53 protein-coding genes (1 of these 53 cut by a window edge) are annotated in these 52,058 nt (G+C 37.9%); 25 read left to right on the forward strand and 28 right to left on the reverse strand.

What is annotated here, in order from left to right; genetic code table 11:
• The 16 genes from pgi to tviB form a co-directional block, all read right to left on the reverse strand.
• Window positions 1–146 carry the 5' portion of a glucose-6-phosphate isomerase gene (gene pgi, locus POD11_RS12975; protein ID WP_262457443.1) on the reverse strand. The gene continues 1,525 nt to the left of window position 1, outside the view, so the window shows 146 of its 1,671 coding nt (coding positions 1–146); the start codon lies at window positions 144–146; its stop codon lies beyond the left edge, outside the window.
• Complete coding sequence (locus POD11_RS12980; RefSeq protein ID WP_262457445.1) at window positions 143–1,405, reverse strand: nucleotide sugar dehydrogenase; 1,263 nt, start codon at window positions 1,403–1,405, stop codon at window positions 143–145. The genes pgi and POD11_RS12980 overlap by 4 nt, the downstream gene beginning before the upstream one ends.
• 117 nt (window positions 1,406–1,522) lie before the next feature.
• Window positions 1,523–2,398: a UTP--glucose-1-phosphate uridylyltransferase GalU gene (gene galU, locus POD11_RS12985; RefSeq protein ID WP_262457447.1), complete on the reverse strand. Its 876-nt coding sequence runs from the start codon at window positions 2,396–2,398 to the stop codon at window positions 1,523–1,525.
• A 24-nt stretch (window positions 2,399–2,422) separates the two neighbouring features.
• Window positions 2,423–3,043 (reverse strand): sugar transferase, encoded by a 621-nt coding sequence (locus POD11_RS12990; RefSeq protein ID WP_262457448.1) that lies wholly within the window; start codon window positions 3,041–3,043, stop codon window positions 2,423–2,425.
• Window positions 3,044–3,055: 12 nt separating this feature from the next.
• Window positions 3,056–3,883, reverse strand: coding sequence for a glycosyltransferase (locus POD11_RS12995; protein WP_002062444.1), 828 nt, complete (start codon window positions 3,881–3,883; stop codon window positions 3,056–3,058).
• Between the two features lie 4 nt (window positions 3,884–3,887).
• Complete coding sequence (locus POD11_RS13000) at window positions 3,888–4,928, reverse strand: glycosyltransferase family 4 protein (RefSeq protein WP_262457451.1); 1,041 nt, start codon at window positions 4,926–4,928, stop codon at window positions 3,888–3,890.
• A 4-nt stretch (window positions 4,929–4,932) separates the two neighbouring features.
• Window positions 4,933–6,066, reverse strand: a complete 1,134-nt coding sequence (locus POD11_RS13005; RefSeq protein WP_262457453.1) for a hypothetical protein — start codon at window positions 6,064–6,066, stop codon at window positions 4,933–4,935.
• 13 nt (window positions 6,067–6,079) lie between these two features.
• The gene (locus tag POD11_RS13010) at window positions 6,080–7,249 is read right to left on the reverse strand and encodes a glycosyltransferase (protein ID WP_262457454.1); all 1,170 of its coding nucleotides are present in this window, start codon (window positions 7,247–7,249) and stop codon (window positions 6,080–6,082) included.
• Complete coding sequence (gene wecB, locus POD11_RS13015; RefSeq protein WP_262457455.1) at window positions 7,246–8,307, reverse strand: non-hydrolyzing UDP-N-acetylglucosamine 2-epimerase; 1,062 nt, start codon at window positions 8,305–8,307, stop codon at window positions 7,246–7,248. The genes POD11_RS13010 and wecB overlap by 4 nt, the downstream gene beginning before the upstream one ends.
• A gap of 23 nt (window positions 8,308–8,330) precedes the next feature.
• Window positions 8,331–9,737 (reverse strand): oligosaccharide flippase family protein, encoded by a 1,407-nt coding sequence (locus tag POD11_RS13020; RefSeq protein WP_262457456.1) that lies wholly within the window; start codon window positions 9,735–9,737, stop codon window positions 8,331–8,333.
• A complete protein-coding gene (locus POD11_RS13025; protein WP_262457458.1) occupies window positions 9,724–10,899 on the reverse strand; it encodes a glycosyltransferase in 1,176 nt (391 codons plus the stop codon). The genes POD11_RS13020 and POD11_RS13025 overlap by 14 nt, the downstream gene beginning before the upstream one ends.
• Window positions 10,900–10,918: 19 nt before the next feature.
• Complete coding sequence (locus POD11_RS13030; RefSeq protein WP_262457459.1) at window positions 10,919–11,407, reverse strand: acyltransferase; 489 nt, start codon at window positions 11,405–11,407, stop codon at window positions 10,919–10,921.
• Complete coding sequence (locus POD11_RS13035; protein WP_262457460.1) at window positions 11,404–12,492, reverse strand: DegT/DnrJ/EryC1/StrS family aminotransferase; 1,089 nt, start codon at window positions 12,490–12,492, stop codon at window positions 11,404–11,406. The genes POD11_RS13030 and POD11_RS13035 overlap by 4 nt, the downstream gene beginning before the upstream one ends.
• Before the next feature lies 1 nt (window position 12,493).
• Window positions 12,494–13,072 (reverse strand): acyltransferase, encoded by a 579-nt coding sequence (wbpD, locus tag POD11_RS13040; RefSeq protein ID WP_239969399.1) that lies wholly within the window; start codon window positions 13,070–13,072, stop codon window positions 12,494–12,496.
• Complete coding sequence (locus tag POD11_RS13045) at window positions 13,069–14,019, reverse strand: Gfo/Idh/MocA family protein (RefSeq protein WP_014208044.1); 951 nt, start codon at window positions 14,017–14,019, stop codon at window positions 13,069–13,071. Before POD11_RS13045 ends, wbpD begins: the two co-directional genes overlap by 4 nt.
• 32 nt (window positions 14,020–14,051) lie before the next feature.
• A complete protein-coding gene (tviB, locus tag POD11_RS13050; RefSeq protein WP_262457461.1) occupies window positions 14,052–15,347 on the reverse strand; it encodes a Vi polysaccharide biosynthesis UDP-N-acetylglucosamine C-6 dehydrogenase TviB in 1,296 nt (431 codons plus the stop codon).
• 369 nt (window positions 15,348–15,716) lie between these two features.
• Here tviB and POD11_RS13055 point away from each other — a divergent pair, with 369 nt between their 5' ends.
• The 5 genes from POD11_RS13055 (at window position 15,717) to POD11_RS13075 (ending at window position 21,114) form a co-directional block, all read left to right on the forward strand.
• Window positions 15,717–16,817 (forward strand): polysaccharide biosynthesis/export family protein, encoded by a 1,101-nt coding sequence (locus POD11_RS13055; RefSeq protein ID WP_262457463.1) that lies wholly within the window; start codon window positions 15,717–15,719, stop codon window positions 16,815–16,817.
• A 4-nt stretch (window positions 16,818–16,821) separates the two neighbouring features.
• Entirely contained in the window at window positions 16,822–17,250 is a 429-nt protein-coding gene (locus POD11_RS13060; protein ID WP_262457464.1) for a low molecular weight protein-tyrosine-phosphatase, read from the forward strand.
• Between the two features lie 18 nt (window positions 17,251–17,268).
• Window positions 17,269–19,452 (forward strand): polysaccharide biosynthesis tyrosine autokinase, encoded by a 2,184-nt coding sequence (locus POD11_RS13065; RefSeq protein WP_262457465.1) that lies wholly within the window; start codon window positions 17,269–17,271, stop codon window positions 19,450–19,452.
• A 191-nt stretch (window positions 19,453–19,643) separates the two neighbouring features.
• Window positions 19,644–20,369 carry an FKBP-type peptidyl-prolyl cis-trans isomerase gene (locus POD11_RS13070; protein ID WP_064785717.1) on the forward strand — a complete coding sequence of 242 codons (726 nt, stop codon included), beginning with the start codon at window positions 19,644–19,646 and terminating at the stop codon, window positions 20,367–20,369.
• Window positions 20,370–20,418: 49 nt separating this feature from the next.
• Complete coding sequence (locus tag POD11_RS13075) at window positions 20,419–21,114, forward strand: FKBP-type peptidyl-prolyl cis-trans isomerase (RefSeq protein WP_213071843.1); 696 nt, start codon at window positions 20,419–20,421, stop codon at window positions 21,112–21,114.
• Window positions 21,115–21,160: 46 nt separating this feature from the next.
• On the opposite strand, the gene murJ is transcribed toward POD11_RS13075, so the two are convergent.
• Together murJ and ampD are read right to left on the reverse strand one after the other, a co-directional pair.
• A complete protein-coding gene (murJ, locus tag POD11_RS13080; protein WP_262457466.1) occupies window positions 21,161–22,711 on the reverse strand; it encodes a murein biosynthesis integral membrane protein MurJ in 1,551 nt (516 codons plus the stop codon).
• A 72-nt stretch (window positions 22,712–22,783) separates the two neighbouring features.
• Window positions 22,784–23,353: a 1,6-anhydro-N-acetylmuramyl-L-alanine amidase AmpD gene (gene ampD / locus POD11_RS13085; RefSeq protein ID WP_262457467.1), complete on the reverse strand. Its 570-nt coding sequence runs from the start codon at window positions 23,351–23,353 to the stop codon at window positions 22,784–22,786.
• Window positions 23,354–23,524: 171 nt separating this feature from the next.
• On the opposite strand from ampD, the gene nadC reads away from it, so the two are divergent.
• On the forward strand, window positions 23,525–24,370 hold the full coding sequence (gene nadC / locus POD11_RS13090; protein ID WP_262457468.1) for a carboxylating nicotinate-nucleotide diphosphorylase: 846 nt from the start codon (window positions 23,525–23,527) through the stop codon (window positions 24,368–24,370).
• Here nadC and POD11_RS13095 read toward each other — a convergent pair.
• The 6 genes from POD11_RS13095 to POD11_RS13120 form a co-directional block, all read right to left on the reverse strand.
• The gene (locus tag POD11_RS13095) at window positions 24,367–24,534 is read right to left on the reverse strand and encodes an ABZJ_00068 family colistin stress protein (protein WP_016142587.1); all 168 of its coding nucleotides are present in this window, start codon (window positions 24,532–24,534) and stop codon (window positions 24,367–24,369) included. The genes nadC and POD11_RS13095 overlap by 4 nt on opposite strands.
• Before the next feature lie 403 nt (window positions 24,535–24,937).
• On the reverse strand, window positions 24,938–27,106 hold the full coding sequence (locus tag POD11_RS13100) for a phosphocholine-specific phospholipase C (protein ID WP_262457469.1): 2,169 nt from the start codon (window positions 27,104–27,106) through the stop codon (window positions 24,938–24,940).
• Window positions 27,107–27,127: 21 nt separating this feature from the next.
• Complete coding sequence (locus tag POD11_RS13105; protein ID WP_255787789.1) at window positions 27,128–27,262, reverse strand: hypothetical protein; 135 nt, start codon at window positions 27,260–27,262, stop codon at window positions 27,128–27,130.
• Window positions 27,263–27,394: 132 nt separating this feature from the next.
• Window positions 27,395–28,111, reverse strand: coding sequence for a ribonuclease PH (gene rph / locus POD11_RS13110; protein ID WP_002120794.1), 717 nt, complete (start codon window positions 28,109–28,111; stop codon window positions 27,395–27,397).
• A 160-nt stretch (window positions 28,112–28,271) separates the two neighbouring features.
• Window positions 28,272–29,414 carry a fatty acid desaturase family protein gene (locus POD11_RS13115; RefSeq protein ID WP_262457484.1) on the reverse strand — a complete coding sequence of 381 codons (1,143 nt, stop codon included), beginning with the start codon at window positions 29,412–29,414 and terminating at the stop codon, window positions 28,272–28,274.
• A gap of 30 nt (window positions 29,415–29,444) precedes the next feature.
• Complete coding sequence (locus tag POD11_RS13120; RefSeq protein WP_262457470.1) at window positions 29,445–30,470, reverse strand: ferredoxin reductase; 1,026 nt, start codon at window positions 30,468–30,470, stop codon at window positions 29,445–29,447.
• A gap of 173 nt (window positions 30,471–30,643) precedes the next feature.
• Between POD11_RS13120 and POD11_RS13125 the strand changes: the two genes are divergently transcribed.
• Together POD11_RS13125 and POD11_RS13130 are read left to right on the forward strand one after the other, a co-directional pair.
• A complete protein-coding gene (locus POD11_RS13125) occupies window positions 30,644–31,282 on the forward strand; it encodes a TetR family transcriptional regulator (protein ID WP_009387652.1) in 639 nt (212 codons plus the stop codon).
• 137 nt (window positions 31,283–31,419) lie between these two features.
• Window positions 31,420–32,067: a TetR/AcrR family transcriptional regulator gene (locus tag POD11_RS13130; protein ID WP_016142592.1), complete on the forward strand. Its 648-nt coding sequence runs from the start codon at window positions 31,420–31,422 to the stop codon at window positions 32,065–32,067.
• Window positions 32,068–32,154: 87 nt separating this feature from the next.
• Here POD11_RS13130 and POD11_RS13135 read toward each other — a convergent pair whose 3' ends face one another.
• On the reverse strand, window positions 32,155–32,772 hold the full coding sequence (locus POD11_RS13135) for a thiol:disulfide interchange protein DsbA/DsbL (protein WP_016142593.1): 618 nt from the start codon (window positions 32,770–32,772) through the stop codon (window positions 32,155–32,157).
• A 180-nt stretch (window positions 32,773–32,952) separates the two neighbouring features.
• Here POD11_RS13135 and ubiG point away from each other — a divergent pair, with 180 nt between their 5' ends.
• The 12 genes from ubiG (at window position 32,953) to POD11_RS13195 (ending at window position 43,902) form a co-directional block, all read left to right on the forward strand.
• Window positions 32,953–33,666, forward strand: a complete 714-nt coding sequence (ubiG, locus tag POD11_RS13140) for a bifunctional 2-polyprenyl-6-hydroxyphenol methylase/3-demethylubiquinol 3-O-methyltransferase UbiG (protein WP_044102431.1) — start codon at window positions 32,953–32,955, stop codon at window positions 33,664–33,666.
• A complete protein-coding gene (locus POD11_RS13145) occupies window positions 33,663–34,364 on the forward strand; it encodes an HAD family hydrolase (protein ID WP_262457472.1) in 702 nt (233 codons plus the stop codon). The genes ubiG and POD11_RS13145 overlap by 4 nt, the downstream gene beginning before the upstream one ends.
• Before the next feature lie 68 nt (window positions 34,365–34,432).
• Window positions 34,433–35,179, forward strand: coding sequence for a YciK family oxidoreductase (locus POD11_RS13150; protein WP_009387635.1), 747 nt, complete (start codon window positions 34,433–34,435; stop codon window positions 35,177–35,179).
• 217 nt (window positions 35,180–35,396) lie between these two features.
• Complete coding sequence (locus POD11_RS13155) at window positions 35,397–35,810, forward strand: RcnB family protein (protein WP_262457473.1); 414 nt, start codon at window positions 35,397–35,399, stop codon at window positions 35,808–35,810.
• Window positions 35,811–36,049: 239 nt separating this feature from the next.
• Window positions 36,050–36,379 (forward strand): RcnB family protein, encoded by a 330-nt coding sequence (locus POD11_RS13160; RefSeq protein WP_224993764.1) that lies wholly within the window; start codon window positions 36,050–36,052, stop codon window positions 36,377–36,379.
• 120 nt (window positions 36,380–36,499) lie between these two features.
• Complete coding sequence (gene argA, locus POD11_RS13165; protein WP_239969432.1) at window positions 36,500–37,855, forward strand: amino-acid N-acetyltransferase; 1,356 nt, start codon at window positions 36,500–36,502, stop codon at window positions 37,853–37,855.
• Window positions 37,856–38,189: 334 nt separating this feature from the next.
• Window positions 38,190–39,158 (forward strand): sulfonate ABC transporter substrate-binding protein, encoded by a 969-nt coding sequence (locus POD11_RS13170; protein ID WP_262457474.1) that lies wholly within the window; start codon window positions 38,190–38,192, stop codon window positions 39,156–39,158.
• 70 nt (window positions 39,159–39,228) lie between these two features.
• Window positions 39,229–40,212 carry a sulfonate ABC transporter substrate-binding protein gene (locus tag POD11_RS13175; RefSeq protein ID WP_262457475.1) on the forward strand — a complete coding sequence of 328 codons (984 nt, stop codon included), beginning with the start codon at window positions 39,229–39,231 and terminating at the stop codon, window positions 40,210–40,212.
• A gap of 26 nt (window positions 40,213–40,238) precedes the next feature.
• Complete coding sequence (gene ssuD / locus POD11_RS13180; RefSeq protein WP_019457892.1) at window positions 40,239–41,414, forward strand: FMNH2-dependent alkanesulfonate monooxygenase; 1,176 nt, start codon at window positions 40,239–40,241, stop codon at window positions 41,412–41,414.
• Window positions 41,411–42,208: an aliphatic sulfonate ABC transporter permease SsuC gene (gene ssuC / locus POD11_RS13185; RefSeq protein WP_262457476.1), complete on the forward strand. Its 798-nt coding sequence runs from the start codon at window positions 41,411–41,413 to the stop codon at window positions 42,206–42,208. Before ssuD ends, ssuC begins: the two co-directional genes overlap by 4 nt.
• Window positions 42,209–42,221: 13 nt before the next feature.
• Complete coding sequence (locus POD11_RS13190; protein ID WP_262457477.1) at window positions 42,222–43,022, forward strand: ABC transporter ATP-binding protein; 801 nt, start codon at window positions 42,222–42,224, stop codon at window positions 43,020–43,022.
• A 259-nt stretch (window positions 43,023–43,281) separates the two neighbouring features.
• On the forward strand, window positions 43,282–43,902 hold the full coding sequence (locus POD11_RS13195) for a TetR/AcrR family transcriptional regulator (RefSeq protein ID WP_009387703.1): 621 nt from the start codon (window positions 43,282–43,284) through the stop codon (window positions 43,900–43,902).
• Window positions 43,903–43,937: 35 nt separating this feature from the next.
• Here the strand turns inward: POD11_RS13195 and POD11_RS13200 are convergent, their stop codons facing one another.
• Window positions 43,938–44,504: a 5'-methylthioadenosine/S-adenosylhomocysteine nucleosidase family protein gene (locus POD11_RS13200; RefSeq protein WP_174725020.1), complete on the reverse strand. Its 567-nt coding sequence runs from the start codon at window positions 44,502–44,504 to the stop codon at window positions 43,938–43,940.
• Between the two features lie 80 nt (window positions 44,505–44,584).
• Window positions 44,585–45,718 (reverse strand): TDT family transporter, encoded by a 1,134-nt coding sequence (locus tag POD11_RS13205; protein WP_262457478.1) that lies wholly within the window; start codon window positions 45,716–45,718, stop codon window positions 44,585–44,587.
• 207 nt (window positions 45,719–45,925) lie between these two features.
• On the opposite strand from POD11_RS13205, the gene ribF reads away from it, so the two are divergent.
• The 5 genes from ribF to POD11_RS13230 all read left to right on the forward strand — a co-directional run bounded on the left by ribF (window position 45,926) and on the right by POD11_RS13230 (window position 51,514).
• Window positions 45,926–46,927, forward strand: coding sequence for a bifunctional riboflavin kinase/FAD synthetase (gene ribF, locus POD11_RS13210; protein WP_078225528.1), 1,002 nt, complete (start codon window positions 45,926–45,928; stop codon window positions 46,925–46,927).
• 62 nt (window positions 46,928–46,989) lie between these two features.
• Complete coding sequence (gene ileS / locus POD11_RS13215) at window positions 46,990–49,827, forward strand: isoleucine--tRNA ligase (RefSeq protein WP_262457479.1); 2,838 nt, start codon at window positions 46,990–46,992, stop codon at window positions 49,825–49,827.
• Window positions 49,820–50,350 carry a signal peptidase II gene (gene lspA, locus POD11_RS13220; protein ID WP_005804840.1) on the forward strand — a complete coding sequence of 177 codons (531 nt, stop codon included), beginning with the start codon at window positions 49,820–49,822 and terminating at the stop codon, window positions 50,348–50,350. The genes ileS and lspA overlap by 8 nt, the downstream gene beginning before the upstream one ends.
• A gap of 1 nt (window position 50,351) precedes the next feature.
• Window positions 50,352–50,834 carry an FKBP-type peptidyl-prolyl cis-trans isomerase gene (locus POD11_RS13225; protein WP_239969453.1) on the forward strand — a complete coding sequence of 161 codons (483 nt, stop codon included), beginning with the start codon at window positions 50,352–50,354 and terminating at the stop codon, window positions 50,832–50,834.
• Window positions 50,835–50,971: 137 nt separating this feature from the next.
• Complete coding sequence (locus tag POD11_RS13230; protein ID WP_262457480.1) at window positions 50,972–51,514, forward strand: NADPH-dependent FMN reductase; 543 nt, start codon at window positions 50,972–50,974, stop codon at window positions 51,512–51,514.
• A gap of 45 nt (window positions 51,515–51,559) precedes the next feature.
• On the opposite strand, the gene POD11_RS13235 is transcribed toward POD11_RS13230, so the two are convergent.
• Window positions 51,560–51,871, reverse strand: coding sequence for an ankyrin repeat domain-containing protein (locus tag POD11_RS13235; protein ID WP_262457481.1), 312 nt, complete (start codon window positions 51,869–51,871; stop codon window positions 51,560–51,562).
• Between the last annotated feature and the right edge of the window lie 187 nt (window positions 51,872–52,058).

Raw genomic sequence — 52,058 nt, forward strand, 5'->3', positions numbered from 1 at the left:
AATTTTATAGAGTATTTTTGAAAGCGATCCGGTTCTGAAGCGAACAATTCTTTTATGTGTAACTTTGAATTTTTCTCACCCATTAACTGTAATTTTAGTAAAGGTGAAACCAACTCTTTAGGAAATTTCTCGATAGATTTACTCATAAACGACCTACTCCTTCATAAGCAAAGCCCTTAGCCTTTACATATGCTGGGTCATAAATATTACGCCCATCCAAAATTAAAGGATGTTCCATCAATTGTTGTAACTGCTTAAAGTCAGGACTCCAGTACTGTTTCCATGCCGTAACCAAACATAAGGCATGTGCGCCTCGAGCAGCTTCATATTGATCAGTACACAGCACTAAATCCTTACGGTCACCATATGTAGCGGCAATTTCATCTAATGCTTGAGGATCATGCAAACGTACTGTTACACCTTGGGCCCACAACGCAGCTAATAAAATATGAATTGGCGAGTTATGTATGCTTGAGGTATTTTCTTTGAAGGATGCCCCCCAAATAGCCACGGTTTTACCATTCAAATTACAATGATAATAATTCCACAGTTTACGGAATAAAATTTCTTTTTGTTGTTCGTTAATCGCCCATACCTGCTCTAACAGTCGACTTTTCGCCCCAGTTTCAGAAACAGTACTTGAAAGTGTTAAAATATCATGCGAAAAGTTTTCACCACCAAAACCGACTCCAGCAGACAAGTAAGCCGCACCAATACGTGTATCAGCCGCAATACCATGCTTCACATTAGCAATATCAATACCGAGTTTCTCTGCCACCATAGCTAAGTCATTCATATAACTAATGCGGGTCGCCAACATGCCAGAAATACTAAGTTTGGTAAACTCAGCGTCCAAGATCGGCATAAATAAGTATTGATAACTAAAGCGGAAAAATGGGCGTAACAGCTCTTGCATTGTATCCCGTGCATGATTGGATTCAACACCAACAATGACATGCTTTACATTCAATACGCTGTTAATAGCATTTCCTTCTTGAATTACATCAGGAAAATAGACCCACTCGTCTTTTGGTAAATATTGTTTTAACTGATCAGTTCCATGTAAGCCAAATGTAGAACCATTTACCATTAATCTAGGATGAACAATAGGACGTTGACTTAACTTCTCAACCGTATTTAAAGCAAGCTGAATTTGTGTAGGACTAAAACAGAATAAATAAACTTCAACATCAAGAGGAATAGCAGAAAAAGGACTCTCAATTAGAAAACCCGATTTTCTTTGTTTATTTAAATAGTTATTAACTTCTTGATCTTGATAGGAAAGTACAGAAATATTTTCTTCGCAGGTGACACTTGTGCACCAATAAATCTGATTGCCATATTCAGCTAGTAATGCTGCCATTACACCAGCGTGTAAGGTGGTTCCAAACACTGCGATTTTCATTGCACACCTGATTTTTTAATATTCTATAGATTTCTCTTCCCGTTAAGGGAAGAGAATATATTGATTGTTTATTATATTCAGCAGTTTTTACAAATACTTAAGTAGAACTACACAATACTATAACTTAAGCTCTTGAATTAGCTGTTTAAATTCTGACCCTAATTTAGGATGTTGAATTCCATAATGTAATACAGCTTTTAAATATCCAAGTTTACTACCACAGTCAAAAGTTTGGCCTTGCATACGATAAGCTTCAACAATATCTTTTTCTTGTAACATCGCAATCGCATCGGTTAACTGAATTTCATTACCTGCACCTTTTGGCGTGTTTTCCAAAAGTTGCATAATTTTTGCAGGTAATATATAGCGACCAACTACAGAAAGATTTGAAGGTGCAGAACCAACAGCAGGTTTTTCAACAATACCTTGCATGGCAACACTTTCACCTTCATTAGGACTATGGTCTACATCTACAATCCCATATTGATCAACAAGGTTATCAGGTACGGCTTCTACCATAATTTGTGCAGCTTGCACTGCATCATAACGTGCAATCATACGGGTTAAATCATTTCGGCCCGAGTCGTCTTTCACCAACACATCCGGTAATAACACGGCAAAATCATCTTGACCAACAATACTCTTAGCACATAAAACCGCATGCCCTAACCCTAAAGGCTGAGGTTGTCTGACACTTACAACACTCACATGGGGTGGAACAATTTGGGTAATTTCTGCAAGTAAATCAAATTTCTTTTTTTGCTCTAATGTAGTTTCTAATTCAAAGTTTCGATCAAAATAATTTTCAATCGATGCTTTTGAAGAATGAGTCACCAAAATAATCTGCTCAATTCCAGCCTCAACTGCTTCACGTACCACGTATTCAATGGCTGGGCGGTCAACAACGGTTACCATTTCTTTTGGAATTGACTTACTTGCTGGTAGAAAACGTGTACCTAAACCAGCTACTGGTAAAACTGCTTTTTTGATCATAACAAAGATTTCAAGATATAAAATTTACTTTACAGATGAGTCGACATTTTCTTGAGTATCATTACCCTTAAACAACGATGGTCCAACATGTCCCGGAGCATTAATTCCTTCACGTTTTGTCATTACTTTCACTGTTTTAAACATAATTTTAAAGTCAACCCAAACATTGTGATTATCGACATACCAAACATCACACTTAAATCGCTCTTCATAATCGAGTTCATTACGGCCACTTACCTGAGCCAAACCAGTCATTCCCGGACGCACTTCTAAACGACGTGCTTGCTCTGGTGAATATAGTGCAACAAAGTCTTTAAGCATTGGACGCGGCCCAACTACACTCATATCACCTTTAAGCACATTAATAAGTTGCGGCATTTCATCTAAGCTTGTAGAACGTAATTTCTGACCAAATGGGGTAATACGCGCTTCATCTGGTAATGGATTTCCTTCTGCATCAAAAGCATCCTTCATCGAACGGAACTTAATCATTTTAAATAACTTTCCGTCCTTTCCAGGTCTTTCCTGGTAAAAGAATATTGGTGAACCTAAATTTTTACGAACCTTATAAGCAACGATCAGAAATATTGGCGACAGAACAGTTAAAGCTATTAAAGAAATGACTATGTCTACTAAACGCTTCATATTTTCATTCACTCATTTTTTAATATCTTTACGGAGAAAGGTATTATAAATTTTACCCAATAAATTTGCTGGAAGCAGTCTAAACGCAGACCGTACCAGAAACAGCATGTTAGCATATAGAGGATTTTGTAACTTTAGTTGTTTTTTTAAATCTAGTAACTGTTTTTCACTTTTAATATATTGGAAACCTTTTCGACGCGCATGCATGCCATTACCTACTCGTGCATATAAAAGTACGTCTGGAAGATTAGCGACTTTGTAACCGTTACCAATTACACGTAACCATAAATTATAATCCTCCATAAATAAATGATGCTGGTAACCACCTAACCCTAAGATTACATCTCGCTTATAAGCTACTGTCATATGATTAAAAGGACAACGTTTTTGAGCAAACTTTTTGATTTCATCGTAGGTTATAGGTACAGTTTTCAAAACTGTAGCATCAGAAATATCTTGATCGAATTCCATCACTTGACTACTAAATAGAGCAACATCAGGATTCTGCTTTATAAAAGCTACTTGTTTTTCAAAACGATCAGGAGTACAGATATCATCAGTATCCATACGGAATACCCAATCATATTGACAGTGCTTTAAACCTTCATTTAAAGCTTTACCCAAGCCTACATTCCGAGGCAAAGCCACGACATTGAGCGAATCACCAATTTTCCCCTGCCACTTCTGTATACACGCGGTAAGTTCTTCACCGATTGGTCCATCCAAAACTAAAACTATTTCATTTGGTTTTAAATTTTGATTATCCCATATACTTTTTAAACAAGCATTTAAAAATTCTGGTTGTTCTTTGGAATAGATAGAACTTAAGACAGAAAACATATTTTTATCCTTTTATAACTTTACTGTTCCAAATTTCAATAATTTTCTCAGGCTGATATTTTTTTGCACTTAATAAGGCCTTCTCAGAAAATATCCTTAATAAATTTTCAGAAGATGTTAATTGCAAAATTGCCTCACCTAAAGCATCAATATTCTGATTCTCAACCAAAAAACCATTTATACGATCTTGAATAACATCGCTAGGACCGTAGGGACAATTATAGGAAATAATTGGGAGTCCAAAGCACTGAGCTTCAACTAAAACCATAGGTAAACCTTCGAATTTAGAGGACATTATAAAAAAACTAGCCTCTTCATAAACACGATTCGGTTCTTGAGTTACACCTTTAAAGAAAACATTTGTTAAATTATTTTCTTTTACAAAATTAACTAAATAATCTTTTTGGTCACCTTCGCCATAAATATGCAATTCCCAGTTCTTTAATGAATCAATTTGCTTATGCCAAGCTTTTAAAATGTGTATATTGTTTTTATTCTCATCTAAACGACCAACTGAAATAGCAATATTTTTTTTTGGCATATTAACAATTCTAGCTGAATCAAAATAAGAAGAGAAATTTGGTATTTGCAATACGTTTTTATGAATTTTTGAAAAATTTAAACATTCGTGAGAAGTTAAAGTTACAACTTTATCAACTTTATTATAAAAAATTTTACTAAAAAAACGTACAATTTGAGTTCGACTAATAAAAGAAGAGTGTTCTAAAGAAACTATTTTTATTATATTAGAAAGCCAGAGGCAGAGAAGAGTTAACCTTCCCATATTATGAACTATTAAAATATCGTAATTATTTAACTCTATATTTTTTTTTAATTTCAGAAAGAAAGCTAAATAATTTCCCTCAAATGAAATAATATCGACATCCTCATCAACGGGGTAAGCTGTATTGCTCTTATCAGTATCTCTATTAGCAATAACTATTTTATTATCAGGGGATTTAGCTAAATAGTTAGCTAAATCAATTGCTACTCTTTCAGTACCAGATCTTGATTTTAGAGAATTAATAACAAATAGAATTTTCATAACCTTATCCAGTAAAATATTGATTAGATCGTTGATCTTTTAATTCAATATATATACAACTAATTAATACAAAGAAAAAAGGCATATATGCAGAAAACAAAGAGAAACCAGCAACAAGTAAGGGAACTAAAATATAAGTAAAATCCTTACCAATTTTTTTATAGGCATAAAATAGAAAAAAAATAAAACTTAAGGAGCCTAATATTCCAAACTCATAAACCAGTGTAACAAGCATATTATGAGCAAAACGGCCATCTGCATAATAGGTAAAATTACTTAGACCAATACCAAAGAGCTTATTGTAATATGGCATTAATGAATAATTATCAATAGCAACAGAGATTATATAAAACTTACTATTAAAACTTCCATCAATATCAACATAACTATTCCCAGCAATATATTTATTAACTAACAAATAGGAAGAGTAAAAATAAGCAGCAAGAAATATAATAAAAATTGGTGTCCTAAATTTACTACTAGATCTAGAAAATATATAGCTAATAAAAAATGAAATAATACTAGCTCTTGAAAAAGTCATAACTAGCAAGAATAATAGCATTAAAAACTTTACTTTACCTAAATCCCATATTCCTTTGTCTTTTAAAAACATAGAGAACATAAGAAAAAATAAAATAACAAAAGAAGTAAAATTAGAATCAGAAAAAAAGAAACTGGATTTATAATCATAAAATGAGCCAGTATGACCTGTATATAAAAAACGCAATATTAGCTCTAATAACATAAAAACAATTAAAATATTAAATATTAAATTATAAATTTCTTTTCTTTTATTTATATTTATAGATAGTCCCACCCCTACAACTTGGGCACCCAATAAAATACAATACAAGTAAAGTATTGTAGAAAAAGTAGCTACTTCTCTATTCACAAACGAAAAATAATAACTACCAATTACAAACAAGATACTAGAAATTAAAAAATAAGTATAACAACCTAATTGAAATTTATCCATCTTAGTTTTTAAAAAGAAAAAAGAGATAAATACTAAAGGAATACCTAAACAATAGACGGGGTTAACAGGCAAAGAATTTATACTAAAGAAAGAACAAAATAGAAGCAGAAAATAGCATGTACTGGCTTTAAAACCGGATGAAGATGAAGATTTATATAACATAAGCAACCTGATATTATTCAAATTCAGTCATAAGAGTAAGTAAATTCTCAAATTGATAATTTGAGGTCAACTCATGAGGTACATCAGTATATTGCTTCTTATTATTTAATATAAATCTTGCTATTTTTTTAGAATCTCTAGTTGCTACTCCTAAATCATATTTATTTATTAAATATGCGAGCTCACCATCTTCATCACATAAGGCAATAATCGGCCTTCTAGCACGAATATATTCATAGAACTTACCCGTTAACACCCCTTTTTCAAAAGCACTTTTACCTAAAGCTATAATCAGGTATTCAGCATTATTTTGGATCTCTAAAATTTTATCTCTAGGTAATTTACCATTATTATTTATTTTAAGCTGAGGATATTGCTGTATATAATCTTCTACTATATTTTTATCACTACCATAAAATTCTAAAATTTGAGTAGATTGAATTTCACTTAAAGCTTCTAACAAGGGAGTAAGATCTCTTAATCCTCCATATAAACCGCCGGTATATACAAAATTTTTACCAACAGTAGTAGACGAATTTACCGAATCTTCTAGAAAACCATTACGGACTACACTTATTTTATTTTTAAGATATTGTTCCATTGCAATTTTCATATGATTAGTCACAACTAAGACTAAATCAGCTTTTTGAAAAGTTTTTATTTCATACTTTTTATCAAATGATCTTAAAAACATGGGCATACGTCTATAAGTAGTTGTAGCCCATAGGTCTCTATTATCCGCTATCCATTTAACTTCAGGAAACTTACTCTTTATACTACTTGCTACACAATGCAAGGAAAATGGGAGACCCATTGAAAATATTATCTCAGGCGTCCCATTCTTTTCAATATAATGATTTATTGCCTTTAAATAAGTATTTTTTTTAACTATAAAGTGATCTGGATATAATATATTCCTAGAAATTTGTTTTAATATTTTTAGCTCATTAGCTTGAGGATTTTCATAATCAAGAATAGATACTATCTTACTTGGTTCAATACTTACAACATCTATTCCTTGAAAATCAACAAAATAGTCTTTCGATGAATGATTATCTTCATAAGAAGTAAATACAGTTACCTCATAACCTTTGCCTACTAAAAATTTAGCTAATTGGTAAGGCCTAACGGCTCCTATCATATTCATAGGAGGGAAAAATTCTGCTATTAGAAATACTCTCACTTAGTTTCTCCAATAACTTCTAATATATTTTTGGATGTATTTCCGTTGCCATAAATATCTTTATTTAATATTTCTTTATTCACTTCATTAGATAATGAAGAGCTTATTAGAATAGGATTAGAGCCAGCTAAAATATTATAACCATTGCTAACCAATTCCACCCATTCCGTTTCTTCTCTCAAAGTTACACAATACTTGTTATGGAAATATGCTTCTTTCTGAACACCACCTGAATCGGTAACAATTAGTTGACTATTTACCTCTAACCAAACCATCTCTAAATAACCCAGAGGTTCAACAATATAAATATTATTTGAGATAAGTAAATCATACTCTTTAATTTTCTTTACCGTTCTTGGGTGCAATGGTAAAATAATATTCTTATTTGACAATTCTAAACCTTTAAGTATATCTTTTAGTTTATTAATATCATCTGTATTTTCTGCACGGTGAATAGTACATAAAATAAATTTTTCTAAATTTAATTCATCAAACCAATGTGGTTTAACCATTTTTTCTTTATAATACAAAGCCACATCGTACATAATATCACCAACAATGAAAATTTTATTTTCATCTACTCCCTCATTAATTAAATTTTGTTTTGCTCCTAAACTTGGTACAAACAAATAATCACTAATCTGATCTGTTAAAATTCGATTAATTTCTTCAGGCATTTGACGGTTAAATGATCTTAATCCTGCTTCAACATGAGCAATTGGAATATGTAACTTAACTGCAGCCAAGGCACCAGCTAAAGTAGAGTTAGTATCTCCATAAACTAAAACTAGATCAGGCTCTTCAACGAGTAATATTTCTTCAATCTTTTCCAGCTGCTGCCCAGTCATTGCACCGTGTGATTTTCCACCAGTCTGGAGCATATATTTTGGCTTTGGAATACCCATTTCTTCAAAGAAAACATCTGACATATTTTGGTCATAATGTTGTCCAGTATGAACAATTACTTCTTGAATATTGGAATATTGCTGAACTGCTCGAGAAAAGGCTGCGGCTTTAATGAACTGTGGTCTAGCACCTAATACTGTCAAAATTTTCATAACTTAGCTCTAACAATTAAATTTTAAACTTTTTTCAACTGGAACAATGCTTTTAACTTTATGTTTTTGAAAAAATAAAGTCCTAACACCAATGCACATCCCCATATCCCAATACGTATATAATTTTCAAGGGGAGCAAAAACATTAATTATAGCCAAAACCATCAACAAAGCTGTAACAGCATAAGCTTTCTTGGTAACGAAATCCCTCCAGACCTTTTTAGAAAGTTCTGTTCTAAATATATAAAAACTCCAAAATGCTAAGGCTGTTGATACAGCAGCTCCACTTGCTCCATATAAAGGTACAAGAATGTAATTAGCGGCCAAATTAATTAACATTGCTAAAATAGAAGCTAACATAGAAAATTTAGTTTTACGGGCAATAGTAATCCCAATTGCCGTTGTTTCCGATAAGGTAAAGAATAAGGGTCCTATCAAGCAGGCACACATTAAAAATTGAATTTCTACATAGGTCTTAGGCAATAAAAATGGTAATACCCAGGAAAACATACCTGCAAGAACCACAACAAAATAGATGGCGGCGAGAACATATTCTGAAATATTATCAATTTTCTTATAATCGACATTTCCTTCACTGATCCATTTAAAAACCATGGGAGACCAAATAGTATTAAAAATGCCCGAAATAAGTGTTGCAACGGCAGCAATGCTCATTGCAACAGAATAGACACCCAACTCTGCATAAGTTGACATACTACGTAGAAATAGTCTGTCCATAACATTTAAGCCCCACGATGCCAATCCACCAACAACTAAAGGCAACCCGAAAGCCAAACTCAATTTAAACTGTTGCCAGTCAAATTTAACTTTTATTGCTGGTAGCCAGTCTTGTCGCGTATTCCATACATATACAAGAAAAGCAGCCATTAATGACAAGGCATTTGCCGTTAGAAGCGTATAGCTATTTTTATCAAAACCGAACCAGACGACACTGAGTACAAAGACTAAAAATAGTATTTTAGGTAACAATTGACTCATAGAAAAAGCTAAAGCCTTTTCTTGCATCCGCAGAATAAGAGATAGAAAACGAGCAATTAATGCGACAAGAAAACAAATAATACTTAGTATGCTTAAATATACACTTGGAATGCCATACAATAATTTAGATATAATAGATGTGTCATATAAACTTATTGCGACGAGAGATATACAACCAAGTAATATACTGGGCCAAAGTACTACTTTAAATAATATAGACTTATTTTCTGATTCATGATACTCACGTACATAAGCCTGATCGAGCCCTAAACAAAATAGTAATATAAAAAAACTGGTACAGACCTGAAGCATTGAAACACGGCCAATGTCCTCTACCGAGTAGAACCAAGTAATCATTGGTAAAGTAATTAAACCAATAAATCCCGAACCAATTGGTCCAATAGCATATGCCAATATCTTAGATCGATTCATATGGCTGCTCAATTTGAAGCGAATCTTTGTATATCTGACCAAGCTTCTCCACAACAGCTTGTCCGCTAAAGTTATTTTTACAGTACTCACGCACATCTTCAGCTTTAAAATTATTATAGTTATCATGCAATTTTAAAATTGCCACTGCCATCGCTTCAATAGAGTTATTCTCAACTAAATAACCTACTTCTGGTTGAATAATAGACTCAGGCCCACCACATCTAGTAGCTACAACTGGCTTTCCTAAAGCCAAAGCTTCAACTATAACAACACTAAAGGTTTCATATTCACTTGCCACTACAAAAGCAGAGGACTTATTTATCTCAGATTTCACTTGCTCTCTTGAGAGTAAACCTAGAAAAGTTACAGCATGTGCAATTTTCAATTCTTTTACTAAATTTTCAAGATAAGGACGTTCAGGTCCATCGCCACCTATTTTTAATTTTAAACTTGGTTCCTGCATTAGCGCTTTTGCAAAAGCAAAAATAAGCAAGTCTACCTTTTTATTTTTTGTCAAAAAACAAACATTAATTAATTCAAAATCTAAAGTTTCCGAATAGATAATTTCTTGTAAAAATACCTCATTTACAATATTTGGAATATATTTCCATACCGTCCCAATAAAAGTTTGTTCCAGAAGTTGACAAAATTTTTCACTGACGGCTATACATTTTGAGGAATTGGTCAATACATCAGACAAATTCGTAATTAAATGTTTAGGAACTAGGCCTCTTGCGAAAGCAGAGCTATGTTCTGTAATCACATAGGGTATACTATACTTTTTATTAATCTCACGCGCTAAATAACCTGCATTTAATAAAGAATGAACATGAAGAATATCCGGTTTTCCATTTTTTTTGATATATTCCTCAAATAGTGCTAAACCACAATTTATCCAATATCTTCTTGCTAATTGAGGTAGTTTTGGGAAAAAATTGATTCCATACCACCTCAATGTCAATAATCCACTATCATTTTCAGACTGACAACCATAGGGCTTTGTAAAAATACTCTTTATATTTCGTAAACTACGAATTTGAGGATAAATCACCCCAACTCTATGACCATATTCTTTTAGAGCTAGTGCCTGCTCTCTAAAAAAACTGCCACTAATATCATCCTTAAAAGTTGGATACCAAGAAGGAATTATTAAGATATGCATGAGTGAAGCCCATATAACATTATGTAGGAATAACTTTTGCAGGAATACCTGCTATAATTACATTGTCACCAAAAGATTTAGTCACTACAGAATTAGCTCCAACGATAACATTGTTACCTAAATTTACTCCCTCACGGATATATACATTATCTCCAATCCAACAGTTATCTCCAATTTTAATATCTTTTTCAATATGTTGAATAGAACCATTAGCATTATTAGTCGGTTTTTCTTTAGAGTGCGTAATTGCCTTAATAGATACATTATAACCAATGGCACATCCTTGTCCGATAATAACTTTGGCCTTTTCCCCTGAAGATAAATGAACTTGATTTAAATAAGTATATTCACCTATAAATAAATTATTTATAGGTATATTAAGTAAACAATTTACTCCAATATTTGCTTTTGGAGAAACACCTTTAAACTTTGATATATTATAACCGTGCGTTTTGTATTGAGCCCAAGCAATAATCTTTACTATTAGCCGCGCTATTAAAGTACTCATAATATACCTTTCAAACTTTGGGCAATAACTTTTTGTTCTTGCAAACCCAAATAAGGATGCATAGGCAAACTCATTACTCTTTCCGCAACCGTATCACCGACTGGAAGCATGACATCTGCATCAGCAACCGCGGGTTGCTTATTAAGTGGAATTGGATAATGTACAGCTGTTGGTATACCTTGAGCTTTTAATTTCTCTTGTACTTCTGCGCGGTTATCAACTTGAATTGTATATTGTGCCCATGCACTGGTATTATGCGCTTCAAGATACGGCGTTGTATGAATACCAACCTGATTAAATAACTGATTATAAATTTCAGCCACTTTTTGACGTGCTTGCATTTCATCATCCAAAATTTCCAATTTTGGTAATAAAATAGCTGCTTGTAAGGTATCTAAGCGACTGTTCACCCCAACACGGATATGGTGATAACGTTTATCTTGGCCATGACGTGCAATCTGACGAATTACTTTAGCTAGTTCATCATCATTGGTAAAGATAGCACCACCGTCACCATAACAACCTAATGGTTTGCTTGGGAAGAAACTCGTGCAAGCAACAGTACTTAGGTTACAGCTTTTACGACCTTTATAGGTTGCCCCAAAACTTTGCGCAGCGTCTTCAATTACAGGAATGCCATATTTTGCAGCAATCGCGTTGATTGCATCAAAGTCTGCACATTGGCCATATAAACTTACAGGAATAATAGCCTTAGTTCGAGGTGTAATTGCAGCTTCTAATTTTTCAACATCTAAATTATAAGTCTTCGGGTTTACATCAACATAAACAGGTTTTGCACCTAAGAGTGCAACTGTTTCAGCAGTAGCAATATAAGTGAAACCCGGGGTAATCACTTCATCACCTGGCCCAATACCAAAAGCCATTTGTGCAATTTGTAGGGCATCTGTACCATTTGCACAAGTAATACAATGTTTAGCACCCACATACGAAGCTAGCTTTTCTTCTAGCTCAATTACTTCCGGACCTAAAATATATTGACCATGTGTCAATACATTTTGAATACCAGCATCAATTTTATCTTTAATTCGATTTTGCTGTTTTTTTAAATCAATAAAGTCAATCATATTAACCTTGCTTTGTTAGTGTCGTTCCATCGAGTTGATAAACTGCTCCTGTATGTGAACAGGTTACTTGAGCTTGCCCCTGTAAAGGTAAATCAAGCTGTTCACCGAATTCACTCATCCAGCCAATCTGTTTAGCCGGTACACCCACCATCAACGCATAAGCTGGTACATCTTTATTCACTACAGCACCAGCCCCAACAAAAGCATAAGCACCAATGGTAATGCCACAAACAATGGTGCAGTTTGCGCCTAGCGTAGCACCCTTTTTCACTAAGGTATCTCGGTATTGGTCTTTACGTTCTATGAGAGAACGTGGGTTATATACATTTGTAAACACCATACTTGGGCCACAAAATACACCCTCTTCCAAAAAGACATTATCGTAAACCGATACATTATTTTGGACTTTACAGTGGTCACCAATTACAACACGGTTACCCACAAATACATTTTGGCCTAAAGATACGCCTTTACCGATTTTGGCTCCTCCACAGACATGAACAAAATGCCAAACACGGGAGCCCTCACCAATTTGTGCACCATCATCGACTATGGCAGTTTCATGTTGATAAAAGCTCATGCTTTTTTCACCTTTGCCAATAGTGGATGTGGATTTTCCGGGTTTTCCACAATTGGAGAAACGCGGATTACTTCAACCGTCTCAATCGCTGCACGGTTTTCTTCAACCCCATAACCTTTACCTTCCAATACACGTTGGTAACTCTGTGTATGTAAATCGGTAAAGCCACCTGAAAACTCAAGCTCTTCATTTTCAATGGTAATACTACGATAAGTCAGCTTTTCACCTTGTACAGCATTTTCTGGTAGGTTATTGGCATCAATTGACAAGAACCAACGTACACGCGCACGCTCGTATTCTAAATAACCCGACGCAGTTTTTTCATCACGGAAATGCACTTCATTTTTAACAATTTTGCCAAAAATAAAATGCAACATGTCGTAAAAATGCACACCGATATTAGTTGCTACGCCGCCTGATTTATTGTCTACCCCTTTCCATGATTTTAGATACCATTTACCACGAGATGTAAGATAAGTAAGGTCGACGTCAAATACTTTATCTGCTGGTGCAGCCTGAACTTTATCACGCAAAGCAATAATTGAAGGATGAAGGCGTAATTGTAAAATTGAATTTACTTTAGCACCATATTGCTTTTCATATTCAGAAAGCATATTTAAGTCTTCTGAGTTAAGCACTAATGGTTTTTCGCAAATGACCTCAATGCCATTTTTCAAAGCATATTTCATATGCGGTGCATGAAGATAGTTTGGTGAGCAAATCGCCACGTAATCTAACTTTTCACCTTTTAGTTTTTGGTCTTCTACATAAGCTTCAAATTCTTCAAACTCGGTAAAAAACTCGGCTTCTGGAAAATGGCTATCCATAATCCCAACCGAATCATTTACGTCCATAGCAACCGCTAAAGTATTACCAGTTTCTTTAATAGCTTTTAAATGACGTGGTGCGATATAACCAGCAGCACCAATAAGTGCAAATTTTTTCATGATCAAAACTTCAATTCAATAATAAGATAAAATTAGAGACGGAATACCGTAAAGCCTGCATTGGACATTTCTGTACGATCAAAAAGACTCTTAACATCAGCCAGTACTGGTTTCTCACATTTCATATAACTGCGCAATTCACTTGCAGAAAGTGAACGGAATTCATTATGACCTACCGCAACAATGACACTATCTACAGGATTTTGAGCATCAACTTTTCCAAGCTCAATACCATATTCATGTCTCACTTCATCTGCATCTGCCCATGGATCTGCAACTATAACCTGAGCTCCCCAGAATTCTAACTCTTTAATGAGATCAGCTACTTTACTATTACGAATATCAGGGCAATTTTCTTTAAAAGTTACACCAAGCACGCCAACTTTCGCTCTCGGAACATCAACTCCATTTTGAAGCATAAGCTTAATTGTGTTACGAGCGACATAACGTGCCATATTGTCGTTAATACGACGACCAGCAAGAATGACTTGTGGATGATAACCAACCTCTTCTGCCTTATGAGTCAAGTAGTAAGGGTCTACACCAATACAGTGTCCGCCAACCAAACCTGGACGGAACGGTAAGAAGTTCCACTTACTCCCTGCCGCCTCTAAAACATCTAAAGTATCAATACCAATACGATCAAAAATTACAGAAAGCTCATTCACTAAAGCAATATTTAAATCACGTTGTGTGTTCTCAATCACTTTGGCAGCTTCTGCAACTTTAATACTAGATGCTTTGTGAGTGCCTGCAGTAATAATGCTTGCGTACACCGCATCTACAGTATCTGCTACTTCAGGTGTACTACCACTCGTAATCTTTTTAATTTTAGTCAATGTATTAACTTTATCGCCTGGATTAATACGTTCAGGACTATAACCAGCAAAGAAATCTTGGTTAAATTTAAGACCAGATATCTTTTCTAATATTGGGATACAAACTTCTTCTGTAGCACCTGGATATACTGTAGATTCATAAACTACGATATCGCCTTTCTTTAAAGCTTGTCCTACAGTTTCACTTGCTTTTCTTAGAGGTGTTAAATCAGGTCGATTCACCTGATCCACTGGTGTAGGGACGGTTACAATAAAAAAATTACTTTCTTTTAACTCATCTAAATTTGCACTAAAACTTAATTGTTTCGCTTTTTGAAGCTCTTCTGGAGAAACTTCCAAGGTATGATCTTGGCCATTTTTCAATTCATTGATACGATTTTGATTAATATCAAATCCAATTACTGGCCCTTTTTTTCCAAACTCAACTGCCAATGGCAAGCCTACATATCCTAAACCTATAATCGCTATTCTTAAATCGGCAGGTTGCATAAAAGTTAGCCTTCTTCCTTACAAGATTGTATCTATTAAATATATGTTGCATGTTAACTGGATATAGTCGAGCGTAACTATATCAGTTTTTTTTTATTCTCCGTAACGCAATTGTATAAATGTGTTTACAATGCATGTGACTCACCTTTAACAATCTTGTTTAAAATAATAACTTTTAACATTTCTATTAATTTCTTATAACCAACTTAACTGACATAGATAAACTAAACATACAAAGCTCTACTATTTTTCGGTGTTTTTTCATTTCTTTTCAGCTAGAATCTGTCCATCCTGCGTTTAGTTTAAATAGACACTTGTTACTATGCAGTGGACGATATCAATTAAAGATAAATACACAAAGGGTCGCGTGTGAAGTATTGCCAGTTTTTTTCTATTCTTGCCTTAAGTTTGAGTGCTGCCAGCTGTGCGGTTACCTCTGGTTTACAAACTTACGATATTCCAAGTGAAGGGGTTTATAAAACAGATCTCGGCACTACAGTTAATGTTGTTAAAATTTCTCAAGAAACAATACCAGCAATTCAACCTGCTCAAATTGACTATCAACGCGACTATGTAAGCTTATTTAAAAATCAACAACCTATATATCGCTTAAGTCCAGGAGACACTCTCTCTATTCAGCTTTGGGCTTATCCTGAAATTACCCCTCCTGTAAATGGCATTAGTAATGAACAATCCATTCAGGCCAATGGTTACCCTATTGACCAAAGCGGCTACATTCAATTCCCTCTAGTTGGCCGTTATAAGGCTGCTGGAAAAACACTTGCTCAAGTAAACCGTGAGCTCCGCAGTCAACTTGCTCGCTTTTTAAAGAATCCAGACGTTGTAGTACGAGTAGTCTCTTATGAAGGTCAACGCTTCTCAGTACAAGGAAGTGTTACTAAAGGTGGCCAATTTTACTTAAGCGACCAACCTGTCAGTATTTATACTGCATTGGGTATGGCAGGCGGTGTAACAACTACCGGGGATAATACTTATATTCAACTCATCCGGAATGGTCGAACTTATAACTTAAATACCATTGATTTAGAAAAAGCGGGCTATTCACTTCATAAACTTTTGGTTCAACCCAATGATACGATTTATGTGAGTACACGCGAAAACCAGAAAATTTATGTCATGGGTGAAGCTGGGAAAAGCCAAGCCCTGCCAATGCGTGATCAAGGTATGACATTAAGTGATGCCTTAGGCGAGAGTTTAGGGATTAATCCAGCTTCTGGTAGTGCAAGTAAAATTTATGTAGTACGGACTAATCCAAATGACCACACAACAGAAATTTATCATTTAAATTTAATGAGCATTGGTGACTTTGGTTTAGCCAATCAGTTTAGACTACGTAGTAATGATATTGTCTATGTTGATGCGACTGGTTTAACACGTTGGCAGCGTGTGATTAACCAGATTATTCCATTCTCAAATGCTTTATATAACATAGATCGTTTGGGCCAATAAGATTATGCAAATTAAGAATATTTTGGTGGTTTGCATTGGAAATATCTGCCGTAGTCCTATGGCAGAGTATTTTTTGAAAGCACAATATCCCCAATTAAATATTGAGTCTGCTGGCATTTCAGGGCTTGTAGGTCATCAGGCAGATAATAAAGCGCAACTTTGTATGCAACGCCTTGGTATCGATATGATGCCTCATGTCGCACGCAAGCTAAACGCTGAACATATTAAAAAAGCTGACCTTATTTTGGTCATGAGTCACAACCAGCAAAAACATATTGAGCAAACTTGGCCTTTTGCGAAAGGTAAAACCTATCGCTTAGGGCATTGGCAGAACAAAAATGTGCCAGATCCTTATCAGCACGATCAAGCTTTTTTTGATGAAACCTGCCAACTTATTCAACAGTGTATTGCTGATTGGAAACCTTATATTTAACGCCAAGATTTTAAACTTATGAACCAAAATACAAACGCCGAAGATACAATTGATTTAAAAGAATTGTTTTTTTCACTGATTGCTCAGTGGAAGCTAATCGCACTCTGCATTATTTTAAGCCTTGTGTGTGCGCTGCTCTATTTACGTGTAACACCAGACACCTATTCGGTGGATGCTTTGGTTCAAGTTGAAGATAGCAAAGGGGCTTCTGCTGCACTTTTAGGCGATTTATCTAATATGATTGAGCAAAAATCGCCTGCTCAAGCAGAAATTGAAATTTTAAAATCACGTCTGGTTTTGGGCTCGGTCATTAAAGACTTACATCTTAATATACAGGTGTCTAGTACTGAAAATACGCTTACTCATCGCTTATTAAGCGATACTGACTATAAAACTGAATACACTAAAAAATCAGTTTTATTTAAAGATGACTTAAAAAGCTTTGAAATTCGTGAGTTTGAAGTTCCAGCTTTTTATCTGGATAAAAATTTACTACTTAATTTTGACAAACAATCTTTACGTTTAACTAATCCAGCAACAGAAGAGGTTCTGTTAACAGTTCCTTTGAATCAAGCTAACCACGTTGCAGGTCCCCATGGGACTTGGAAAGTTGCTATTTTTACTAAAGACTTATTTGACGCAACCTATAATATTAAAAACTCATCTATACCTGCTGCTGTTAATTCACTTAGCTCAAATTATTCAGTTGCAGAACGCGGCAAACTTACCGGTGTTTTAGGCTTAAATTATCAAGGTCAAGACAAAGAGCATATCACCAAAGTTTTAAATGCAATTTTGGCAACTTATAGTGCACAAAATATTGAACGTCGCTCAGCTGAATCTGCCCAAACCTTAAAGTTTTTAGATGAACAGCTTCCTGACCTTAAAAAACAACTGGACGATGCAGAACGTCAATTTAATAAATTCCGTCAACAATACAATACAGTTGATGTGACTAAAGAATCAGAACTATATTTAACTCAAAGTATTACTTTAGAAACTAAAAAAGCTGAGCTTGAACAAAAGCAAGCTGAAATGGTCGCAAAGTATACTGCCGAACACCCTGCAATGCGGGAGATTAATGGACAGCTTGCAGCCATTAATAAACAGATTGGTGAACTCAACAGTACGTTAAAACAACTACCTGATGTACAGCGCCAATATTTACAATTGTATCGTGAAGTAGAAGTCAAAACCCAGCTCTACACAGCACTTCTCAACTCTTACCAACAACTTCGTATTGCCAAAGCTGGAGAAATTGGTAATGTCCGTATTGTTGATACTGCAGTTGAGCCAGTGGAACCAATTAAACCAAAGAAACTGCTCGTACTCATTTTATCTATTTTTGTTGGTGGTTTTATTGGAGCTTTAATTGCTCTACTACGTAATATGTTACGTAGTGGTGTGAAAGATTCTGGTCAAATTGAAACTGAATTGGATCTGCCAGTTTACGCAACAGTTCCACGTTCTCCAATTCAAGAAAGTCGTATTAAAATTTTAAAGAAGAAGAAGAGCATTCCTATTCTTGCTGTTAAAAACAGTGATGATATTGCTATCGAAAGCTTACGTAGCATTCGTACAGCCATCCATTTTGCTTTAACAAATGCTAAGAATAATATCATCATGATTGCCGGCCCTTCTCCAGAAGTGGGCAAATCATTTATTTCGACGAATCTTGCAACGATTTTTGCGCAAGGTAATAAACGCGTCTTGCTCATTGATGCTGACATGCGCCGCGGTTATATGCATAAGTACTTCGACGTAGATGTAAAACCTGGTCTTTCTGAACTACTAAGTGGGCAGGCAGATTTTCAACAGGTTCTTCACAAAACTCAAGTTCCTAACTTAGATGTGATTACTCGTGGTAAGAGCCCAACGAACCCTTCGGAAATCTTAAGCTCTAATCAGTTTAAAGATTTGCTAGAAAAGGTTCAAAGTGAATATGACCACATCATTATTGATACTCCACCTGTCCTTGCAGTAACCGATGGTATTATCATTTCGCAATATACAGGTGTGAACTTAATTGTTGCGCGTTATGCTAAGTCGCAAATGAAAGAGCTTGAATTAACGCTTAATCGCTTTGAACAAGCAGGTGTTAAAGTCAACGGCTTTATTCTTAACGACATTCAACGTGCGAGTGCGGGTTATGGTTATGGCTATAACTATGCTTACGCATATAAAGCGCAAAAAGAAGATTAACCGAAAAGTAATAAGAGAACCGGATCAAATGATCCGGTTTTTTATTTAAGATTTTTTTAAGTCTATCCCTACTAAAACTAACTAAAATATATAAAAAACCACTCGTTTTTTTTCTTAAACATTCTATGCTTAAGCATGCTAAGATCAAAAGCAGCCTTTTTAGACTCAAATGATTATTTTTGGAACCTTTTATGAGTAAAGCCTTACCCATTGCTGTCGCTGTAGTTTTAGGCGGTGCTGCACTTGTACCAGTTTATTATGCAAGCCAACATCCGACCACAGAAGTCGGAAGCAAAGCAAATAAAAATGCCTCTCCAATTGAAAAAATCAGTTATGTTCTTGGGTACGAAGTTGCTCAGCAAACTCCACCTGAGCTAGACACAAAATCATTTGTGAAAGGGATTCATGATGCTCGTAATAAGCAACCAAGTGCTTATACTCAAGAAGAGTTAAAAGCCGCTGTTACTGCTTATGAAAAAGAGTTGCAGCAAAAAATGCAACAACAAGATAAACCAGAGCAAGCTGCTGGAGCAGCGTCTGAATCTGCAGACGTTCAATTCCTTGCAGAAAATAAAACTAAAGCTGGTGTAAAAACTACGGCGTCTGGCTTGCAATATATCATCACTAAAGAAGGCACAGGTAAACAACCAACTGCGCAATCTATGGTGAAAGTACATTACGAAGGCCGTTTAATTAATGGTCAAGTATTTGATAGTTCTTATAAGCGCGGTGAACCAGTTGAGTTCCCACTCAATCAGGTTATTCCGGGCTGGACTGAAGGACTTCAGCTCATGAAAGAAGGTGGTAAAGCAACGTTCTTTATCCCATCTAATCTTGCTTATGGCCCTCAGGAACTTCCTGGTATTCCAGCAAACAGTACGCTGATTTTTGATGTAGAACTCATTTCAGTGAAATAAAAACATTCAGGAGAGTAAAACAGTACTCTCCTTTTTTTTGGAAAACAGCATGAAAAAAATTGGTTTAATTATTGCAACATCAACAATGAGTTTATCTGTTTTTGCTGCTACACCTATCACAAATAAAAGCCCAGCAAAAGAACAATTTAGCTATAGTTATGGCTATTTAATGGGTCGTAATAATACTGAAGCATTAACAGATTTAAATCTTGATACTTTTTACCAAGGCTTACAAGAAGGTGCTCAGAATAAAACAGCTCGCTTAACCGATGAAGAAATGGCGAAAGCCATTAATGACTATAAGAAAACATTAGAAGCCAAACAACTCGTTGAATTTCAAAAACAAGGTCAACAAAATGCTCAAGCAGGTGCTGCATTTCTTGCTGATAATGCAAAAAAATCGGGTGTAATCACGACTAAATCAGGTCTTCAATACCAAGTATTGAAAGAAGGAACGGGGAAAAAACCAAAAGTTGCATCACGTGTGAAAGTGAATTATGAAGGCCGTTTACTCGACGGAACTGTATTTGATAGCTCAATTGCACGTAATCATCCAGTTGAGTTTCAGCTCAGCCAAGTGATTGCAGGCTGGACTGAAGGTCTACAAACCATGAAAGAAGGTGGTAAAACTCGTTTCTTTATCCCTGCAAATCTCGCTTACGGTGAAGTCGGTGCAGGTGACACGATTGGTCCGAATAGCACTTTAATTTTCGATATTGAATTGCTACAAGTTTTACCAAAATAAATGTATCAGATATAAAAAAAGCGATCTAAATTGATCGCTTTTTATTTTAATGTTTTAAATCTCTTGGTCTAAAGCCTGTGAGTAATAAGCCAATTAAGTAAGCGATTACACCTACTACACATAACCCTACAACTTCGGCAACACGAAGCCACTGTGAAAGCTCGCCGTTATACCAATTTAATCCGAACCAAAGCGCTGCAATCATTGCAAGGTTTGCTAAACCATATTGAAGCACTAGTTTTTTCCAATGTGAACCAAATCGGAAAATATTACGCTTGTGCAAATAGAAGTAGAGTAAACCGGCATTCACTAAAGCTGAACCTGAAGACGCTAGTGCAAGTGCCATATGTTCTGCATGCCAATCGATAAGCTTAAAGAACCCAATAAATACAACGTTTAAAATTGCATTAGCAGCAACAGACATTAAACCTACGCGCACTGGTGTTTTAGTGTCTTGCTGTGCATAGAAACCAGGTGCAAATACTTTAATAAGCATGAAAGAAATTACACCAGCGCTCATACATTGCAATGCTAGAGCTGTCATTTGTGTATCACGTAAATCAAACTCGCCACGCTGGAATAATGCTTGAATAATCGGTGTTGAAAGCATAAATAAGGCAATACTTGCCGGTAATCCTACCAATACAATGACTTTTGCAGCCCAGTCGATCATACCGCGGAACTTTGCTTGGTCTTGCTCTGCATGACGGGCAGAAAGTGAAGGTAAAATTACTGTACCAATCGCGACACCGATTAAACCTAACGGTAACTCAGTCATACGTTCTGCACTATATAGCCAAGATACCGAGCCATCTTGCATAAATGATGCCCAAATCGTATTTAACAGCAGGTTAATCTGAGTCACAGATACACCAAATAATGCTGGAAGCATGAGTTTTAGAATACGCTCCACACCCTCATGTTTAAAATCAACTTTAGGTGGAATCAGTAAGTTTTTGCGCCACAATTCGGGAATTTGTATCGCTAACTGTAACACTCCGGCCACAACAACTGACCAGCCTAATGCTTTGATTGGCTCAGCCATATACGGCGTAAGCCACCATGCCCCTGCAATCATTGCTACATTGAGTAAAACAGGTGAAAAAGCTGGTGAAGCGAACGAGCCATAACTATTTAAGATGCTGCTGGCAAAAGCTGTGAGCGACATAAACATTAAATAGGGGATGGTCAAACGGAACATGCTGACGGCTAAATCGAACTTTTCCGGATCACTGTGGAAGCCCGGTGCATACATATAGATGATCGCAGGTGCTAAAACCATAGCCACAAAAGTGAGTAAGGTCATGACTGTTAATAAACAGCCAAATACGCGACTAATTAAAATTTGTACTTCAGCATGTGCTCGGCCCGTTTTATATTCAGTTAATACGGGAATAAATGCCTGCGAAAAAGCCCCTTCGGCAAACAACCGTCGAAAGAAGTTAGGAATACGAAAAGCAACGACGAAGGTATCAAAATCTTTACCTGCACCAAACACGTTGAGCAATACGACGTCACGTACTAACCCTAACACTCGTGACAACATCGTCATTGCACTGACAATAAAAGTCGATCGCCACAATGCCATCGCACTCACCTACAGCTATATTCGAAAGTCGCTATTGTAATGAAACTAAAAAATCTTTTCGTTGTGAAATGATGAATGAACTCAATTTTTTTTCTGAGCCAGTAATTGTCTAAAGTGCTGCCATTTAAAATGAGGGCCCGGATCGGTTTTTCGGCCAGGGGCAACATCTGAATGACCTACAATATGGTTTTTAATTTCTGGATAAGCTTGGCGAATGACGGTAACAACATCTGTTAATACTTGATATTGTACTTCTTCAAAAGGTAAATCATCACTTCCCTCAAGTTCTATCCCAATTGAATAATCATTGCATTCTATTTTGGATAAATAGCTTGAACGTCCGGCATGCCATGCCCGATCATTAAAATTAACGAACTGTAGGACTTCACCTGTTCGTAAAATTAACAGATGCGTAGAAACTTGCATGCCTTCAATGGTCTGAAAATAAGGATGAACTGACCAATCTAGCTGATTTTGAAAAAACTGCTCAATATATCCGCCTCCGAATTGAGACGGCGGCAAACTAATATTATGAACCACAATCATTTGAATTTCGGTACCAGTCGGACGCTGGTTAAAATTTGGAGAAGGGATTTGTCTTGCCCCTTTTAATTGCCCATCTATAACTTCATACGGTGTGATTTGCTTCATTGAGATGCCAATAAATTGCTTGCCAATTGTTTTAGTTTAAAACAGTTATCTACTTTTCAAAGTATTAAATGCGATTGTTTATCGCGATTAATCTCATAAAACAGCTTATTTTTCAGGTCGACGGTGCTAATATATCGCAAGTTTTAGGGTCATCGACAAAATGGAAACCGTATGAGCATACCTCAGTCTTTGCTTGAACAATCAATTCAAATCAATATTCAACAAGCATTACAAGAAGATATTGGGGACGGCGACATTACCGCTATGCTCACACCTGAAGAGGAGCAAGCCACTGCAACCATTATTAGCCGTGAAGATATGGTTTTAGCTGGTCAACCTTGGGTAAATGCACTCATCTCAGCTTATGACAATACTATTCAGGTGACTTGGTTAAAACAAGAAGGTGAGCGTGTTGCGGCAAACGAAGCGTTTTTAAAACTTGCAGGTTCTGCACGTAGTTTACTTACTGTAGAGCGCCCTGCTTTAAACTTTATTCAAACTTTATCTGCTGTTGCGACAAAAACTGCTGAATACGTTAAGCATCTTGAAGGCTTAAATACAAAACTTCTCGATACGCGTAAAACCTTACCAGGCTTACGTATTGCACAAAAATATGCCGTAGCTGTCGGTGGCGGACAAAATCACCGTCTCGGTTTATTTGATGCATTCTTAATTAAAGAAAATCATATTATGGCAGCAGGTGGTATTACCCAAGCAATTGCAAAAGCACATCAAATTGCGCCAGGCAAACCTGTTGAAGTCGAAGTCGAAACTTGGGATGAACTAAACCAAGCGCTTGAAGCTGGGGCGGACATTGTCATGCTAGACAATTTTAGCCAACAGCAAATGATTGATGCCGTAAAACATGTGGCAGGTCGCTGTAAACTCGAAGCATCTGGCAATATCACTATTGAGAACTTACGCGAAGTGGCGACTACTGGCGTTGATTACATTTCTATGGGTGTCTTAACTAAAGACGTTAGAGCTGTTGATTTATCAATGCGTTTTAATGCTTAAGTAAAATCCACATCGTTATTCATATTTTTTTGCGACTTGGTCATGTCTGCCGCTTGTGTTTTTTGCCACGCTGACTGAGTCGCTTGTGCCCCACTATCACGTGGATCGGCAGCCATTAAAACAAATGTAACTACTGCTAATAATACAATAAAACCTTGTAGCATAAATTTTCCCCATTACTTTAAAAAATCAGGGTTTCAAGATAAAAGATAAATATGACCACGCTTAGGAGATTCTGTTACAAAAGGTAAGTCTTTATTTTTATTATTCATCTAAACGATAAGTTATTACCTCTCTTCATTTATATTTCCCAACATTAGATTGTGCGAGATGTCATCTACAACCTACCCCAAATTTATAAATATATTGTTTTTGCAATAAATCAGATATATGCAGAAAGAGAACAGGTTTTGTAGATGACAAATGCATTTGGTTACTTTGGGCGAAACCAAAGTAACGAATTAGCTACTTCCACTGGATGAATAAACGATAAGACTCCGTCGTGCTAACTAATTTAAAATAATTATTAACTAAGACTTCAGCTTAACATTCATGCATTACAGCAACTTAAGACTCTAAATAACCCATATAAGGATCAGAAATTGAATCTTCTTGAGTTTCTATACGACCTGCAAAACGACGACTAAACGTCGCATCATCAGATAAAGTCACAGTAAAGTCATACCAACCTCCAAATTCAGACATATCCCAAACCAGTTCTTTTTCAGAACGATTTGTTTCTATCGTCCATGTCTTGTTTGGCAGATAAGCATTTGCTTTGACTGTGAGCTTGACTGACTTATTACCATCGTGACGAATTTTTAAATACAAATTCGCATCACACTCTTCCACACAGACTCTAATTTCTGGTAGTGCTTGCGTCTGGTTCGCTTGGCTCAAATCTCCCTTAAACGCACGGTGGAAACCATTTGGTCCAAGTACCCACAAGTCATATTGACCAGTTGGAGCATTCCACACATCATCAAGCTGTTTACCCGCCTCAACCATATAGCGACGAGGAGCTACCGTAAGATCTAATCGGTTATACACATGAAAAACGGCTGCTTGTTTGCCCGTGTTTGAGAACATCAGCTTTACATTTTTTTGAGTAGCATCGACTTTGGCACTGGTATGTAAAATATAAGGTAAAGCACGTGATGGTCTAATTCCCATTTCCTGCTGAGGAAATTGTTGCTGGCTTGGAACAGGAACTTGTGGCAATAAAGCCTGAGCAACACGAATCGCATCAGCTTCGGCTTTAGTTTTCTTCCCATCTAGTTCAGCAACAGGCAGAAGGTTCGGTGTTTTAAAATTAAATGCTGTTGTTAAATCACCACATACGGCACGGCGGTATGGACTAATGTTAGGCTCTTGCACACCAAAGCGTTTTTCCAAGAATTGTAAAATAGAAGTGTGGTCGAAGACCTGTGAGTTCACCCAGCCACCACGGCTCCACGGTGAAATTACATACATTGGAACGCGTACACCCGGCCCATACACTCTCCCGTCTGGTTTAGGTTGAGATTTTGAAGTCGCTACTGCTGGATGGTTAAAGTATTCATAAGATACTTGCTGATCACTTAAAGTCGTTTTTCCATATACAACACCATTTGCATCTTTAGACGGTGCACTTGGTGAAGGAACATGGTCAAAGAAACCGTCATTTTCATCGAAGTTTACCAATAAAACGGTTTGACTCCACAGCTCAGGGTTTTCAGTTAATGCATTTAATACTTCCTGAATATACCAAGCGCCCTGTACAGGACTAGATGGCCCTGGATGTTCACTGTAAGTTGCTGGAGCAACCAACCAACTCACCTGCGGTAATTTACCTTGCCCAATATCAGCTTTAAAAGTTCCTAAAAAACCACCGTCCGGCATGGTATTGGCAATACCTTTGTAAAGTGGTTGAGTCGTATCGATTTTTTCATCATACGCTGGGCAAATGAGTGAATCATGGCTAACTGGTTGCCCTGACTGTTCATTTGCACGGCGATACTGTTTGAAACCAGCTAATGGGTTATCGGTAAAGTTATCCGGCATGTTTTGATAAACTTTCCATGTTACGCCGGCCTGCTGTAAGCGCTCAGGATAAGTCGTCCATTCATAACCTTCAGTTGATGGTCCAATTCCATCAAATTCATTTACCACACTGGCGACACCTGCACCCGTAGGGCCATTGGTTCCCGTCCAGATAAACTTACGATTTGGGTTAGTCCCCGCATGCATAGCGCAGTGGTAGGCATCACAAATGGTAAATGCATCGGCTAAGGCAAACTGATATTCGACTTCTTGTTTTTTATAGTAACCCATCGATTGTGGTTTTTTAGATGCCACCCAATCACTCATTCGCCCATTGTCCCAAGCTGCTTGGCCATCAGCCCATGAGTGAGGTGTACCTGAAACGCGTTGTGCGTTTCCTAAACGGCTATCTAAATGGTAAGGCAATACTTTCTTTTTATTCGCATCGTATTGCTCCCAAACCTTTCGGCCTTCTGTCATTGGAATAGTAAAGCGGTCACCAAAACCACGTACGCCTTTTAGTGTGCCGAAATAATTATCGAAAGAACGGTTTTCCTGAGTCAAAATCACGATGTATTTAACATCTTGAATAGTTCCACTTTCAACTTTGGCATCAATAGCCAGCGCTTTTTGAATACTCAGCGGGAAACTCGCTAAAGCGGCTGTTCCAAACATGATTTTTGTAGAATTTAAAAGAAATTCGCGACGATTCATTAGTTCTATCCTAAGTTCTTATTATGGTGCACAGTGCATTTTGCAATTACTGGTGGGCGGTGTTGTTGGCGATGAATTATCTGAGTCGTTATCATCGTTACAAGCACTGAGCATGAGTGCTAAAGATGTAATTAATAAAAGTGAAAGTTTTCGCATTAGTTTTTCCAAACGTTTTAAATGCGAACTACTAATAAAGCGTAAAAGTGACAGGCAAGTGATGTTTTTATGTCGATTTGATGAAGGCATAAAAAAACGCATCCGAAGATGCGTTTTTTAGAAAGATTAAAATTACCAGCCTAAAGCTTCTTGTTGCTTTTTAATGAGCTCGGCAATTCCTTTTTCAGCCATTTCTAACATGGCATTACTTTGTGCGCGAGTAAACGGTTTGTCTTCTGCTGTACCTTGAATTTCAATAAACTCACCAGCTTGTGTCATTACTACGTTTAAGTCAGTTTGACAGTTCGAGTCTTCTTCATAACAAAGATCAAGCAGTACTTCGTCTTGATACATACCTACAGAAATTGCAGCAACTAATCCTTTAAGCGGATCATGCTTAATTTTCTTTTGCGATAACAAAACATTCATTGCATCAACTAATGCTACAGCCGCACCAGTGATCGAAGCAGTACGTGTACCACCATCAGCCTGAATTACATCGCAATCGATCGTAATCGTGTTTTCACCAAGCTTTTTCAAATCAACCATAGCACGTAAGCTACGACCAATGAGGCGCTGGATTTCCTGAGTACGACCAGTTTGCTTACCACGAGCCGCTTCACGGTCACAACGTGAATGTGTTGAGCGCGGTAACATGCCATATTCTGCTGTTACCCAGCCTTGACCTTGACCTTTTAAAAAGCGTGGCACTGAGTTATCAATGCTTGCAGTACAAAGGACTTTGGTGTGACCAAATTCGACCAGCACAGAACCTTCAGCATAACGGGTGTAGTTTCGTGTAATTTTCACTTCACGTAATTGGTCTAATGCACGTTGGTCAATACGCATAATCCTTCCTAACTTCTCTTAAATACAAACTTGGGCATAGTATAGCAAAGGATTTTGACAGGTTGAGTTTATTCCCTACTTTCAAATGTAAGTCTGCAACTTTCATGACTTGAAAAATAAAAATAGCCCCTAAAAAGGAGCTATTTTGAAAACTTTTAAATTACGCAAATTTGAATTTTGCTTTTAACTTTTCCAATGTCTGCATAACTTTTCCAGTGGTATGGTTTGGCAGTGAACATTTCGCCAAACGTACCCATACACTCCAGAACTGGCGCATAAAGTTCGCTTCGTTGTAGTTAATGCCATATTCTGCACAAAGTGCCTTAATTTTCGGTGCTACTTCTTTATAGCGATTAGCTGGCATATCTGGAAATAAATGGTGTTCAATTTGATGGCTTAAGTTACCACTCATAAAGTGCATCCATTCTGTACCACTAAAATTACTTGAACCACGAATTTGACGTAAGTACCACTCTGCCTTGGTTTCAGTGTCGGTATTATCAGGCTCAAACGTTTCTGCATCTTCTGTAAAGTGGCCGTTAAAAATCACGGCAGATGACCACAAGTTACGAATAATATTGGCAACTACATTTCCTGCAAAAACCGGTAAAAACATAGGACCAGAGATCACAGGGAAAAACACATAGTCTTTTAAAACTTGACGAGTGGCTTTTTTACGTACTTTAGATGAATCTTTCCAAACTTGTTTCCAGCTCTTGGTTTTATAAACTAATGCATCTTCAAGATGTAAGTTTTGTACACCCACATACCATTCAAAGAAAAACATTAACTGTAGACCAAGTGGAATATTAAATAGGTGACGAGGTTCCCACTTCTGTTGATCACTTACTCGCAAAATACCATAACCGACATCATGGTCTTTACCAACAATATTGGTATAAGTGTGGTGCACATAGTTATGTGTTTCACGCCAATCATCACCCGATGCAATGGTATCCCAATCGTAAGTATTACCGTTCAGACTTGGTTCATTTAACCAGTCAAACTGACCATGCATCACGTTATGACCAAGTTCCATGTTTTCTACAATTTTAGAAATACCTAATAAACCTGTGCCTAGTAGCCAAACAGGCGGAATCCAACCACCAAACATCAACATACTACGTGAAGCGATTTCGGTGTAGCGAACAAAATTACGTACTTTGTAGATATATTTTGCATCTTGCTCACCAAGACTTTGCATCACGTCTTGACGAATCTGCTCAACACGGCGACCAAACTCTTCTGTCTGTTCTGGGGTTAAATGAGCAGATTTAGAAACGGTAGAAAATTCTAATGCCATATTCATAAGGTTAATCCTCTTTAATTCTTTTTATAGATCAATCGTGACTGGGCTTAATGCCTGGCTCACGCATAGTTTAATTGGACGGTTAGGTTGGTCTTCAATTTCACCTGTTAACAGGTTTTGAGTAACACCGCTGACTTTGGTACAGCTACATTTATTGCAAACACCCATACGGCAACCATGTTGCGGACGTAAACCTGCTTGCTCTGCACTGCTCAGTAAATTTGTTTCAGCTAAAAACTCATGCTGGGCACGGCGGAAAATAATACGCTGTGCTGCATGTGTACCAGTCACTTGAAGTGGCTGAAAATATTCTTGATAAAGTTGCGACTGAGCACCCTTTTGGGCATAAATTTCATTTGCCTGCTGCATCATGCCGTGATGACCACACACATACGTTGCAGTCTGCGCGTAATCAGGAACCAACTTTTGCAGTAATTTTTCAGTTAAATGCTGCTTTTGCTCGGAGGTATTAAAGAAATGATATTGAAGCTGTGGGTGCTGCTCTGCCAAAGCTTTTAATTCAGCATGAAAAATTTCAGCACGATTAAAATAAATAACGTGAATTTGTTCAAGCTGCTGTTTCAACGCTTGCTGCAAAAGTGAATAAATTGCAGTAATGCCACTACCTGACGCGATTAAAATCGCAGGATGCTGGCCTTGGTGCAAAGTAAAATCACCTTGTGGCTGTGAAATCTCAATGCACTCTCCAACATGTAATCGTTGGGCTGCACTTGACACCAAGCCTTGTACTTTAATACCTAAAGCGATTTCACCCTGAGTAGTCACTTCAATAATTGAATAACTACGCTGTTGGTAAATGCCATCGATGAGCAAAGTCAGCAGAATACTTTGACCTGCGCGGACCTGATCGAAATTAAAATTACGATTCGGTTTAAGCTTGATAAGCACCATATCGGTATGAAGTGGCTGAACAGTAGTAACTTCTGCAAGTACCCTTTTCCAAGCCCAAGTCGCGTTAATTTTCTGTAAAACAAAATCAACAAAATCTTCTCGAACCCAATGTGGCTGATAGCTAAGTGTTGCGTTCATACGTTCCTCTTTTGTTTCTGGCTATTTATTTGAGTGAACACATGTTCGTATAGTGAACATATGTACACTATATTTATAACTGTTCACTCAGTCAACACTTGTTCACTATTTTTTTTATGAAAGTTTGCTCTTTTTTGTTAGACTTTGGCTCACGGTTTAAATAGGTTCTTTTAATGTCGATACGGGATGAACGAAAACAGCAAAGTCGTCAGGCACTCCTTGATGCAGCCTTGCATCTGAGCACGTCTGGGCGTTCGTTCAGTAGTATCAGTTTGCGTGAAGTTGCACGTGAAGTAGGTTTGGTACCAACAGCGTTCTACCGTCATTTTCAAGACATGGACGAACTCGGCAAGGAACTGGTCGATCAAGTTGCCTTACATTTAAAAAGTGTCTTACATCAGTTAGGACAAAGTTATTTACAACATAAATCTGCTAAGACCCAAACCAGTATTGAGCTATTTGTGCAAGCAGTAAATCATAGCCCTAAACAGTGGCAATTTATGATTTCGGAGCGTTGGGGAGGCTCAGAAACAGTTCGTGCAGCTATTGCACGAGAAATCGAATTTTTGATCGAAGATCTCACAACTGATCTTACTAAACTCGAAAATTTTAAACATATTCAAGAGCCTCAAGACTTAAATGTCTTATCTACCATTTTGACCAATATGTCATTTACATGGGCAATGACGTGGCTCAACCTATCAAAACAATATCAAGGTGAACAGCTCAAGCTGCAACAAACTGCCTTTATTGAAAATGCTTCTACACAAGTTCGCCTACTCTTTAGAGGGATTGCAAACTGGGAACGGTAAAAGCGGCAAATGACAAAAAACAGGTTATGTGGTAATACGTAAAGAGAGAAAGAAAAAGGCTAAAAATTTCGAGAAAAGTCTTTTTCTTTTTACAGGAAGTAAATTATTAGTTAGGCCAAACTGGTGTGGGAATACCTATGAATCTTGATCGTCATACACAGTTTTTGATGCGTAAAGAAAAAATTCTGAGCGTGGCAGAAAAGTTGTTACTAGAAAACAATCAGGAAATTACTCTAGATGAGTTAGTGGCCGAGCTAGATATTGCTAAAGGCACACTTTATAAGCATTTTAGAAGTAAAAATGAGCTTCTACTCGAGCTTATTATTCAAAATGAAAAGCAAATTTTAGAAATTTCTAAAAAATATAATACAGATTTCAAAGAGTATGCTCCTCATTACATGCTTCACCATTTGCTTACGCCAGGCAAAACCATTTTATTGCATCAACTTGAAGAAAATCTGACAATGACAGAATCTAAGTTGAAGCATCTTTTCGAAGAGCTTTATGAAATCCGCCAACAACGTATTTTAGCAATTAAAGATATTACCGAAAGTTATTTAAAATCATTGAACTATGATATGTCGATTCGTGACTATTTGTCTTATATCTGGTCACTGACTTACGGCGCATCCCTACTTTTAAACTCTACCTATTACCAACGTTCGATTGGTTCTCGTCAGAAATTAATTAATTTATATATTAATCAGGCATTATCACTACCGACTCAAACAGCTAATTTTGATGTTTTAAATTTTCAAATTGAAGATGAAAATCAGCAAAATTAATTGAAATATTTCGTGATAATTAACGATAAATTAAATATAAAAATGGGCTTCATATGAAGCCCATTTTTGAAGTAAAGCCTAAACAACTTATTTTGCTTTACGTTCTTTCTCAATTAAATAATTAAGAACTTGGGTAACTTTACCATCTTCACCCTGCACCACGTATTTACCATTAACGACAACTGCAGGAACACCTGTTAATTGGTACTGTTGAGCAAGTTTATTTGACTCGGCAACTTTTGCAGTCACAGCAAACGAGTTGTAAGTGCTATTAAATTTCTGTTCAGGCACGCCATAACGAGTAAAGAACTTCGCAGCAGAAGCTTGATCAAAAATTTGTTGACCGTTCACTTGAATCGCATGGAATAGTGGTAAATGCGTGCGTTTACGTACACCTAATGCCTCAGATGTATAATATGTACGCGCCCCTTGTTCCCACATTTTATTCATTGCAGCTGGTGTACGCACAAAACGTACATCTTTAGGAATCTGCTTTAACCACGTTTGCATATGCGGTTCAAGTTTAAAACAGTGTGGACATCCATACCAAAAGAACTCTCGAACTTCGATTTTCCCCGGAACTTCCACTTTGCTTGGATTGGCAATCACGGTGTAGTCTTTACCAGCAACAAAATCTGCTGCCATTGCACTACCCGATACGGCCATAATTGCTGCACTCAAACCACCCAAAACCAATTTTTTCATTGTTACAGCTTTTCCTCTAAGTTGTTATGCATTAGCTTATGCTCTAAATATAAAACAAATATGCTAAATTCGTTTTGCTTCTGTGAAGTTTTTTATTGGGTTTATCGCTTTTTTCCCAATAATCGCTACACTAACGGCGAACTACATCCAAAAAGATAACTCAAGTTTAGAGGTAGCACCATGTCGCAATTGAATGTTGATTTACAAGAAATCGCAAAGTTTGAAGCACTTGCTGCCAAATGGTGGGATCAACATTCTGAATTTCGCCCACTTCATCAAATTAATCCACTACGTCTAAATTGGATTGATGAACGTGCAGGCGGTCTAGCTGGTAAAAAAGTACTTGATGTCGGCTGTGGCGGCGGTATTTTGGCCGAAAGCATGGCACGTCGTGGTGCAGATGTACTAGGCATCGATATGGGTGAAGCACCTCTAGCCGTTGGCCGATTGCATGCCCAACAAGAGAATGTTCAAAATATTGAATACCGCCAAATTCCTGTAGAAGAATTAGCACAAGAACAAGCAGGCCAATACGACGTGGTGACTTGCATGGAAATGATGGAACATGTTCCAGATCCGGCATCTATTGTAAAAGCTTGTCAGGCTTTGGTTAAACCGGGCGGCCATGTGTTCTTCTCGACCATTAACCGTAACCCAAAATCTTATTTATTTGCCATTATTGGTGCAGAGTACGTACTACGTATGTTGCCAAAAGGCACGCATGATTATCATAAATTTATTCGACCATCTGAAATGGCACATGATATTCGTAATGCTGGCCTTACCTTAAAAGAAATGACTGGACTGCATTACAACCCTCTGACCAAGCATTATTGGTTAGCGCCAAATGTCGACGTTAACTATATGGTTCATACGATGAATACAGGTGCATGATGAAAGCTGTTTTATTTGATTTAGACGGTACGCTTATCGATACAGCTGCGGATTTCATTCGTATTATTCAGCAAATGTGCCGTGATGAAAGACGTCCTGTGGTTGATGCAGACCTCATTCGCACTCAAGTTTCTGAAGGTGCGCGTGCGATGGTGAAATTGGTCTATCCAGAGCTAGATATTGCCAATCCAATTTTCTTGGCACATCGTCAAAACTTTTTAGATATTTACGGCAATAATATTGTGGTTGATACAGATCTGTTTGAAGGTATGTATCCACTTCTAGAAGAGTTAGAGGCTGCGCAAATCCCGTGGGGTATTGTGACCAATAAACCACGCGGTTTAAGTGAATCTCTTTTAGAAAAGTTAAATCTGACAGAACGCTGTGCGGTTTTGGTGTGTCCTGAAGATGTCAGTAAAACAAAACCAGACCCTGAACCCATGTATTTAGCTGCTAAACAGTTAAATATCCTAGCAGATGAAATTATTTATGTAGGTGACCACCCACGTGATATTGATGCTGGTCGCAATGCCAATATGTACACTATTTTAGCCGCATACGGCTATCTACCTATTGAGCACCGTGATGATCTCGCTGCTTGGCAGGCTGATTCGATTGTAAATACGGTGACAGAATTACACGATATGTTACGTCAAAAGCTTCCTGCTCTACAGGAAAATCAGCGTATGATAAGTTAACATCAGAGTTTTATAGACTTTTTTAACGGTTACTCGTTTTATCAATATAAAAAGAAGGAGGTTTACCAATGAAATATTCAGAATATCAACCTCGTCCGGATCTACTCAAAGATCGTGTTATTTTAATCACCGGTGCTGGTGATGGAATTGGGCGAGCTGCGGCTCTAAGTTATGCCCTACATGGTGCAACCGTTGTTCTGCATGGTAGAACCTTAAATAAACTTGAAGTGATTTATGATGAAATTGAAAGTCTCGGTGCACCGCAACCCGCGATTTTACCGCTACAACTTTCAAGTGCCTCTGACCGGGATTACGACTTTTTAGTCGATACACTCGAAAAGCAGTTTGGACGTTTAGACGGTATTTTGCATAATGCGGGTATTTTAGGTGAGCGGGTAGAGCTGGCACATTATCCTACAGAAGTATGGGATGACGTGATGGCAGTTAACTTACGTGCTCCGTTTGCCCTCACTCAAGCCTTATTACCACTTTTGCAAAAATCAGAAAACGCCTCTGTCGTATTTACCAGTTCTGGTGTAGGCCGTGAAGCGCGTGCTTTATGGGGTGCCTATTCTGTCTCCAAAATTGCAATTGAAGCAGTGAGCAAAATTTTTGCAGCGGAGAATACTTATCCAAATATCCGCTTTAACTGTATTAATCCAGGCGCAACACGTACTGCAATGCGTGCTAAAGCCTACCCACAAGAAGATCCGAAGACATTACCTACACCTGAGTCAATCTTGCCTGCCTACCTCTATTTAATGGGTGAAGACAGCTTGGCGCTCAATGGGCAAAGTATTGATGCACAGGATTAAAAAGTTAAAGATGAAAAGCTAAATTAAATTACGGCCAATCATCAAATCTGGCTTGCCTATACCTGAAAAGATATATACAAGCCTTTTTTACGATTGATAAAAACTCTTGATCTATCCGTAATTTTAATTGAACCATTAAATGATCTTCACAGTTTCTCTGCATTTTGCGCGTAGAGTATTCAACATGAGAGACATCAGATGTAAACGAGGATGCATCATGAAAAAGTTGTTCACCATCTTAGCCCTATGCATAACCGTACTGACCATCAGTATGGCAAGCTTTGCTGATCCCCCTTTTGACCGAGGCCATGGCCCTAAAGGTCCTAAAGGCGGAGGACCACGCGGTGAGTGGAATGATCGTGGGCCAGGATTTGGACGTGATCATGATGAAGATCGTATCCGTGACGAACGCCGTATGCGCGAAGAACGTGGCTTTGAACGGTTGAAACAGCATCGCTGGCAGCCGGGTTATGTGATGCCACAGCACTATCGTGGCAATGGTTATAAAGTCGACTATAAAGACAGCAACCTACCTAAACCGGGCCGTAATCAGCAATGGTACAAAATCAATAATGACTATATTTTAGTCGATACAGATTCTAATAGTATTGTCAGTATTCGTGGTTTTTAAAGCGATAGAGCCTCGCTATCGCTGAATAAAAAGGATAAAGCCTTCGGGTTTTATCCTTTTTTTATGTCTTATCTAGTTTAAAAATAAAAACTTTTTATATTTTCATATTAAGTATTTTCTTAATTTCTTCTTATTTCATATTGGGTTTTCACATTTATTCTTCTTTGTCTCCACGATTTATCTGCAATTATTCACTAATCTTTAGTTATTGAAATTTAGCTCATGATTCGAGGTTCATAATGAAAAAATTAACAACAGCAATTGTTCTTTCACTTACTGGTTTAGTTGCAACAACAGCAATGGCAGCGCCTAATGATCATAATCACCATGGCAACTATCAAAACCATGAAGTAAAAACAGTTAAAGTGATTAAAAAAGATGACCATCGTAATGCTTGGCGAGTGGGTCAAGTTGTACCTCATGAATACCAACACTCACGTTACGTGATTGACTATCGCCAACATCAAAAATTAAGTAAACCGGGTCGCTACCAAAAATGGTACAAAGTGAACGGAAATTATGTACTGGTGAATGAACAGAGCCATAAAATCATTAGAGTTGTTCACTAATTTAAAACTTTTTAAACACCCAAACTTAGATTTGGGTGTTTTTTTATCTAAAACATGCGGCTTTAATCTTTTTTGTTTAGAATCATCTTTATATCTTTTTGCTGTTGATTCGAGATCGGTATGTCAAGTAAGCCTGTAAGTAAGTCGCATAATAACACCCAGCATTATGTACACTGGTTTCGACACTCAGCACCCTACATTAATGCGCATCGCGATAAAACGTTTGTCTTGATGTTTGGTGGCGAAGCAGTTCGCCATCCTAATTTCCAGCATATTATTCATGATATTGCACTATTACATTCTCTTGGTATCCGATTAATTCTCGTACACGGCGCACGTCCGCAAATTAATCACAACCTTAAAGAAAAAGGAATAGAAACTCCTTTTTATGACAACAGCCGAATTACCACACGTGAATCTTTAGGGTGTGTCATGAATGCTGTAGGTTCTATTCGCCTAGAAATTGAAGCATTACTTTCTATGGGTTTAGCGAACTCACCCATGTATGGCGCTCGCATAGACGTGATATCAGGTAACTTTGTGACTGCGAAGCCTTATGGTATTCGTGATGGGATGGATTTCCAGCTCACAGGTGAAGTCCGTTCTATTGATACCGATGCAATTGATCGACACCTCGATAATCATAATATTGTGTTATTGGGGCCAACAGGTTATTCCACTACAGGCGAAGTATTTAACTTACGAGCAGAAGAAGTTGCAACCAAAACTGCAACTTACTTAAAAGCAGATAAACTCATTTTTCTAGGTGAGCAACAAGGCCTGCTGAATGAAGATGAGCAAATATTACGTGAATTAAGCCCCCATCAACTGGACTACTACATTCAACAATACCAAACCATCAGTCCAACACTCACTTTGCATTTGCAACAAGCAAAAAAAGCATCTTTATCAGGCGTACACCGCGTTCATCTTATTTCTTACGCTTATGATGGTGCACTAATTGAAGAGCTATTCACACGTGATGGTGTTGGTACCATGATTACCGATGCGCATTATGAAGAAGTTCGCATGGCCAACATTCAAGATGTGGGCGGTTTAATGAATTTATTACGTCCGCTAGAAGAAGAAGGCATCTTGGTTTATCGTTCGCGTGAACGTTTAGAGCAAGAAATTAGCCAGTTCGCTGTCATTGAACGTGATGGTACAATTCTAGCATGTGCTGCACTTTATCCAATTCCGACCGAATTTAACGAGACTCGTTCCGCAGAAATTGCCTGTGTTGCAGTACATCCAAGTTATCGTAAATCAAATCGCGGTAGTCAAATTCTGCAATTCCTTGAAGAAAAGGCAAAAGAACAAGGTATTCGTCAATTATTTGTTTTAACAACGCGTACTGCTCATTGGTTTTTAGAACATGGTTTTCATCAGGTGAGTGTTGATGACTTACCAAATGCTCGTCAGGCGCTCTATAACTATCAAAGGAATTCTTTAGTCTTTAAGAAACTGCTTCCTTAGCCTTTGCTATTTTTAAGATATTCTTATTTCAGATAAGCTTAGTTTAAAAAGTACAACCATAAATACGATTAATTTATGGTTGTACTTTTTTTAAATCTTCAAATTTTATTATTTTAATAATTTTTATTTTATTTATATAAACTTAAATAACTTTTTATAAAGATCATCTTATTTAATAAATCATTTTTTTGCATAAGTTTATCGCCGAAAGTTTTTAGCTTTTTTTTACATAAATAAAGTCCGAATACTTATTTTTTCTGAAATAAAAATCCCTTTAGGGTATCTGCTCATCCAATTATTTTTTCTTTTTCTCTTTCGGGGAGCACGAAATCTCATGGCACTTTTCAACACCACTTCATGGGCAAAATATTCAGTCATCGCGGCCAGCCTTGCAGGAGTGATGATGTTAAGTGGTTGTGCCAAAAAAGAGGAACAGGCCACCACAACTTTAAATATTGGTTATCAAAAATATGGCATCCTTCCTATTTTAAAGGCTCGTGGTGACTTAGAAAAAGCACTAAAAGAACAAGGTGTACAAGTAAAATGGGTTGAGTTTCCTGCTGGACCTCAATTACTTGAAGGTTTAAACGTAGGAAGTGTTTCACTCGGTGAAGCAGGCGAAGCACCTCCAATCTTTGCGCAAGCTGCCAATCCAAATTTAGTTTATGTCGCAAACCAACCTGCTGCGCCAAAAGCCGAAGCATTATTGGTAAAAAAAGATTCTCCCATTCACTCTATTAAAGACTTAAAAGGAAAACGTGTCGCACTGAATAAAGGTTCGAATGTTCACTACCTTTTATTAAAAGTCTTAGAAGCCAACAACTTAAGCTTAAGTGACATTCAACCAGTTTATTTACCGCCGTCAGACGCTCGTGCTGCCTTTGAAAAAGGTGCAGTAGATGCATGGGTGATTTGGGACCCGTTCTTTGCTGCAGCTGAACATCAAATTCAGGCACGAGTTTTAGCAACAGGTGAAAATTTAGTAAGCAATCATCAGTTCTATCTAGCTGACCGTAAATTTGCAGAAAATAATCCGAAAGTACTCAATACAGTTGTGCAAACCCTTAACCAGACAACCCAATGGGTGAGCTCACATCAGGATGAAGCAGCCAAGCTACTCGAAAAACCTACAGCACTTGAGTTTGATGTACTCAAAACTTCCATTTCACGTATGGGTTTTGGAGTTCAGCCAATATCTGACAAAGTGGCACAAGAACAACAACAAGTAGCTGATGCCTTTTATACGCAAAAGCTCATTCCAAACAAACTCACCATTCAAGATGCCATTTTAAAACTGAAATAAACCCAGCTTGGGCACGGCAAATAACCATATAAATGCTGTGCCTTGCCTCAAGGGGAACAAGGATATCAATATGCAACATCAATCATTATTCAATAAGAATCAGTGGACCCAGTTAATTAAACGCATCAGTGCAGTCACTGTATTAGGTTTAACAATTGCTGCACCCGCTTGGGCGATTGACCCAACTGTAAAAGAACTTCGTATTGGTTTTCAAAAAAGTTCGATCAACTTTGCGATTGCCAAACAGCAAAAATTATTTGAACAAGAATTTCCTAATGCCAAAGTTACTTGGAATGAGTTCCCTGCTGGTCCACAAATTTTAGAAGCTTTAGCTGTCGGTTCACTTGATGTAGGCGTTACTGGGGACACACCTCCTGTCTACGCACAAGCAGCCGGCAAGCCTTTGTATTACATTGCCTATGAAGCGGCTAAACCACTAGCATCGGCAATCTTGGTTCCTAAAAACTCGCAGCTCAAACAGCTGAAAGACCTTAAAGGCAAACGAATTGCACTGCAAAAAGGTTCGAGCTCACATTACTTACTTGTACAAGCCGTACGTAAAGCAGGCCTAAACTGGAGCGATATTACGCCAATCTGGCTTACTCCAGCCGATGCTCGCGCAGCATTTCAAAAAGGTGCCGTAGATGCATGGGCAATTTGGGATCCTTACTTCGCCTCAGCACAACTAGAAGATCAAGCTCGTGTTCTTGCGTCGGGTAAAGGTTTAAGCCCGAACTATACCTTTTATTTAGCTGCTCCAAGCTTTGTTAAACAACATCCGAAAGCTGTTTCAGGGCTCATCAAACAAATCAATCAAGCCGATAAATGGGTTCAAAGCCACCAAGCAGAAACGGCAGGTGCGATTGGGCAAAGCACAGGTCTTAAACCTGCGACCAGTGATTTATTCATTAAACGTCGTCCACGCCCTTCATCGGCAGCTCCTCTTAACAGCAAAGTGATTGCTGAGCAGCAGCAACTCGCAGACATCTTTACTCAACAAGGCATCATTCCAAAACCAATCAGCATCAAACAAGCTGTTTGGATTGCTAAGTAATTTCAATAGACATATAGGTAATGCACATGAAAATTTTCTGGTTTATTCCTACCCACGGTGATAGTCGCTATTTAGGTACAAGTAAAGGCGCTCGTCAGGTTGACCATGCCTATATGAAGCAAATTGCTGTGGCAGTAGATAACTTAGGTTATGAAGGTGTACTTATTCCAACGGGCCGTTCATGTGAAGATCCATGGATTACGGCGGCTAGCCTGATCGATGCAACTCAGCACCTTAAGTTTTTAGTTGCATTACGTCCTGGTGTCACAACACCAGCTTTGGCTGCTCGTATGGCTGCAACATTTGACCGCTTATCAAATGGTCGCGTGTTACTCAACTTAGTGACTGGTGGTGATGAAGCTGAACTACGCGGTGATGGTTTATATGAAGACCACTCAACGCGTTATCAAACAGCCAATGAATACGTAAAAATCTGGCGTGAAATTTTAACACGCTCGCATACGGGTGAAGCGTTTACATTCCACGGTGAACGCTTACAAGTAGATGATGCAAAACTACTTTACCCACCTGTTCAAAAGCCTTATCCACCACTTTGGTTTGGTGGGTCTTCAGACGTCGCAGTCGATTTAGCTGCCGAACAAGTGGATACCTACCTTACTTGGGGTGAACCACCAGCAGCAGTCAAACAAAAGATCGAACATGTTCGCGCCAAAGCTGAGGCTAAAGGCCGTAAATTAACTTATGGCATTCGCTTACATGTCATTGTTCGTGAAACTAACGAACAAGCTTGGGCAGCGGCAAATGAGCTGATTCAATATCTAGATGATGCAACTATTGCTGCTGCACAGAAGAAATTTGCGCAAATGGACTCGGTAGGCCAACAACGTATGGCAGCTCTCCACGGCGGTAACCGAGACAAGCTTGAAGTATCTCCAAACCTTTGGGCAGGAATTGGTTTAGTCCGTGGTGGTGCTGGTACAGCACTTGTCGGCGATCCTGAAACCGTTGCTGCACGTATTCAAGAATATGCGGATTTAGGTATCGATACCTTTATTTTCTCAGGCTATCCACATCTTGAAGAATCAATCCGTTTTGCAGAGTTAGTATTCCCATTATTACCAATTGAAACCCGAGCTAAACTTGCTCAGCCAAATTTGACCGGTCCGTTCGGTGAAATTATTGCCAATAACTATGTTCCAGACGAGAAGAAACAAAATAGTTCCGTCAAGGAGCCTGCATGAACAAAGCTGAAAGTATTGTTTCACGTGGAACCAAGCAAATCGGGCAGCGTTTGCTGCCTTGGATTTTCCCGATTGTTCTATTGGTGGTTTGGCAAATTGCCTCAAGTTCGGGACTTTTAGAAAATCGTATTTTGCCTGCTCCGACTGCCGTGGTTTCCGCTTTTTGGCATCTACTCATTAGCGGTGAGCTTTGGCAACATGTCAAAGTCAGTGCTGGACGTGCTTTACTTGGATTGTTGATTGGTGGCGGCTTAGGTCTGCTATTAGGTCTACTTAATGGATCTTCCCGTTTCGCCTCAACTCTGCTTGATACGACCCTGCAAATGATTCGTAACATCCCAGCATTAGCTCTGATTCCACTCGTCATCTTGTGGTTTGGTATTGATGAGACAGCGAAATTATTCTTGGTCGCAGTAGGTGTTTTCTTTCCGATTTATATCAACACCTATCACGGTATACGTTCAGTTGACCCACAATTGATTGAAATGGGCAAAAGCTATGGACTTTCACGTTGGCAGCTCTACAAAGAAATTATTCTACCGGGCGCGATGCCTTCTATTTTAGTCGGTTTACGCTTTGCTTTAGGTTTGGTGTGGGTATTGCTCATTGTCGCTGAAACCATTTCAGCTCAAGCAGGTATTGGTTATATGACCATGAATGCACGTGAGTTTTTACAAACTGATGTCGTTCTGGTGGGTATTCTTCTGTACGCCTTACTAGGCAAACTAGCAGATGTTTTAGCACAACTTTTGGAACGTTATTTACTACGCTGGCATGCCGGTTATCAAAAATAAAGGAGCTTAAAATATGACAAATCTGAATTTAAATATTAATCAGAATGACGTAGAGCTCATTCCAGAAAACCATCCAGAGTTACAAGAACCTGTGTTAGGCGCAGAGATTCTGATTGAACAGCTTTATAAGTTTTATGGTGAAGTTAAAGTTCTTGAAGATCTTAACCTTCATATTCAACCGGGCGAATTTTTAGCTATTGTTGGACGTAGTGGTTGCGGTAAAAGTACTTTATTGCGCTTAATTGCCCAACTTGAAAAAGCCAGTTTTGGAGAAATAAAATTTAAATCTGCCCGACATTTGCGTGAAGGTATTACTAACGATGATATTCGGGTTATGTTTCAAGACCCACGCCTACTCCCTTGGAGGAATATTCTTCAAAATGTGCAACTGGGTTTACCTAAAGCGCAACATGCTTTAGCAGAAGAATTACTGGAAAAAGTTGGTTTAAAAGAAAAAGCGGGACAATGGCCTTCACAGCTCTCAGGTGGTCAACGACAACGTACTGCCCTAGCCCGTGCGTTATCTCATACTCCCCGTATTTTGCTGTTAGATGAGCCATTAGGGGCTTTAGATGCGTTAACTCGTCTTGAGATGCAAAGCTTGATTGAGCGCTTGTGGAAAGAGCAAGGCTTCACTGCAATTTTAGTCACCCACGATGTAAGTGAAGCAGTGCAATTGGCTGACCGTATTATCTTATTAGATAAGGGCCAGATTGCTCAAAGCTTCCAAGTTAATTTGCCGCGTCCCCGTAAAAAGAGTATTTCTTTTGCTCAGCTTGAACAGCAAGTACTCGATGCGGTTTTAGCGACCTAAGGTTGCGATGAGTAATGAGAATCGCTCAGCCGAAAAATGCACAATTTACGAGCAATAAAATTGCTGTTTTATTGCTCTTTTTTAGGGCGAAATTTAAAAAATATTTTTAAGAATAACAATAAACTAGTGAATCTCTCTATTTTTTGCACAATAGTATATCTATTACGCAAATAACTAGCCGTTTTTTGATTAAAAAAGCAAGACACCTGTGCACAAATCAAACAATTTCCCTTACAATGGGAATATTATTTTTTTAATTATGCAGCAGATGGAACAAAAAAAGAGTACCCAAAAGCGCAATCAGCTCCTTGCTGCCGCCCTTGACGTATTTTCAGTCTATGGGTTCAGTGGTGCAAGTCTGGATGAAATTGCCCAACTCGCCGACATGCATAAGTCGAATATTTTCTATTACTATGAAAATAAAGAGTCTTTATATGTAGAAGTGCTCACAACTGTTTTACAAAAATGGTTGGCTCCCTTACAAACTTTAGAAGCTGAATTAGAACCAGCCGAAGCCTTATCGCACTATTTAATTCAAAAAATCGAACTGTCTCGTAGCCAACCGAAAGCCTCTAGATTGTTTGCATTAGAAATCATTCAAGGTGCTCCGCATATTTTACCTATACTGAAAGGGCCTTTGAAAAAGTTATTCAAGCGCAAAGCTAAAGTCATTCAGACGTGGCAAGAAGAAGGGAAAATTTCCCCAGATATCGACCCGGAATTATTAATCTTAAATATTTGGGGCCTTACGCAAAACTATGCAGATTTTGCAACCCAAATGGAAATGGTAACTGGAAAAACTCTGCGTAACCGCAGTATGTTCCAGCGTTCAATTGAGCATACAGTCCACTTAATGCTCTACGGCGTATTGCCTCGTTAAAACAAAAAAAGATCGGCAAATTTGCCGATCTTTTTTTAGAAATGATTTTGATAAAGTGCTAAAAGCTTTTGTGCACCTAATAATAAGTTTTCTTCCCAATCTAGATGAGCTGTGTCATCTGCCCCATCAGTAATATACTTTACCGAAATTAGACGTACGCCTAATTTATGGCAGACTTTGGCTAAAGCATACCCTTCCATATCCACTACATCACAAGCTACTTTTGGCTGACCCGTTTCAAATGAATCTCCAGTTCCGCAAATTGCTTTTGGCAAATCAGCAAAATGTGATTGAAGATGAATTTCAGCTGGCAAGTGATCATCTAACGGCGTTACACCTACTTCAAACCCTAGGGGTGAAACATCCATATCACGTTGTACAAAAGTCTTCACCTCGACTAAATCATGTCGATTAAATGCAGAGCTTCCAGCTGTACCTAGATTAATTAAAGTTTTACAGCCAGTTTTTTGAATAACCTCAAACGCTTTAAAGGCAGCATTAATCTTGCCAATACCACTGTAATGAACTTCAACACCAGCTTGTTCAAATAAACCTTTAGATTCATTAGGAAGTGCCATAATTAAAGCAATATCAGTGTTCATTCAAAAAGCTCAAATCAAAATTAAATAAATTAGAAAATAAGTATAAATCAGGTGCAAAAGCTTTTTGCACCCTTTCATCATTACTGCATTTTTTGTTGTAAGGCGATTAAACACGGAGAAAAGAACAGTTGGCCGCTATATGCGCCTGCTAGCGTTTTCTTCATTACCACACCCCACATTGTCAATAATAAAAGGCTCAGTGCAACAGCAACGTATTGTAAAAATACAATTTCAACCTGATGCCCTAAATTAAACAGTGCAAGAATAAATACACCTAATGGAAAGGTTAAGCCCCACCAACCCAAATTGAATGGAATACCTGTCTTTGCGTGACGAAGCGTTGTTAAAATTGCAAGACCAAGCCACCATAACCCGAAGCCTAAAAGCACAAGACTGCCTACAACTCCTAAAGCTTGAAAGACATTCGCAAATTGGTGAAATCCTACATTTGGCGCTACTCTTTGGGCCTGCTCTCCTAGCAATAAGAGACCTAAAGCACCAGTCCCGATAGGACCTAAAGAAAGCCAGCTAGAAATTGCAACTTCTTTTTCCGGTAACTGATGCAAAGCCATACGTAACATTAAAATTGTTAAAATAGCGAATGCGGGTAAAACAGAAATCCCCCACAGCACGTAGCCTGCTAGCAATAAATGAAAGCTATGTAAATCAGCTGGTAAATGCGCTACTAGCACTCCCGCAGAACTTGCTGCGACTTCACAGGCAACCACTGGTAATAGCCAGATTGCAGTCATGGTATGTAGCTGATGGTTCTGACGGCTAAACATACAAAAAGGTATGATCCATGCAATGGCTAGTGCTAAAAAGACATCGATGTACCATAAAGCTTGAGCAATATGTATCGCAACTTCACCGTAAAGCCCGACTCCGAAGCTTAAAAAGCCATTCAATATTGTAGCGAGCCCCATCGGAATAGCGCCTAAAAACAAGCTCATATTGGGATGGTTAAATATTTGCTTCGCTTCATGAGGGAAAAGAAACCACCGCAATAAATAAAGACCTGAAAAAACGCTGAATAAAATAATATTAAATTGCCATAACAAAGTTGCTAGCGTGAATAAAAATGATTGAGCAAATGGGAGCTGAATTAAAATCATACTTACCACGCCAGTACCCATAGTCGCTGTAAACCAATTTGGAGTAAAATGTCGTATAACATCTTTGCTATGATTTAATTGGTAAAAGGGTTTTTTCATCTTAGTTCTCTAATCAAAGAGTGGATAAAGATATAGTAGAGCAAACCATTAATAAGAAAAATTGATTTATTTTTATTTAATTCATCAATATTTTAGATATGAAAATATTCATGTTGAAAAATAACTGAGTAAAAACACAACAACAAGACGAATCTGTGAGATTATGGCAATATATAGCCCTTGCAAAAATAGCCATATTTTAAGTTCATGAAACTGCTTCGTCTTAATGCGTTATCGCCCAATTTTCAGTTACCTCAAACAGCGGTAACTATTGGTAATTTTGATGGTGTCCATTTAGGTCACCAAGCGATGATTGCTCAACTCAAAAAAATTGCTGCAGCACAAGGCTTAAAAACATTGGTTATGATTTTTGAGCCACAGCCTCTTGAATTCTTTAAAGGCTACGATGCCCCTCCTCGTATTAATTCACTACGAGAAAAAGTTGAATACCTAGCTGAGCTTGGGGTTGATTACATTGCAGTTGCTAAATTTGATCAGCATTTCCGTAGTATGAGCGCGTCTGCCTTTGCAGACTTATTAAAAGATAAATTAAACGCGCAGTCTTTGGTTTTAGGAGATGACTTTCATTTCGGTAAGGACCGTCAAGGCAACAGCGAATTTTTAAAAGATTACGGATTTGGGGTCACAAATTTACATACGATTGAACTTGAAGGTGAACGCGTAAGTTCAACTCGTATTCGCCAAGTGCTTCAGGTAGGAAATCTTGCCTTAGCTGCTAAATTATTAGGTCGTCCTTACAGTATTACTGGACGAGTTCAATATGGCGATCAAATTGGCCGAACTCTGGATTTTCCAACGATTAACGTTCGCCTCAACCGCCACAAGCCGTGTTTAAATGGTATTTATGGTGTTGAAGTCATTTGTGAAACAACCTCACTTACTCAAAAAGTGCGTCAAGATACACCCGAAAAACCGGGAATTGCCGGATATCATGAAAACAGCCTCTATGGCGCAGGACATGTCGGTACACGTCCAGCCATTCAGCAAGAACATCCAGAGTGGAGATTAGAAGTACATTTCCCTGATGTTTCTGCTAATCTGTATGGCTTATTTATGCGGGTGACTTTCCTTCACTATCTTCATGGTGAATTGAACTACCCTTCGCTTGAGGCACTTAAGGCAGGAATTGATAATGACGTGCAGCAGTTACGACAATATCGTAACGACACGACACAATTTCCTTTTTAATTCGAATTTTGATTGTAAAACATGTCAGCTCCCAAGCTGATTAAAACTGGAAGAAAACTTGCATGAGCGATAAGCAAACTCCTGAGAATGCAGTGGACTACAAAGCCACGCTAAACCTGCCGGATACTCAATTTGCAATGAAAGCAAATTTGGCAGTACGTGAAGTGAAATGGTTAGAAGAGTGGTATACCGACAACATTTATCAGCAGATTCGTGCATCGCGTATTGGCAAGAAAAAATATATTTTGCATGATGGCCCTCCATATGCAAACGGTACAATTCACTTAGGCCATGCGGTCAATAAAGTACTTAAAGACGTTATTGTAAAAAGTCGTACTTTGTCAGGTTTCGATGCACCTTATGTTCCGGGTTGGGACTGTCACGGTTTACCAATCGAACTAAAAGTCGAAGAAAAAGTGGGTAAAGTAGGCGAAAAAGTTGACGCTGCGACTTTCCGTAAACTTTGCCGTGAATACGCGCTAAAACAAATTGATTTACAACGTACTGACTTTAAACGTCTTGGTATTTTAGGTGACTGGGATAATCCTTATCTCACCATGAACTACAAACAAGAAGCTGATATTGTTCGTGCTTTAGGTTTGATTCAGAAAAATGGTCATATTCAGCCGGGCTTAAAGCCAGTGAACTGGTGTATGGACTGTGGTTCTGCACTTGCTGAAGCTGAAGTTGAATACGAAGATAAAAAATCTGACGCAATCGACGTTGGTTTTGGCGTTGTTGATCTTAAAGATTTAAGTGCCCGTTTAAACGTAGAAGTTCAAGATCCAACTGATATCGTGATCTGGACGACTACACCGTGGACATTGCCTGCAAACCAAGCGGTTGCGTTGCATGCCGAAATTGAATATCAATTGGTACAAGTGACGACTGAGCACGGTAAGCAAAACTTCATTCTTGCTAAAGACTTAGTTGCTTCAGCAATTGAACGCTATAAACTTGAAAACCCAGTTGTTTTAGCAGATTTTACCGGTTCGGCTCTTGAAAAGCTTACTTTACAGCACCCTTTACTTACTGATCGCCAAGTTCCGGTTATTTTGGGTGAACACGTTATCGCAACAAGCGGTACAGGTGCCGTACATACAGCGCCTGGCCACGGTGCAGATGACTATAAAGTAGGTCTTCAATACAACCTTAAAGTAGATAACCCAGTCGGTGGTAACGGAGTTTATCTCCCAACTGCCCCAATCTATGCTGGTGAACACATCTATAAAGCCAATCCAAAGATTATCGAAGCTTTGGGTGCTGTAGGCCGTTTATGGGCTCATCAGCCAATTAAACACAGCTACCCACACTGCTGGCGTCATAAGACTCCTATTATTTTCCGTGCTACACCACAATGGTTCATTAGCATGGATCAAAAAGGTTTACGTGATGGCGCACTGAATGCTATTGAAAATGATATCGAGTTTGTCCCGAACTGGGGTAAAAACCGTATTGAATCAATGATCGAAGGCCGTCCGGACTGGTGTATTTCACGTCAACGCACGTGGGGTGTTCCAATTCCTTTCTTCGTTCATAAAGACACGAACGAATTACACCCGCGTACACCTGAGCTTATCGAAGAAGTCGCTCAACTGATCGAACAAGAAGGTATCGAAGCATGGTTCAAACGTGAAGCAAAAGACTTCATTGGTGAAGATGCTGAACAATACAACGCCGTTCGCGATACACTCGATGTATGGTTCGACTCTGGTACAACACATTATGCTGTACTTGAGCAACGTGAAGAATTAGAAAGCCCTGCTGACTTATATTTAGAAGGTTCAGACCAACACCGTGGCTGGTTCCAATCTTCTTTATTAACGTCTATGGCAATTCACAATCGTGCACCATATAAAGCCCTGTTAACACATGGTTTTACGGTAGATGAAAATGGTCGTAAGTTATCAAAATCATTAGGTAACTACATTCCGCTTGAAGAAATCATCAAACAACTTGGTGCTGATGGTTTACGTCTATATGTAGCTTCTAGCGACTATCGCTATGAAATTGCGGCGTCTAAAGAAATCTTTAACCGTGTAAGTGATAGCTACCGCCGTATTCGTAATACCCTGCGCTTCTTACTTGCTAACCTCAATGGTTTCAAACCAAGTACTGATGCTTTAGCAGTAGATGACCTTATCGCTCTTGATCAATATATTTTGCAGCGTGCGAATGAAGTACAACAAACCATTATCACTGCTTATGAAGAAATGAACTTCCATGTGGTGTGTAGTACGTTAACAAGTTTCTGTATTAATGATTTAGGTGGTTTCTATCTAGACATTATCAAAGACCGCCAATATACGACTAAGGCTGACTCACAAGCACGCCGTTCTGCACAAACAGCGCTTTACCATATTGTCCAAGCATTTATCCGTTGGATGAGCCCGATCTTAAGCTTTACCGCTCAAGAAGCTTGGCCACTGATTCCAGAACAAACTGAAAAGTATGTATTTACGTCAGAATGGTATGACTTGCCTGTTTCATCAAAAGCAAACTTGCTTTCTGAGGAAGATTGGCAAACATTGATTAGCGTAAAATCTGCAGTAAATAAACAGATTGAAGCAGCACGTAACGCTAAAATTGTTGGCAGTAATCTTTCAGCCAAAGTTGAACTTTGGGCAAATGAATCATTACAAACAGTTTTAAACCAACTGGCTGATGAACTCCGTTTTGTTCTTATTACTTCGCAAGTAGTAGTACATCCATTTGCTGAGCAAGGTGAAGCAACTGAAATGGAAGGCTTACGTGTACAAATATCTGCAGCTGAAGGTGAAAAATGTGCACGTTGCTGGCACGTCCTTCCAGATGTAAATACACATGCCGATCATCCTGGTTTATGTGGTCGTTGTATTGTGAACGTCACTGGTCGTGGCGAAGTGAGAAAATATGCCTAATTCACAAGCTAAAAAAGGCTTATTCCAGTTTTATCCACACAACCTGATTTGGCTTGGACTTTCTGTCCTTGCCATTGTATTGGATCAATGGACAAAATGGATTGCAAGTACACATCTCAACTATGCAGATCCTGTACCCGTACTTCCATTTTTAAACTGGACACTATTACATAACTATGGTGCAGCTTTTAGCTTTTTATCTGATGCAGGAGGATGGCAGCGCTATTTCTTCACATCTTTGGCGGGCTTAGTTTCAGTACTTTTTGTATTTTGGTTAATGCGTATGCCTAAAAAAATGGTGGTGCTACCTGTAGCCATCGCTTTAATTTTAGGTGGAGCTTTAGGCAATTTAATTGACCGTATTACCCTAGGTTATGTGGTCGATTTCATTCATGTTTATTACCAAAATCATCACTTTCCAGCTTTTAATATTGCGGACAGTGCCATCACTCTAGGTACGATTTTGCTACTCATTGATACATTCTTCCTTGAGAAGCAACGTAACCAAAATTCGGATGCATAATATGACCGAAATTATTCAACCTAACGAAGAAATTCGTATTACTGACGGTTCTAAAGTCGACCTACACTTTTCTGTATCTATCGAAAATGGTGTAGAAATTGACAATACACGTAGCCGTGAAGAACCAGTTAGTCTGACTATTGGTGACGGAAACCTTTTACCAGGTTTCGAAAAAGCATTATTCGGTTTACGTGCAGGTGACCGCCGTACAGTACACCTTCCACCAGAAGATGCTTTTGGTCCGTGGAATCCAGAAAATGTTCAAACTTTCGATACAGTTAAGTTTGAGCAACGCCCTATTCCTGGCCACATGATCGAATTTGAAGATAAGGCAAAAACCACTTTATTCGGCGTAGTTAAATCAGTTAATGATGACATTACAGAAATTGATTTTAATCACCCGTTAGCTGGGAAAAATATTACCTTTGAAGTAGAAATATTCAAGGTAACCCCCGAAGGCCAACAAGGCATTAAGCTAATGTAAATAAAAAAGCCCTCTCAATGAGGGCTTTTTTATGATTCAATTTTTATTAGTGACATAAGAATCCTTACAAATTCTATATTCTCTCCTACCTATATAATGAATTAAGTTATAAAGATAAAAATTCTTAGGACAAATACATGCTGGTCTATATTATCGTAGGAAGTGTTCGTGAAGGACGTACAGCAATTAAAATTGCCAATTGGCTACACTCAACAATTCCATCATTTAATTTAAAAGATTTTCAAACAGAAGTAATTGATTTAAAAGAATGGAATTTACCGTTATTTTCAGGCTCTCACCCACCGGCTACTGGGATTTATGATCAGCCTCAACAACAAGAATGGGCGGACAAAATCGCACAAGCAGATGCATTTATCTTTATTAGCCCAGAATACAATCATGGTTATAGCCCAGCTTTAAAAAATGCACTCGACTATGTAGGTAAAGAATGGAGTGGCAAACCTGCTGCATTTATAGGATATGGTTCAACGAATGGTTCTCGTTCTATTAGCCAAATACGTCAAGTCACCTCAAGTTTAAGTATCATTGATCCCAATGCTGTCATAGAGATTCGGGATATCTTTAAACGCAATAAAGATGAAAGATTCGAAGCTAATGAGTTTGAAGTAAAAGGACTTCAATCAATTATTAAGAAACTACAGAAATATCATTTATCTTAAATTGGAAAAAAGCCTCTCTTTTAAATAAGAAGAGGCTTTTTAATACTATAAACTTCTTAAATAATTTACTATCTCAATATTACCTGTCATTTCTGCTAGCTCTAGTGCCGTGTATTCGCTTTTATAAGCGACATGAGCACCTTTTTCAACTAAGAGTTGAACTACCTCTAAATGATCATTTTCAGCAGCTGCTTGCAGAGCACTGTAACCCTCATCATCTGTCTGGTTAGGATCTTCTCCATCTATTAGTAATTCTTTTACGTGATCGATATCACCTAAAGATGCCCAATAAATCAATGCAGGAAGAGAGAGTTCGTTATCATCTTCAGGTATAGGAGAGAAAGAATTAATTTTCATAGAGGTGACCAAAAATAAGAAATTCCATCATTATATTCATAGAATACAGCCAATATACAAATCTGAAATTGAGCCTAGATTTTATTAAAAATCAAATTCTCTTATATTTCCCACATATAAAAAAACACCCCCACTAATTGTGGGGGTGTTTAGAATAATGAGCTGGCGATGACTTACTCTCACATGG

The organism is Acinetobacter sp. P1(2023), assembly GCF_028367635.1.
GTDB lineage: Bacteria > Pseudomonadota > Gammaproteobacteria > Pseudomonadales > Moraxellaceae > Acinetobacter > Acinetobacter pittii_E.

Coding starts and splice junctions, on each gene's coding strand:
- POD11_RS12980 (WP_262457445.1), bottom strand. CDS start 1,405: ATGAAAATCGCAGTGTTTGGAACCACCTTACACGCTGGTGTAATGGCA.
- galU (WP_262457447.1), bottom strand. CDS start 2,398: ATGATCAAAAAAGCAGTTTTACCAGTAGCTGGTTTAGGTACACGTTTT.
- POD11_RS12990 (WP_262457448.1), bottom strand. CDS start 3,043: ATGAAGCGTTTAGTAGACATAGTCATTTCTTTAATAGCTTTAACTGTT.
- POD11_RS12995 (WP_002062444.1), bottom strand. CDS start 3,883: ATGTTTTCTGTCTTAAGTTCTATCTATTCCAAAGAACAACCAGAATTT.
- POD11_RS13000 (WP_262457451.1), bottom strand. CDS start 4,928: ATGAAAATTCTATTTGTTATTAATTCTCTAAAATCAAGATCTGGTACT.
- POD11_RS13005 (WP_262457453.1), bottom strand. CDS start 6,066: ATGTTATATAAATCTTCATCTTCATCCGGTTTTAAAGCCAGTACATGC.
- wecB (WP_262457455.1), bottom strand. CDS start 8,307: ATGAAAATTTTGACAGTATTAGGTGCTAGACCACAGTTCATTAAAGCC.
- POD11_RS13020 (WP_262457456.1), bottom strand. CDS start 9,737: ATGAATCGATCTAAGATATTGGCATATGCTATTGGACCAATTGGTTCG.
- POD11_RS13025 (WP_262457458.1), bottom strand. CDS start 10,899: ATGCATATCTTAATAATTCCTTCTTGGTATCCAACTTTTAAGGATGAT.
- POD11_RS13030 (WP_262457459.1), bottom strand. CDS start 11,407: ATGAGTACTTTAATAGCGCGGCTAATAGTAAAGATTATTGCTTGGGCT.
- POD11_RS13035 (WP_262457460.1), bottom strand. CDS start 12,492: ATGATTGACTTTATTGATTTAAAAAAACAGCAAAATCGAATTAAAGAT.
- wbpD (WP_239969399.1), bottom strand. CDS start 13,072: ATGAGCTTTTATCAACATGAAACTGCCATAGTCGATGATGGTGCACAA.
- POD11_RS13045 (WP_014208044.1), bottom strand. CDS start 14,019: ATGAAAAAATTTGCACTTATTGGTGCTGCTGGTTATATCGCACCACGT.
- tviB (WP_262457461.1), bottom strand. CDS start 15,347: ATGCAACCTGCCGATTTAAGAATAGCGATTATAGGTTTAGGATATGTA.
- POD11_RS13060 (WP_262457464.1), top strand. CDS start 16,822: ATGCAAATTAAGAATATTTTGGTGGTTTGCATTGGAAATATCTGCCGT.
- POD11_RS13065 (WP_262457465.1), top strand. CDS start 17,269: ATGAACCAAAATACAAACGCCGAAGATACAATTGATTTAAAAGAATTG.
- POD11_RS13070 (WP_064785717.1), top strand. CDS start 19,644: ATGAGTAAAGCCTTACCCATTGCTGTCGCTGTAGTTTTAGGCGGTGCT.
- POD11_RS13075 (WP_213071843.1), top strand. CDS start 20,419: ATGAAAAAAATTGGTTTAATTATTGCAACATCAACAATGAGTTTATCT.
- ampD (WP_262457467.1), bottom strand. CDS start 23,353: ATGAAGCAAATCACACCGTATGAAGTTATAGATGGGCAATTAAAAGGG.
- nadC (WP_262457468.1), top strand. CDS start 23,525: ATGAGCATACCTCAGTCTTTGCTTGAACAATCAATTCAAATCAATATT.
- POD11_RS13095 (WP_016142587.1), bottom strand. CDS start 24,534: ATGCTACAAGGTTTTATTGTATTATTAGCAGTAGTTACATTTGTTTTA.
- POD11_RS13100 (WP_262457469.1), bottom strand. CDS start 27,106: ATGAATCGTCGCGAATTTCTTTTAAATTCTACAAAAATCATGTTTGGA.
- POD11_RS13105 (WP_255787789.1), bottom strand. CDS start 27,262: ATGCGAAAACTTTCACTTTTATTAATTACATCTTTAGCACTCATGCTC.
- rph (WP_002120794.1), bottom strand. CDS start 28,111: ATGCGTATTGACCAACGTGCATTAGACCAATTACGTGAAGTGAAAATT.
- POD11_RS13115 (WP_262457484.1), bottom strand. CDS start 29,414: ATGGCATTAGAATTTTCTACCGTTTCTAAATCTGCTCATTTAACCCCA.
- POD11_RS13120 (WP_262457470.1), bottom strand. CDS start 30,470: ATGAACGCAACACTTAGCTATCAGCCACATTGGGTTCGAGAAGATTTT.
- POD11_RS13125 (WP_009387652.1), top strand. CDS start 30,644: ATGTCGATACGGGATGAACGAAAACAGCAAAGTCGTCAGGCACTCCTT.
- POD11_RS13130 (WP_016142592.1), top strand. CDS start 31,420: ATGAATCTTGATCGTCATACACAGTTTTTGATGCGTAAAGAAAAAATT.
- POD11_RS13135 (WP_016142593.1), bottom strand. CDS start 32,772: ATGAAAAAATTGGTTTTGGGTGGTTTGAGTGCAGCAATTATGGCCGTA.
- ubiG (WP_044102431.1), top strand. CDS start 32,953: ATGTCGCAATTGAATGTTGATTTACAAGAAATCGCAAAGTTTGAAGCA.
- POD11_RS13145 (WP_262457472.1), top strand. CDS start 33,663: ATGATGAAAGCTGTTTTATTTGATTTAGACGGTACGCTTATCGATACA.
- POD11_RS13150 (WP_009387635.1), top strand. CDS start 34,433: ATGAAATATTCAGAATATCAACCTCGTCCGGATCTACTCAAAGATCGT.
- POD11_RS13155 (WP_262457473.1), top strand. CDS start 35,397: ATGAAAAAGTTGTTCACCATCTTAGCCCTATGCATAACCGTACTGACC.
- POD11_RS13160 (WP_224993764.1), top strand. CDS start 36,050: ATGAAAAAATTAACAACAGCAATTGTTCTTTCACTTACTGGTTTAGTT.
- argA (WP_239969432.1), top strand. CDS start 36,500: ATGTCAAGTAAGCCTGTAAGTAAGTCGCATAATAACACCCAGCATTAT.
- POD11_RS13170 (WP_262457474.1), top strand. CDS start 38,190: ATGGCACTTTTCAACACCACTTCATGGGCAAAATATTCAGTCATCGCG.
- POD11_RS13175 (WP_262457475.1), top strand. CDS start 39,229: ATGCAACATCAATCATTATTCAATAAGAATCAGTGGACCCAGTTAATT.
- ssuD (WP_019457892.1), top strand. CDS start 40,239: ATGAAAATTTTCTGGTTTATTCCTACCCACGGTGATAGTCGCTATTTA.
- ssuC (WP_262457476.1), top strand. CDS start 41,411: ATGAACAAAGCTGAAAGTATTGTTTCACGTGGAACCAAGCAAATCGGG.
- POD11_RS13190 (WP_262457477.1), top strand. CDS start 42,222: ATGACAAATCTGAATTTAAATATTAATCAGAATGACGTAGAGCTCATT.
- POD11_RS13195 (WP_009387703.1), top strand. CDS start 43,282: ATGCAGCAGATGGAACAAAAAAAGAGTACCCAAAAGCGCAATCAGCTC.
- POD11_RS13200 (WP_174725020.1), bottom strand. CDS start 44,504: ATGAACACTGATATTGCTTTAATTATGGCACTTCCTAATGAATCTAAA.
- POD11_RS13205 (WP_262457478.1), bottom strand. CDS start 45,718: ATGAAAAAACCCTTTTACCAATTAAATCATAGCAAAGATGTTATACGA.
- ribF (WP_078225528.1), top strand. CDS start 45,926: ATGAAACTGCTTCGTCTTAATGCGTTATCGCCCAATTTTCAGTTACCT.
- ileS (WP_262457479.1), top strand. CDS start 46,990: ATGAGCGATAAGCAAACTCCTGAGAATGCAGTGGACTACAAAGCCACG.
- lspA (WP_005804840.1), top strand. CDS start 49,820: ATGCCTAATTCACAAGCTAAAAAAGGCTTATTCCAGTTTTATCCACAC.
- POD11_RS13225 (WP_239969453.1), top strand. CDS start 50,352: ATGACCGAAATTATTCAACCTAACGAAGAAATTCGTATTACTGACGGT.
- POD11_RS13230 (WP_262457480.1), top strand. CDS start 50,972: ATGCTGGTCTATATTATCGTAGGAAGTGTTCGTGAAGGACGTACAGCA.
- POD11_RS13235 (WP_262457481.1), bottom strand. CDS start 51,871: ATGAAAATTAATTCTTTCTCTCCTATACCTGAAGATGATAACGAACTC.